Consider the following 55,391-nt stretch of genomic DNA (forward strand, 5'->3'; position numbering starts at 1 on the left):
CGGCCAAGGTCTGAGAGGAGCAGTACAGATGAAGCTGCTCGCCATCGAAGCCAGCCAGAACGCCACCTACTACATCTCGCGCTACCAGCAGATCGAGGCCCTCGGGGCCGAGGTCCACGTACTCAACGGCATCGGCACCGAGGACTTCTGGCCCGCGGAGCGCTACCGGATCGCAGGCTCCAAGCAGATCGAGGACATCGTCACCGCCGCCAAGATCTGGCACGCGGAGGAGGAGTTCGAGGGGGTCCTGACCTTCTCGGAGTCCGGGGTCGTCACGGTGGCGGTCGTCGCCGAGGCGCTCGGCCTGCCGAGCATCGGCTTCGAAGCCGCCCGGACCAGCCGCAACAAGCTGCTGATGCGCCAGGCCCACGAGCGCGGCGCCGCCGCGCACCCCGGCTTCCGCTACGCCCCCGACGTCGAGGCCGCCCTGACGGCCGGTGAGGAGCTCGGCTATCCGCTGATCCTCAAGCCCACCCTGGGCGCCGCCAGCAACTTCGTGTTCAAGGTCGACGACCCCGAGGAGATGCGGGCCCGCTTCGCGGACGCCACCTCGGGCATCGAGACCATGACGTGGGCGCTGATGGAGGCCGACGGACTGGACCTCGGCCCGAACGGGATCATCGTCGAGGGCTACCTCGACGGCCACGAGCACCTCATCGAGGCGCTGGCCTGGGACGACGAGGTGTACCTCGGCTCCATCGTGGACCGGATCACCGTCGAGAGCGGGACCTTCGACGACGACGTCCACCACGCGCCGAGCTCCCTGACCCCCGAGCAGATCGCCGCGGTCCACGAGGTGGTCCGCGACGCGGCCCACGCCCAGGGACTGCGCCGGTCCGTACTGCACGCCGAGGTGAGGTTCCACCGGGGCGCGCCCTTCATCCTGGAGATAGCGATCCGTCCCGGCGGCGGCGGTCTCGACCACATGGCGCGGATCAGCGCCGGCCACGACCCCATCCGCTGCGTGTCGGACGTGGCCCGCGGCATCCGGCCCGATGTCTCGCACTACGCGCCGACCGGCGTCCACACGGCCGCGATGTGCCTGATCAGCGGGGCGGGAACGGTCGAGTCCGTCGAGGTGCCGACCGAGGTCGCCGAGGACCCCGCGCTGTTCTTCCTCAAGATCACGGCTACGCCGGGGACCGTCATCAAGCGCCCGCCGGCGGGCAACAACATCCTCGGCTTCATCGGCGCCACCGGCACCTCCCTGACGGAGGCGCTGACCACCGCGCACGTCGCGGCCGGCCGCATCCGCACCGAGATGAGGCCGGAGCATGGCTGAGACCCCGCGGCGTACGGCCACCCAGCGGCACTACCTGATGTGCCGGCCGACCCACTTCGAGGTGACCTACGCGATCAACCCGTGGATGAACCCCGAGAAGCCCATGGACGCCGAACTGGCGCTCGCCCAGTGGGAGCGGATCCGGGACCTCTACCTCGGCTTCGGCCACGAGGTCTCCTGCATCGACCCGGTGCCGGGCCTGCCGGACATGGTGTTCTCCGCCAACGGCGCCACGGTGGTCGACGGCAAGGTGCTCATCGCCAACTTCCGCCACCAGGAGCGCGCGGCCGAGGCCGAAGCCCACCGGGCCTGGTTCGAAGCCCGCGGCTACACCGACATCCGCGTCCCGCGGTACGTCAACGAGGGCGAGGGCGACTTCGCCCCCGCCGGCCGGCGGATCCTGGCCGGCTCGGGATTCCGCAGCGACCCCGGCGCGCACGAGGAGCTCCGTGAGTTCTTCGGCCTGCCGGTGGTCGGTCTGACCCTGACCGACCCGCGCTTCTACCACCTGGACACCGCGCTGTTCGTCCTCGACGAGGACCTGGTGGCGTACTACCCCGCCGCCTTCTCCGAAGAGAGCCAGGAGGTGCTGCGGGAGCTGTACCCCGACGCGATCCTCGCCACCCGTGAGGACGCCGACGCCTTCGGCCTGAACGCGGTGAGCGACGGACTGAACGTGGTGGTGACGGAGACCGCCACGCACCTGATCGACCAGCTGCGCGAACGCGGCTTCGCGGTGCACGCAGTGGACATGTCCGAACTGCTGAAGGCAGGTGGCGCGGTCAAATGCATCACTCAGGAGATACGACGCCCGTGATCGATTACGACGGCAGGAGTTTCCGCAACACCGGTTACCCGGCGGGCGAGGACGCCCCCGTCGGCCACTACCGCCAGGACGGCGACCTGCTCTGGGCCGACTTCGACGGGGGCGAGGTCCGCAGGGGCTCGCTGAACGGGCGCGTGGAGCCCGACGGCAACCTCGAATTCGCCTACACGATGGTCCTCGCGAACGGCGAGGTGGTCGCCGGACGGTGCTGGAGCACCCCCGAATTCCTGGACGACGGACGGATCCGGCTCAACGAGCGCTGGGAGCGCTACGGAGCCCACTCGGACAGCGGTGAATCCGCACTGGAAGAGGTAAGGACATGACCCCGCCCACCACCCCGCTCCGCGGGGGCAGCGTGACCTGGGCCTGCACCAGCGGCTTCAGCCCGGTCTTCATCTTCCCCTTCACCCCGGGCGAGTACTACGGGGTGGCCAACCTGCACGAGTTCCAGACCCTGATGTACCGGCCGCTGTACTGGTACGGCACCGGCGGCCAGCCGACCGTCGACTACGAGCGCAGCCTCGCCGAGCCCCCCGAGTGGAGCGAGGACGGCCGCACGGCGACGATCACGGTCAAGCCGTACAAGTGGTCGAACGGCGAGACGGTCGACGCCGACAACGTGATGCTGTGGATGCACCTCCTGGAGGCCGAGAAGGACAGCTTCGGCGGCTACACGCCGGGCTTCTTCCCCGACAACCTGACCGGCTACGAGAAGGTCGCCGAGGACAAGGTCAGCTTCACCTTCGACCGCGCCTACTCGCACAACTGGGTGCTGATGAACCAGTTCAGCACCATCACCCCGCTGCCCAGGGCCTGGGACCGCACCGCGGACGACCGGCCGGCCGACGCCACCCACGACCCGGCCCAGGCCTCCGCGGTCTACGCCTACCTGCGGGCCTGCAACGACGAGCGCAAGAGCTGGGACACCAGCCCCGTCTGGAGCGTTGTCAACGGACCCTGGAAGCTGAGCAGTTACACGATCGACGGCACCTCGGGCGAATGTGTCCTGGTGCCCAACGAGAGCTACTCCGGACCCAACAAGCCCTATCTGGACGAGTTCCGCCTGGTGCCCACCGGTTCGGACACCGAGCAGTACGAGATGCTCCGCCGCGGCCCCCGGGCACAGGACGGGGTGCAGATCGGCTTCCTGCCCTTCGACGAGGTCACCGAGCCGGCCGAGGACCCGCTGGTCGGCGGCCCCAACCCGCTCGGCGAGCACTACGACCTCGTCCCCCAGCTCACTTACAAAATCCATTACTTCCCGATCAACTTCAACAACCCCACCGTCTCCGGAAAGATCTTCAAGCAGCTCTACTTCCGCCAGGCACTGCAGTCCTGCCTCGACTCCCGGGGCGCCATCCGCGACGTCTACAAGGGCTACGGCTACCCGACCACCGGGCCCATCCCGGCCCTGCCGGACAGCCCGCTGCTCTCACCCGCCGCGCACGAGGACCCGTACCCCTTCGACGTGGCGGCGGCCCGCGCCTTCCTGACCGAGAACGGCTGGGACACCAGCACCACCCCGGCGCTCTGCGTCCGCGAGGGCACCGGACCCGGGGAGGCGGGCGAGGGCATTGCGGCCGGCACCCCGCTGCGGTTCTCGATGCGCTACGCCCAGGGGCACGAGACCCTGACCGCGGTCATGCGCAAGTTCGCCGCCGACGCCGCCGAGGCCGGCATCGAGATCGTGCTGAGCGAGGTCGAGGCGAGCGTCCTGGTCCTGGAGGACACCACCTGCACCCCGGGCCCCGACAGCCCCTGCCTGTGGGAGTTCAGCGACTGGAACGGCGGCTGGGGCTACGGACCCGGCTTCTACCCGACCGGCGAGGCGCTCTACTCGACCGGCTCCTCGGTGAACTTCGGCAGCTACAGCGACCCGAAGGCGGACGAGCTGATCGCCCGCACCGTGGTCAGCGACGACCTGGCGGACCTGTACGCCTACCAGGACTACATCGCGCAGCAGGTCCCGGTGATCTGGATGCCCAACTTCCCCTTCCGCCTGCTGGAAGTGGCCAACAACCTGAAGGGCGTCGCTCCGGTCAACCCCTTCGGACTGATCAACCCCGAGGACTGGCACTACGTCGGCGAGGTGCTCTGATGTACCAGCGGCTGATCGGCCTCCTCGACAGCAATCAGGCCCGCTACCGGCTGATCGACCACCCGGCCGAGGGCCGGACCGATCTGGCGAGCGTCCTGCGCGGCCACCCGCTGGAGCAGGCCGCCAAGTGCATCGTCGTCCGCGTGAGCATCACCAAGCGGGTCGGCAAGTACGTGCTCGCCGTGGTTCCGGGTGACCGGCAGGTCGACCTGGAGGCGGTCGGCGCACTGTTCGGCGGCGGACGGACGGCGTTCGCCACGCCCGAGATCGCCGAGCGCCTGGCCGGCAGCGTCTGCGGCACGGTGATGCCGCTCAGCTTCCACCCCGATCTGCACCTCGTCGTCGACGAGGGCCTGATCCTCACCGAAGAGATCTATTTCAACGCGGCCCGCCTGGACCGCTCCGTGGCCCTGTCCACCCCCGACTACCTGGCCATCGCCCAGCCGCAGCTCGCGGCGATCGCGACGGCCGGTGACCGGGTCCTGACCCACTCCGCGAGGTGACGAAGATGACTGATGACGCCAAGACGACCGACGACGGCGTGGTGATCCTGGTCGGCAGCGGACAGCGCGCCTACCGCGAGTACCTGCTCGCCGGCGCCGCCCGGCGCCGCCCGATCTGGATCCTGGACGCCGCCGACCCGACCTGGCAGCAGGAGTACGTGCTCGGCTCCACCACGGTGGAACTGCTCGACCGCGACCGCCTGGTGCCCGACACACAGGGCCTGATCGAGGCCGCCGAGGCGGTGGCCGCCGAGCACCGCGTGGTCGGCGTGTTCAGCTACGACGAGACCCTCGTGGTCACCACCGCCCTGATAGCCGAGCGGCTCGGACTGCCGGGCCTGACCTCCCGCGGCGCCGACAACTGCCGCAACAAGCACAACACCCGACAGCTGCTGTCCGCCGCCGGACTGCCCCAGCCGCACTTCGCCTACGTGACCGACGCCGGGGCGGCCCTCGCCGCGGCCGACTCCTTCGGCTACCCGGTCGTCCTCAAGCCCCGCGGCATGGGCGCGAGCATCGGCGTCATCCGCGTCGACGGGCCGGAAGGGGTGCGCGACGCCTTCGAGGTCGCCGACGCCGCCGGCCGCGGCGGGAACAGCGACTACGAGGGCGGGGCACTGGTCGAGGAGTGCGTCATGGGCCCCGAGATCAGCATCGACGGAGCGGTCTTCGACGGCGCCTGGACCCCGCTCTTCCTCGCGCACAAGGAAGTGGGCCTCGCGCCCTACTTCGAGGAGACCGGCCACGTGGTCAGCGCCACCGACCCGCTGCTCGCCGACGAGGAACTGCTCGGCGTCCTGCGGGACGCCCACCGGGAACTGGGCATCGGCTACGGGATCACGCACACCGAGGTCAAACTCACCACCCGCGGCCCGGTGATCATCGAGGTGAACGCCCGCCTCGGCGGCGACCTCATCCCCTACCTCGGCAGCCTCGCCACCGGCGTGGAGCCCGGGGAGCTGGCCGCGGAGCTGGCCGCCGGCGTCCGCCCCGAGTGGACCCCGACCGAGTCCCGCACCGTCGGGATCCGCTTCCTGTACCCGCCGGAGAACGGCACGGTCCGCTCGGTCGACGTACCCGCCCCCTCGGACGTACCGGGGCTGCTGGAGACGAACGTGATGGTGGCGCCCGGGGCGACGCTGCTGCTGCCGCCCGAGGGCTACCTCAGCCGGTACGCCAACCTGATCTGCGCCGGAGACGACCCCCTGAGCTGCGAGGAGTCCCTCGCCAAGGCCGCCGCACTGACCACGATCGTCCTCGACAGCTGACCCGTCGGCTCAACGAAAACTGAAGGGAGGTGTGTGATGTCGACAAGGGTGACGGTAGTGGGCGGCGGAGTGATCGCCCTGCTCACGGCGGTCGAGTGCGTGCTCGACGGACACCGGGTCACGGTCGTGGACCAGGGCCCCATCCCGCACAGCAGAGCCACCTCTTTCGACCAGCACCGGATCCTGCGGGCCCTGCACCCGGCGGACCCGCAGGCCACGGCGGCCGCACTGCGTGCGCACCGCCGCTGGGTCGAACTGGAGGAACTGTTCCTGACGCGGTTCTACGAGCAGGTCGGCTCGCTGACCGTCCTGCCGCCCGCGGCCGCGGCGGACGCGGCGGCGATGCTCGCCGACGCCGGCGGCCGTGCCAGGGAACTGACGGCGGCCGGCCTGGCCGACCGCTATCCGCACCTGCACGTGGGCGGCGGCCTCGGCGCGGTACTGGAGGACGAGGCGGGCGTGCTGCTCGCCGAACGGGTCCTCGCCGCCTGCGTCGGCTGGCTGAAGTGGCAGCGGGGCATCGAGCTGATCGAGCACCGCGCCGTGACCGCCGTCGACGGCGAGAGCGGCAGCGTACGGCTGGTGGACGGGCGGGTGCTGCGCAGCGACGCGGTGCTGATGGCCGTGGGCCCCTGGTCCCGGGACCTGCTGCCGCCGGGCATCGCCGAGCAGCTGACCCTGTACCGCCAGTCCCTCCTCTACTGCCGGGTGCCCCGGCAGCAGTCGCAGGCCTGGGCGGCCACTCCGGCCATACCGGCCCTGGGCACCGAGGGCGGAGCCTGGCTGATCCCGCCGGTGGCGGGCACGGCCCTCAAGCTGACCTCGGCCACCGCCTGCCGGGTGGTGGACGCGATCACCGACCACGCCACCGACCCGTACTGGCAGCGCAGGCTGGAGAAGGAGTTCGGGGACATCCTTCCCGGCTTCGGACCGGCCTGGGTCACCGCGGCCAAGGACGCCTACTACTCGGCCTTCTCGCCGACGGGCGGCCCGCTGCTGGTCGGCCTGGGCGGCGCGGGATTCGCGTACGCGGCCTGTGGTGGCACATCCTTCAAGTTCGCGCCGCTCATCGCGCGGTCGCTGGCCGACCGGCTGATCGGCAGGAGTCCGTCGCCGATCGGCCTCGGGGCGCTCGACGGGCCACCACTGGACGTCCACACCCCGCAGCTCGCGGGACTGTGAGCGGCGGCCGGATGAGCGAGGAGCGTGCCGTGGCAACGGTGGACGACGTACGACGGCTCGCGATGGGCCTGCCGAGGACCGAGGAGCACCTGATCCGGGACCGGGTGAAGTTCCGGATCGGCAGGATCGTCTATCTCGCCCTGTCCCGGGACGAGAGCGAACTGGGCTTCGCCTTCCCCAAGGAGGAGCGGGCGGCGCTGGTGGCGGCCGAGCCGGAGAAGTTCTTCCTGCCCCGGGAGTCCGATCTGCGCTTCCACTGGGCCGAGGCCCGCCTGGCGGCCCTGGACGAGCGCGAGCTGACGGAACTGGTCACCGAGGCCTGGCGGATGGTGGTACCCGCCAAGGTCGCCCGTGCCCACCTGGACCCGCCGGCCGCGCCGCCGCTGCCGCCCGCGCCGTCCCTGGCCGAACTGCGGGCCTCGGCAGAGGTGTTCAACGGCTTCGCCGGTGTGGACCGGAGCTGGCAGGCGCTGCGCGAGGAGACCGGCGGCGCCCTCGACCTCTCGCTCGCCGCGCACCGCAGCGCCCTGCACCGCTGGCTGAACTCCTGGGGCTGCCGCATCCGTTACCCGCGCGACGGCGAGCCCGACCCCTTCGGCGCGGGACTCGCCGCATGGTGGGGGCGGCACACCCTGGCGCACGCACCGCTGGCCCGCCTGACCCCGCGGGAGATCTCCCGGTTCGCCGCCGCCTACGAGGAGCTGGCGGCGCTGCCCATCGGCCGCCGCAGCCTCGGCCCGACCGCCGCGGCCAAGGCGCTGTACGCACTGCGGCCCGAGTCGGTCATGCCGTGGGACGCGGCGATCGCGCAGCGGCTGCACGGGGTCCGGGACGGGGCCGCCTTCGCCCGCCACCTGGAGCTCGGCCGGAGCTGGGCGCGTACGGTGCTGGAGCAGGGCGGCGGTGCGGACGAGGCGGCCCTGTGCGCGGAGATCGGCCGGCCCGGGGTGTCCCTCGCCAAGGTCCTCGACGAGCACCTCTACGTCACGATCACCCACGCGGCCTGAGGCGCGGCCTACCCCGGCTGCCGCACGTGCGCCTGGCCGCGCGCCCCCGCGGGTGCGGTCGCGTTCGCCGGGTCCTCCTCCGTCGGGTCGGGCTGGGTCAGCGCGTACGCCCGGGCCATCGGCGTCAGCCCGTACTGCCCCGGCAGGTCGGAGTGGTCGAGCAGCCCCGCGTCGAGGAGCCGTTCGAGGAGGTCCTCCACCGGTTGCGCGGACCGCTCGACCAGCATGGCGAGGGCGTCCGCGGACTCGTACACCACGTTGTCCACGGAGGGCGGGTTGTCGGAGCCGGCGAACTGGCGCAGCATCAGCCGCGCCCACGGGGTCAGCAGCCGGTAGGCGCTGTCGAGGCGGTTGCTCAGCGCGTCGTCCCCGATCTGCAGCCGGGCCAGGAAGCGGCCGGGTGCCCGCTGCCCGGCGCGCCCGCCCGGGCCGCCCGGCCCGTCCCCGAGCAGCTCGGACACGGAGTCCTGGAGCATCCATTCGGGGCGGGCCGCGATGCGCCGGCCGGCCAGGTTGAGGGCCAGCGGCAGGTCCCCGCAGGCGTCCGCCAGACGCAGGCAGGCGCGCGGCTCGGTACCCACCCGGTCGCCGCCGAGAAGCTGCGCGAGCAGTTCCATCGACTCGTCGCGGTCCAGTGCGGGGAGCCGGATCCGGCCAATTCCGTCGAGGCCCAGTAGCCGCGATCGGCTGGTGATGATGATGCGGCTCTCGGGCGCCGCGATGAGAAGTTCCCGGATCTGCCGCTCGTGCTGGACGCCGTCCAGCACCACGAGCAGCCGCCGCCGGTTGAGGAGCGATCGGTACAGGCCAATTCTCTGACCGGGATCGTTCGGGATCCGGTCGGTGGGGATACCGAGCGCCTCCAGGAAACCGCCCGCGATCCCGGCGGCGTCCTTGCGGCCGTCGGCGGCCGGGTCGAGGTTCGCGTAGAGCTGCCCGTCGGGCAGGTTCACGGCGAGTTCGTGGGCGAGCCGCAGGGCGAAGGCCGTCTTGCCCACGCCGACCTGACCGCTGATCACCAAGGGGGCCGCGGGGCGCTGTTCGCCGTACGAGGGGGCCGTCAGGGCCCGGGCCCGCTGGAGCAGCTCATGCCGTCCCACCAGGGGATGGGCCTCCATCGGCAGCTGCGAGGGGGGCGGCAGCACGGCGCGCACGTCGGCGGCGCGCAGCTCGTTCTCCTGGTGCTGCTGCACGGCCTTGACCGCCGGACGTGCGCCTGCGTCGTCCCCGTCGGCCCGTGCCGCCTCGTGCCAGCGGCGCTCCCAGGTGGCGCGGTCACCGCCGCAGGCCTCGGCGAAGGCGAGGGCCACCTGCAGCGTCGGGAGGCGGTAGCCGGCGGCCGCGTCGGAGAGCACGGACGCGGAGAACATGGCCCGGGTGGCCATGTCGCGGTAGCCGGGACTGCCGGCCGCGGTCCGCAGCCTGCGCAACTCCCGGGCGAACGCGGTGACCGGTCCGGCATCGGGGGCCAGCGGTCTCTCCAGTCTTCCCACAGCCTGCTCCTTCGGTACTCGCTCCGTGTGCCGCCTGCTCCGGGCCGCCCATGAACTGTCCGTGTCGCCCTTCCTGATCTGCTACCGGATGCTTACCGCCTGCTAGGGGGAACCCCTATGATCCGGTTGACATGGCCTGGCCAGGGGTCTTGTTCATTTGGGGGTGGATGTCCGATGCCGGGGGCGGATGCGGAGTCCGGGGAGAGACGAAGCGCGGAACCTGCGGCGGGCAGGCTGCGTTTCAACGTGCTCGGATCGCTCGAGGGATGGTTCGGAGAAGTACGGCTGAGGCTGGGGGGAGCGATCCAGGAACGGGTCCTGTGCGTTCTGCTCCTCGAGGCCGGCCGGGTGGTGCCCGTGGCTCGCCTCGTCGAGGCGACCTGGGAGAAGGATCCGCCGGTGACCGCGGCGCACCAGGTCCGCAAGGCCGTCGCCGACCTGCGGCGGCGCATACCCACCGGTACCGAGGTGATCGCCACCGACGGGCCGGGATACCGCGTGGTGGTGACGGACGACCAGGTCGACCTCCTGGAGTTCGACGCCCTGATCACGGCGGCGGGCCGGGCACTGCGGGAAGGCGGACAGCCGGCGGCCGCCGAGGCACTGCGGGCCGCCCTCGCGCTGTGGCGGGGACCGGTCCTGTCCGGCACGGGCGGACGGGTGATCGAGGCCGCGGCGACCGCGCTGGACGAGCGCCGGCTGGCCGCTGCCGAGCAGTTCTTCGACCTGTGCCTCGCCCTGGGCGAGAGCGGCGAGCTCATCGCGGGCCTGCGTGCCCTGATCACCCAGCACCCGCTGCGGGAGACGCTGCGCGGCCAGCTGATGCTCGCCCTGTACCGCTCCGGGCGGCAGGCCGAGGCGCTCAAGGAGTACGGGGAGGTCCGCGAGCTGCTCGTGGACGAGCTCGGGATCGACCCGGGCCCCCGGCTGGCCAGGCTGTACGAGGCGATCTTGCGGGACAGCCCCGAGCTGGCCGCGCCCGAACGGCCGGCGCCGGTGACCGTGGCGCCCGCGCGTCCGGTGTCCGGGCCGGCGGACCCCGTGGAGCCGCTGCCCGAACCGGCCGTGCCCGCGATCGAGGCGTCCGGGGGCGCACCGCCCCGGGCCCCGGCCCGCACGGAACCGGACCGGGAAGGGGAGCCGGGAACGCGCACCGGGCCGGCCGACGCGCCGTGCACCCTGCCGAACGACCTGCCGGACTTCACCGGCCGCGCCAAGGAGCTGGCCGAGCTCTTCGACTTCGTACTGGACGAGGGCCGGGGCGGGGGCGGCGAGCGCTACGCCCGGATCGTGGCCATCGACGGCATGGGCGGGATGGGCAAGACCACCCTGGCCGTGCGCGCCGCGCACCGGCTGGCCGACCGGTATCCCGACGGGCAGCTCCACATCGACCTGCACGGATTCACTCCGGGCAGGGAGCCGGTGACGCCCACCGCCGCGCTCGACGCACTGCTGCGGACCCTCGGTACCCCGGGCGACCGGATTCCCGAGGACCTGGAGGGGCGCACCGCCCTGTGGCGGTCGAAACTGGACGGCCGGCGGATGCTGCTCCTGTTCGACAACGCGGTCGACGCGGCGCAGATCAGGCCCCTGCTGCCGGCCTCGCCCGGCTGTCTCGCCCTGATCACCAGCCGCGGGCGGCTGCTGGACCTCGACGGCGTCGAGTGGGTGTCCATCGGGATGATGGAGCCCGAGGACAGCACCAGCCTGATGGCGGAGACCCTCGGCACCACCCGGGTGGCCGCCGAGCCGGCGGCCTCCGCCGAACTGGCCGAACTGTGCGGGCACCTGCCGCTGGCGCTGCGGATAGCGACCGCCCGGCTGCGCAACAGGCCCCGCTGGACGGTGCGTTATCTGGTCGAGCGGTTGCGCGACGAGAAACGCCGGATGGACGAGCTGAGTTCGGGAGAGCGCAGCGTCGCGGCGACCCTGCGGCTGTCGTACCTGGCGATGGACGAGGAGTACCGGACCGCGTTCCGCATCCTCAGCCTCTACCCGTGCGCCGGGACGGACGTCCATTCGGCGGCGGCGCTCCTCGGCACGACGGTCCGGGACGCCGAGGACGCGCTGGAGTTCCTGCTCGACGTCCATCTGGTCCAGCAGCCCGACATCGGCCTCTACACCTTCCACGACCTGGTGCGCAGTTTCGCCCAGAGCCTGCGGGGGCCGGCCACGGCGGACGACGACGCGGCGGCGGTCGAGCGGCTGCTCGGCTACTACCTGACGGCGTCGGACAAGGCCTGTGAAGTGCTCTTCCCGGGGCGGGAGCGCCGCCCCACCGGGATCGCGCCGTACCAGGGCGAGCTGCCGTCCCTCAGGGACGCCGAGCAGGCCGTGCGGTGGTTCGACCGCGAGCAGGCGGGACTGCTGGCGGCCGTGTCGCTCGCCGAGCGGTGCGGCCACGACCGGTACGCGGCCTGCCTGAGCCGCAACGTGGGCTTCCACCTGCACACGCACGGACAGCTCGACGAGTTCTGGAGCGTCGGGCACCTCGCGGTGGCCGCCGCCCGCCGGCTCGACGATCCGGCGCTCCTCGGCATCAGCCTGGCCAATCTGGGGGCGGCCTGCTGGAAGCTGGGCCGGTTCGAGGAGGGGCTGGAGGTGGCCGCGGAGGCGCGCGACACGGCGATCCGTGCCGGGGACCGGCACACCGAGGCACACAGCGAATCGACCCTCGGGCTGCTGATGTCGATGCTGGGGAGGTACGCGGAGGCCCTCCCGCTCCTGGAGCGGTCGGTGGCCGTGGCCCGGGAACTGGGCAATCTGCGTGCGGAGTCGGAGAGCCTGACCACCCTCAGCACGCTGTACGAGCGGTGGGGCCGCTATCCGGAGGCGGCCGCCGCCGCCCGCCGGGCGATCGAGATCGACCGCGGTCTCGGCTACCGCGGCAACGAGATCGTGGCCCTGACCGATCTGGCCTTCGCGCAGGTGGGCCTCGGCGAGTTCACGGACGCGGACGCCAGTCTCAAGCGCGCCCGCGACCTGTGCGACGAGACGAGGTCGCCCGGTGACGTCGCCCTGCTGCTCGCGCTGTCCGCCCGGGTCGCGCACGAGAGGGGCGACGGCCCGCAGGCGCGCGTGTTCGCCGAGCGGTCCCTGATCCTCGGCCGCACCAGCGGCGCGCCGATCCGGCTCGCGAAGGTCGAGAACGTCCTCGGCCGCCTCCATCTGCTGTGGGGGGAGCACGAGGTGGCCCTGGCCCTGCACGCGCACGCCCACAAGATCGCGGAGCCGATGAGCTTCCGTGCCGAGGAGGCGTCCGCGCTGGTGGGCATGGCCGGTGCGGCCGAGGCGCTGGGGGACGCCGCGGCCGCGGCCGGACACCGCGCGGCCGCCGAGGAGTTATTCGCCTTCATGAGCCTGCCGGAGCACCGCAGGACGTACTGAGCGCGCACGGGAAAGTGCCCCGCACCGGACGTGGGTGCGGGGCACTTCGCTGTGGTGCGGGGCGAGCGGCCGGTCTACCGGGGGGACGGGACCGAGGTCGGGGACGGGGACGGGGGAGCGATCCCCGGACCCTTGTCGTCCGCCAGGACCTGGTGGCCGGCGGGCCGGCCGGTGTCCACCGGGCTGCTGACCGTCACACCGACCCCGATCGCCAGGGTCGCCGCGATGATCCCGATCAGTCCAGCCAGCTTGCTGCGCATGTGTGGAACCCCCTGGTGTGTACCCGGTGCGGCTCCCGTGTGCTGCGGTGGCCGCTCTCGACAGGACACAGACTGGCCGCAGCTCTTACCGGTCCGTTCCCCTCTCGATACCGCCCGCGGCGGTACTGCGGGAACGGCCGTTACCGGCCTGTTCCCGGTCCGGTTCCGTGGCCGCCGCGATCCGTGATCCCCGCGCGCTGACCAGCACATCCGTCCGCGTGGTGCCCGATTCGTACCCGGCGAGATCCAGCAGGGCCCGCACCGTCGCGCGGATCCCGGCCTGCTCCGCGTCGTGGAGCGGCGCAGCCGTTCCCTCGGGGGCGATGTCGGCGACCAGGTGCATGCCGTCGACGGTCAGCGTCTCCACCCTGAACTTGGCTCCCGTCAGGAGCTCTTCGACGAGGAAGGGCGCCGAGTGCCGCGCGATGAGCGCCTGTTCGGCCCACCGGTCCAGCGCGGGCCGGTCGTGCACCGCAACGGTCCACCAACACCCGGATTTGTCGGCCGACTTGATTACCACGGGCAGGGGGAAGTCCTCCGCCAGCGAGCACGCCTCGGTGATGGACCGGGCCTCCTCGGCGCGTACCGCGGAGGTCCGGCTCTCGTTGAGGATCCGCCGGATCGCCACCGCGTCCGGCAGTCCGCGGGCCGGCTTCCCGCAGCTGTCGGTCAGCTCCCGCAGCACCTCCCCGGCGGCGGCCGCGGCCCCGCTGCCGAGACCCTTCCCGAGATCGCTCGCGAGGTGGAGGATCTGCCCGATCCCGTGTTCGGCGACCGTGTCCGCCAGCAGGGCGCGCAGCGCGGCCGGGTCCTCGAAGTCCACCCGCAGCAGCCGCTGCGGGGGCAGTTCCGCGGGAAGCGGCGCGTCCGGTGGGCGGGGTCCGGGATCGGACACCACCCAGACGTCCAGGCCCGCCACGATCGCGGCGCTCACGAGCCCGGGGCCGGGCCTGACCAGCACTACCCGCTCCGCGGACTGTCTGATGATCACAGAAATCTCCTCCATCGTGTCCCACGATGGTGGCGCCGGGACTTCCCGGTCCCTTCCCGACGCGTTCCCTCCCGGGCCCCGACCCGGTGCGCGTGTCCCCCGGACGGCCCCGTCGCAGGGCCGCGGGGCGCCCGGTGCAGGACAGTGGAAGGAGGTACCGATCCCGGGGGGCAGCATCACGCCGGAGGCGTACAGACATGGGACTCTTCGACTTCCTGAAGTCCGACAAGAAGAAGGCGCACGACGCCGCCGGGAAGGCGGCGGAGCAGGTGGAGCAGCAGGCGGGCGAGGGCAGGAGGCCCCCCGCGGGTTCGGCGGCCGACGCCGCCTCGGCCACCCGGGCCACTGCCGAGCGCATGGCGGCGGCCGCGCCGCCCAGGCCCGTCCCCGCGACCCCGACCCCCACGTCCGCCGCGCACAAGGCCGTGCCCGCGCCCCCCAGGCCGACCGTGATGCCGAAGCCCGGAGCCTCCTCCGCCGCGGCGCCGGGCGCCATGCACACGCCCACCCCGCACTCGGCCGCGCACAAGGCGGTACCGGCGGCCCCGACACGGGGGCCCGGGGCCACCGCAAAGCAGCGCACGTACACGGTCAAGCCGGGCGACACGCTCCCCGGGATCGCCCGTGACGAGCTGGGCAACGAGGCCCGCTGGCGCGAGCTCTACGCGATGAACCGGGGCGCCGTCGGCTCCAACCCCGACCTCGTCCGCCCGGGCACGGTCCTCACCCTCCCCGGCTGACCCCCCCCGCGGGTCGCGGAAGGGGCCCGGATCCCGTCACCGGGATCCGGGCCCCTTCACGCGCGCCGCTCCGACGCGCCCGCTCAGAGCTGCTTGTCCTCGGGGCCGGACCCGGCCTCGCGCTCCTTCTCCGCCAGCTCCTCGTCGAAGCCGGCCGGCGCCGCGTCGCGCGCCGACAGCTCGGTGGCCGCAGGCGGTTCGACGAGCCAGTCCGGATTCGACTGCTGGTCCCACCACCGCCACACCGCGTAGGCGGCGCACGCCAGCACGCCGACCAGCGCGACACCGCGCAGGATCTTCCCGTTGCGCGCGTGCCGCTCGCGGCGCCGTACGAGCTTCTGCACTTCCTTGGCCGTCACCTGGCCGCGCAGCGCCGCGAGCGCCGCCGTCGACCGGGACGCGGCCTCCTCGGCCACCGGCGTGGCGGCCGCGATCGCGCTCTCGATCTTCGGCTGGGTGTAATCGGCGGCCTGCCGCGCCGCCTGGCGCGCCTGTGTCGCCGCCCGGTCGACGGGGGGCGGCACATGGGCCCGCGCCGCCTTGAGCCGGGGTTGCAGATGGCAGTCGTAGGTCGAACGGGCGTGCTGGGCGGCGCTGGTCGCCGCGTACGACACCTTGGGCGCCAGCCGCTCGTTAGCTTCCTGGGCGTAGTGCACCGCGGCTTCCCTGGCGGATTCCGCGTACGGTGCCACCACTTCCGTCGCGTGCCGCACACTCTCCCTGGCGCTCTCGGCTGCCAGGCGCATGCTCTCCTTGCCGGTCACGGGATCCTCCTCATCGGTGGCGGACACAGTTCACCTTTCCACCCTTTGTCGGATCATGCCTGCCATATCACTGACGGGCATGCGTGACAGGGCATCCGGGTGGAGGATTTCAGTGCCGCGGAGCGCTCCGTGCGACCATCTGGACCGACAGTGATGACTATGGAAGGCAGATCCGTGGCCGAGAAGCTCTACGCCACCCTGAAGACGACCCACGGCGACATCGAGATCGAGCTGCTGGAGAACTTCGCTCCGAAGACCGTGCGGAACTTCGTCGAGCTCGCCACGGGCGCCCGGGAATGGACCCGCCCCACCGACGGCCAGAAGACCACGGACCCGCTGTACGACGGCACCGTCTTCCACCGTGTCATCAGCGGCTTCATGATCCAGGGCGGCGACCCGCTCGGCAACGGCACCGGCGGTCCCGGCTACCGGTTCGCGGACGAGTTCCACCCCGACCTGGCCTTCACCAAGCCCTTCCTGCTGGCCATGGCCAACGCCGGCCCGGGCACCAACGGCTCGCAGTTCTTCATCACCGTCGCGCCCACGGCCTGGCTGACGCGCAAGCACACCATCTTCGGCGAGGTCACCGACCCGGCCAGCCAGAAGGTGGTGCAGGCCATCGCCGGCGGCGCCACCAACCCGCGCACCGAGCGCCCCCTGGACGACGTGATCATCCAGTCCGTGGTCGTCGAGCGGCGCTGACGCCGGGAACCTTTCGGCCCCGCCCGTCCGTACTGCATACGTACGGGACCGGCGGGGCGCACCCCCTGCCTCGCTGACCGAGGGAACCGATGGACACCGACCGTCTGCCGGGCTGTTACCGCCACCCGGACCGCGACACGGGGATCAGCTGCACCCGCTGCGAGCGCCCCATCTGCCCCGAGTGCATGATCAGCGCCTCGGTCGGCTTCCAGTGCCCCGAGTGCGTCCGCGCGGGCTCGGGCACCGGGCACCGCCCGGCCGCGAACGCGCCGCGCACCGTCGCGGGCGGGGCGGTCGCCGACGATCCCCACCTGGTCACCAAGATCCTCATCGGGATCAACGTCCTGGTGTTCCTGGCGGCGCTCTTCGCCCCGGCGCTCGCGGTCCAGCTGGAGCTGATCGGCGGCCGGTACCGGGAGTACCTCGGCGGCCCGGTCCACGGGGTCGCCACGGGCGAGTACTACCGGCTGCTGACCTCGGTGTTCCTGCACGTCCAGTGGTGGCACATCATCGGCAACATGATCGCCCTGTGGGTGATCGGCGGCCCGCTGGAGGCGGCGCTCGGCCGGGTGCGCTATCTCGCGGTCTTCCTGCTCTCGGGCCTGGGCGGCAGCGCGCTCGTCTATTTGCTGAGCGAGCCGTACGTGCCGACCCTCGGCGCCTCGGGCGCCGTCTTCGGCCTGCTCGGCGCCACCGTCGTGCTGGCGAAGCGGCTGCGCTACGAGATGCGGCCGGTGATCGTCATGGTCGTGCTGATGCTGGTGCTGACCTTCGTACCGCTCGGGGGCACGCTCACGGTGTCCTGGCAGGCCCATGTGGGCGGCCTGGTCACCGGAGCGCTGGTGGGTCTGGGCATGCTCATGCCGTCCGCCGGCCGCCATCGCGCACTCGTCCAGTGGGGTACCTGCGCGGCCGTGCTCCTGCTGGCCGCGATGGTGATCCTGATCCGCACCGCGGAACTCACCTGATCACACCGGCGTCAACTCTCCACAGAGTTATCCACAGATCTTCTGTCTTTTCCTCAGGTGTGGATGACGCTGTGGATAACTCATGGGGAGAGCTTCCGTCAGGGGCTGTCGAGTGCTACTTCCACTGAGTGGATACGCCGAATCCAGCGGCGATAAAGCCGAAACCGACTACAATGTTCCAATTGCCCAGAGCCTCGATCGGCAGCTGGGTCTCGGTCACGTAGAAAACGACGATCCACGCGAGTCCGATCAGGAAGAACGCCAGCATGACCGGGGCGACCCAGCTGCGATTCGTGAGCCGGATGCTCTGCGGCTGCCGCGTCGGCGGCGGCGTGTAGTCGTCCTTCTTGCGGATACGTGACTTCGGCACGAGGGGCTCTCCTGTCGATGCGCTGGGGACCTTGCCTGCCCCGGGCGTCCGTTAGCGTAGTGGACCTGTGGCGTTGAAGGAGAAGGGTACGTTGAGCAATTCAGACGACTCCTCCGCGGGTACCCGTCGCCGGGCCAGGCCGGTCCGGCTGCTGACGGCCGCCGTCTTCGCCCTGGCCGGGCTGCTCTTCGTCACCAGTTTCAACACCTCCAAGGGTACGAACATCCGGACGGACGCCTCGCTCCTGAGGCTGTCGGACCTGATCGAGGAGCGCAGCCAGGACAACGCGGCGCTGGAGCAGAGCACCGCGGCCGTACGCGGCCGGGTGGACGCCCTCGCCGAGCGCGACGACGGCAGCACCAAGGCCGAGGACGCCAAGCTGGCCGCGCTGCGCGCCGCGTCCGGTACCGAGGAGCTGACCGGCAAGGGCCTGACGGTCACCCTGAACGACGCCCCGCCGAACGCCACCGCCCGCATCCCCAACGTGCCCGAGCCGCAGCCCAACGACCTGGTGATCCACCAGCAGGACCTGCAGGCCGTGGTCAACGCCCTCTGGCACGGTGGTGCCCAGGGCATCCAGGTCATGGACCAGCGGCTGATCTCCACCAGCGCGGTGCGCTGCGTGGGCAACACCCTGATCCTCCAGGGCCGGGTCTACTCGCCGCCCTACAAGATCTCGGCGGTCGGCGACCCGGGCGCGCTGAAGAAGGCCCTCGCCGCCTCTCCGGCCCTGCAGAACTACCAGCTGTACGTGAACGCCTACGGGCTCGGCTGGAAAGTGGACGAGCACAAGGCGCTGACACTTCCCGGCTACTCCGGCACAGTGGACCTCCACTATGCGAAGCCGGTGGCGCCCACCCCGTGATCGGATCCGTCCTGACGTCGTACTGCGCCTGGTGGTACGTACGTTCAGTGAGGTGTGCCTGACGGCGGGCACCGTGGTCCTGCTCTTCGTCGCCTACGTCCTGCTGTGGACCGGGGTCGAGGCCGACCGCGCCATGGACGGCGAGATGGACCGGATGCGCGACCGCTGGGCGGCCGCCCCGGACCCGGCGGCGGCCCCGCAGCCGGAACCGGCGAAGGCCCCGCCCGTGTCCCCGCCGCCCCCCGCACAGCCCGAGCGCCACCCGGCCGGGCGGGCCTTCGCCGAGATGTACGTCCCGCGCTTCGGCCCGGACTGGGTCAAGCCCGTCCTCGAGGGCACCGACCCCGGACTGCTGAAGAAGGGGCTCGGCCACTACGCCGCCACCGCCCCCCTCGGCGCCGTCGGGAACTTCTCGGTGGCCGGCCACCGGCGCACCTACGGGGACCCCTTCAAGGACTTCCCCCGGCTGCGCCCGGGCGACGAGGTGATCCTCAAGGACGCGAGCACCTGGTACACCTACACGCTCCGCTCCGCGCCCCTGCGCACCGTGCCCACCGATGTCGCCGTCGTCGACCCGGTCCCGGAGAAGTCACCGTTCCGGGCACCCGGCCGCTATCTGACGCTGACGACCTGCGATCCGGAATGGGGTCACAGCCACCGGCTGGTCGTCTGGGCGGAGCTGACCGGGACCCTCCCCGTGTCCCAGGGGCGACCGGAGGGTTTGTCCGGGTGACCCACCCTTTCGGGCCGCTGCCTTTAGTCTGTTCGCGTACCGCCCCCGCGGTGCGTCGAACGAACGTGGACGAAAAGGAATCAGGCGGCATGTACGGCTGGATCTGGCGGCACCTGCCGGGCAACGCGTGGGTACGCGCGCTGATCTCGCTCGTACTGGTCCTCGCGGTGGTCTTCGTGCTGTTCCAGTACGTCTTCCCGTGGGCCGAGCCGCTGCTTCCGTTCGGCGATGTGACGGTGGACGAGGGATCGGGAGCCACTCCGTGAGCGCGCGCATTCTGGTTGTGGACAACTACGACAGCTTTGTCTTCAACCTGGTCCAGTACCTCTACCAGCTCGGCGCCGAATGCGAGGTGCTGCGCAACGACGAGGTGGAGCTCTCGCACGCGCAGGACGGCTTCGACGGCGTACTGCTGTCCCCCGGCCCCGGTACGCCGGAGGAGGCGGGCGTCTGCATCGACATGGTCCGCCACTGCGCGCGCACGGCCGTCCCCGTCTTCGGCGTGTGCCTCGGCATGCAGTCGATGGCGGTCGCCTACGGAGGCGTCGTGGGCCGGGCGCCCGAGCTGCTGCACGGCAAGACCTCGCCCGTGATCCACGAGGGGCTCGGGGTGTTCGAAGGACTGCCTTCGCCGTTCACCGCGACCCGGTACCACTCCCTCGCCGCCGAGCCCGCGACCCTGCCGGACGCGCTGGAGGTCACCGCGCGGACCGAGGACGGGATCATCATGGGCCTGCGCCACCGGGAGCACGACGTCGAGGGCGTGCAGTTCCACCCCGAGTCCGTGCTCACCGAATGGGGCCACCGGATGCTCGCCAACTGGCTGGTGCGGTGCGGTGACGCGGGCGCGGTGGAGCGTTCGGCGGGGCTGGCCCCGGTGGTGGGCAAGGCCCTCGCGTGACCGCGGTCGCGCCGTCCGCGCCCACGCAGGGCCGGGCCGCGCGACGCAGGGCCGCTCAGGAGGCCGCGAAACAGGCCGCCCGGCGCACCCGCAGACGGGGCGGCCGACGGCGCAAGCGGCCGGCCTCGGGCGGCCCGGTGGTCATCGCGAGCCGGCTGGGCGGAGAGCTGTTCATCACGCTGGGCCTGGTGATGCTGCTGTTCGTCGCCTACCAGCTCTGGTACACGAACCTGCTGGCCGAGCGGGTGGCGAACGGCGCCGCCGGCTCCCTGCGCCAGACCTGGGAGAAGGATCCGGGGGGCTCCGGGGCCGCCGCACCGCCGGTGACGGCCTTCGAGCCCGGCCAGGGCTTCGCGATCCTCCACATTCCGAAGCTGGACGTGAAGGTCCCGGTCGCGGAGGGCATCAGCAAGCCGAAGGTGCTCGACAAGGGCATGGTCGGGCACTACGGCGAGGGCGCGCTGAAGACGGCGATGCCGGCCGACAAGCAGGGCAACTTCGCGGTGGCCGGACACCGCAACACCCACGGCGAGCCGTTCCGCTACATCAACCGGCTGGTGCCGGGGGACCCCGTCGTCGTCGAGACCCGGGACGCCTACTACACGTACGAGACGACCTCGTCGCTCGCGCAGACACCGCCGACGAACGTGGCGGTGATCAAGCCCGTGCCGGAGGGGTCCGGGTTCACATCCCCGGGCCGGTACATCACGCTGACCACCTGCACCCCGGAGTTCACCAGCACCTACCGGATGATCGTATGGGGCAGGATGACCGAGGAACGCCCCCGCAGCCAGGGCCCGCCGCCCGCGCTGACCAGCTAAGGACGAATCAGCAGTGTCTCGTGCCCGCCGCCGCGCCGCGGCCCCGCCCGCCGGCAGCCGCAGTGTGCTCGCCGGATTCCTGAGCCTGCTGGGCGAGGTCCTGATCACCGTGGGCCTGGTGCTGGGCCTGTTCGTGGCGTACTCGCTGTGGTGGACGAACGTGCTCGCCGACCGGCAGGCGTCGGCGCGCGGCGACGAGATCCGCCAGCAGTGGCAGGCCCCCGCGCAGGCCGCGGGGCCGGGGGCACTGGACACGCAGGGCGGGACCGGCTTCCTGCACGTACCGGCGATGAAGAACGGCGAGGTGCTCGTCAAGCCGGGGACCGACCCGGACATCCTCGACGACGGCGTCGCCGGGTACTACACGCAGCCGGTGAAGTCGGCGCTGCCGTGGGACGAGAAGGGCAACTTCGCGCTGGCCGCCCACCGGGACGGCCACGGGGCGAAGTTCCACAACATCGACAAGGTGCGGAGCGGCGACGCGATCGTCTTCGAGACCCGCGACACCTGGTACGTCTACAAGGTCTTCGCGGAGCTGCGCCAGACCTCGAAGTACAACACCGACGTGATCAACGCGGTCCCCAAGGACTCGGGGAAGACCGCCCCCGGCCGGTACATCACGCTCACCACCTGCACGCCGGTCTACACCTCGAAGTACCGGTACGTCGTCTGGGGCGAGCTGGTCCGGACGGAGAAGGTGGACGCGAAGCGGACCCCGCCGGCCGAACTGCGCTGAGCTCCCGCGGGATCGGGGCGAGCCCGGCGCCACCAAGCCCCCAGAAGGCCCCTGTGAGAGCCTCTGACGCCTCCTGAGCCCCACGTGGCCCACGCATCCCGGACGCGGCCGCAGACGGTCGTACAGCGGCGGACGCACGAAGGTCCGGCCCCCTCCCCGTGAATCGGGAAGGGGGCCGGACCTTTTCGCCGTGCAGGCGGTCGCGCCGGGCGCTAGCGGCCGTCGCCCAGGCCGCCGATGATGCCGCCGTTGTTGTTGCCGCCCTGCTGCTGGCCGCCACCGCCGAAGGCGATGACGTTCACGGTCTGGCCCGTGGTGACCGGGGTGCCCGGCTGCGGGTCGGTGGTCACGACGACCGCGTTGCCGTCCGTCGAGCCGCTGACGACGCCGAGCCGGAGGTTGGCGCGCCGCAGATCGTCCTTGTACTGGTCCACGGTGCGGCCGGCGAAGTTGGGCACCGTGGTCTGCGCCGAGGCCTTGGCGATGCTGATGCTCACCGTCTTGCCCACGTCGAGCTGCTGGCCCGCCGCGAACTGCTGGTCGACGACCGTGCCCGGTACGGCTCCGGGCGAATCGATCTCCGTCACGCTGCCGAGCCGGAGCTTGGCGTCCGTGAGGGCCTTGACCGCCTCGTCCTTCTTCTTGCCCCTGAGCTCCGGCACGTCGGCCTTGGAGATCTCCTTGGCGACGGTCAGCGTGACGACGCTGTTGCGCTCCGCCTCGCCGCCCTTCGGGCTCTGTTCGAGGACGGTCCCGGCAGTGCGGTCGGACTCCTGGGGCTTGCGGTCGACCTGCAGGCCCTTCTCCTTGAGCGCCTTCTCCGCGTCCTCGAACTTGAGGTTGACCACGTCGGGGACCGTCACCTTGGGCGCGCCCGTGGAGATCGTCACCGTGACGGAAGAGCCGTCCTCGACCTTGGTGTCGGCCGCGGGCTCCTGCTTGCAGACGTTGCCCTTGGGCTGGTCCTCGCAGGGTGCGTCGGGGCCCTTGACCACCTTGAGGCCCACGGCGTCGCCGCTCTTCTGCGCCCGTTCGAAGGTCTGGCCGATGAGCTTGGGCACGGAGGGCCGGTTGTCGGCGCCCTCGCCGAAGAGGGAACGGCCGATGAGGATCGCGCCGACCAGGACGAGGATGCCCGCGGCGACGAGCAGGACGGTGGACGCCTTGCTCTTCTTCTGGCCGCGGTTGGGGCCCTGGTCGTAGCCGCCGTGGCCCTGGTCGCCGTAGCCGTATCCGCCGTCGCCCGGGGGCATGGGCGCCATCATCGCCGTCTGGCCGCCGGGGTCGGTGGCGCGCAGGGCGGCGGTGGGCTGGTCGTAGCCCTGGTGCCCGTAGCCCTGCCCCTGGTCCGGGTAGCCGTAGCCGCCGGCCGCGCCCATGGCCGCGGCCGCGGCCACCGGCTGGCCGTCGAGGCAGGCCTCGATGTCGGCACGCATCTCGTCGGCCGACTGGTAGCGGTAATCGGGGTCCTTGACCAGTGCCTTGAGGACGATGGCGTCCATCTCGGGCGTGATCTCGGGATCGAAGTTCGACGGCGGCTGCGGTTCTTCCCGTACGTGCTGGTAGGCGACGGCCACGGGGGAGTCACCGACGAACGGGGGCCGGACGCTGAGCAGCTCGTAGAGCAGGCAGCCCGCGGAGTAGAGGTCGGAACGCGCGTCGACCTGCTCGCCCTTGGCCTGCTCGGGCGAGAGGTACTGGGCGGTGCCGATGACGGCGGCCGTCTGCGTCATGGTCATGCCGGAGTCGCCCATGGCGCGGGCGATGCCGAAGTCCATGACCTTGACCTGGCCGGTGCGGGTCAGCATCACGTTGGCGGGCTTGATGTCGCGGTGCACGATGCCTGCGCGGTGCGAGTACTCGAGGGCCTGGAGGATGCCGATGCACATCTCCAGCGTGCGCTCGGGCAGCAGCTTGCGGCCCGAGTGCAGCAGCTCGCGCAGCGTGGAGCCGTCGACGTACTCCATCACGATGTACGGGATGGAGATGTTGTCGACGTAGTCCTCGCCGGTGTCGTAGACCGCGACGATCGCCGGATGGTTCAGCGACGCGGCCGACTGGGCCTCGCGCCGGAACCGGGCCTGGAAGGACGGGTCACGGGCGAGGTCGGCGCGCAGGGTCTTGACGGCGACGGTACGGCCGAGCCGGGTGTCGTGAGCGAGGTAGACCTCGGCCATGCCACCACGGCCGAGCACGTGGCTCAGCTCGTACCGGCCGCCGAGGCGACGCGGCTCTTCCATAACGTTCCAGCCCTCTCCGTCAGTCCCGACCGCACCTGTGTGTGGTCCGGCGGTGTGCTGTTCGCGCAAAGGCTACCGGCCGATCGTCCGTGATCGGTTCGTGGCCACAGGCTGATACTGGACCGGTACCGTACGCGTGGACGCGGCGGAATTCTGTGATGTGAGTCACTGCATTCCGGTCCGTCGTCCCTAGGTCACCCCTGGCTGTTCAGCACCGCCTGCATGACCGCCTTGGCGACGGGAGCGGCCAGACCGCCACCGCTGATGTCCTCGCGGTCCGCCTCGCTGTCCTCGATCACGACGGCGACGGCGACGGGCGAAGTCTTGTCCGGGGTCTCGGCGTAGGAGATGAACCAGGCGTAGGGGCGCTTCTTGTTGCCCTCGCCGTGCTGCGCCGTACCGGTCTTGCCGCCGACCGTGACGCCCTTCATCTTGGCCTTGGTGCCGGTGCCGTTCTCGACGACGTTGACCATCATCTGCTGCACCTTCTCCGCGTTGGCGGCGGAGAGAGGCCGGCTCATCTCCTGCGGCTCGTGCTTCTCGATGATGTCCAGGTTGGGGGCCGTGAGATTGTCCACCATGTACGGCTTCATCAGCTTGCCGTCGTTGGCGATCGCGGCGGTGACCATGGCCATCTGGAGCGGGGTCGCGGCGGTGTTGAACTGCCCGATGGAGCTCTGGGCGTTGCCGTCCTTGCCCATCTTCTTGTCGTAGATGCTGGCGAACGCGCGGACCGGGATGTCGATCTTGTCGTTGTTGAAGCCGAACTTCTCCGAGGTCTCCACCATCTTGTCGCGGGTGACCTTGTCGCCCATGTTCGCGAAGACGGAGTTGCAGGAGATCTCGAGGGCCTTGTTCAGGCTGGCCTTCTCGCAGCCCTGCGCGTGGTTGACCATCACGGTCTTGGTGCCCGGCAGGAAGTACGGCTCGGGGGTATCCGTGGCGGCGTTGATGTCCTGGACGACGCCGTGCTCGAGGGCGGCTGCCGCGGTGACCACCTTGAAGGTGGAGCCCGGCGGGTACGTCTCGCGCAGGGCGCGGTTCACGAGGTTCTTGTCCTCGCTGTCCTTCAGCTCGACCCAGGCCTTCTCGTCGTCCTTGGAGTTGCCCGCGAAGCGCGAGGGGTCGTAGGAGGGCGTGGAGACCAGGGCCAGGATCGCGCCGGTGCGCGGGTCGATGGCCGCGACGGCGCCCTTCTTCGTGCCCAGCGCCTCGAAGGCCGCCTTCTGCGCGTCGGGGTTCAGCGTGGTGACGACGTTGCCGCCCTGCTTCTTCTCCCCGGTGAACATGCCGATGGTGCGGTCGAAGAACAGACGGTCGTCGTTGCCGGTGAGGATGCCGTCCTCGAGGGATTCCAGCTGGGTGGAGCCGAAGGCCTGCGAGGCGTACCCGGTGACGGGAGCCCAGAGCTCGCCGTTGGTGTAGGTCCGCTTGAACTTGTAGTCGCTGCCGTCGGTCACCTTGGAGCCGGTGATCGGCTCGCCCTTGACGATGATGTTGCCGCGCTCGGTCGCGTACTGGGCGATCTGGACCCGGCGGTTCTCCTTGCGGGTGCTGAGCTCCTCGGCCTGCACGTACTGCAGCCAGTTGGTGCGGATCAGCAGGGCGAGGACGAGCAGTCCGCAGAACAGCGAGATGCGGCGCAGGGGCTTGTTCATGACGGACGGACCACCTGGGTCATCTCGGAGTCGGGGGACGGGGCGGGGGCCGGCGCGGGGCGGCGTGCGGTGTCGCTGATCCGGATGAGGATGGCGATGAGGATCCAGTTCGCGAGGACGGAGGAACCGCCGGACGCGAGGAAGGGCATCGTCATGCCGGTGAGGGGGATGAGGCCCATGACGCCGCCGGCGACCACGAAGATCTGGAGCGCGAAGGCGCCGGAGAGGCCGATGGCGAAGAGCTTGCCGAAGGGGTCGCGGGCGGCGAGCGCGGTGCGCACACCCCGCTCGATGATGAGCCCGTAGACCAGGAGGAAGGCCATCACGCCGGCCAGGCCGAGCTCTTCGCCGACGGTGGAGAAGATGAAGTCGGAGTTGGCGGCGAAGCCGATCAGGTCGGAGTTGCCCTGGCCCCAGCCGGCGCCGAGGACGCCACCGGAACCGAAGCTCATGATCGACTGGCCCACCTGCTCGCAGGCACCCGAGGTGGTGTAGCAGGCGAAGGGGTCGAGCCAGGCGTTGACACGGGCCTGGACGTGGCTGGCGAAGGTGCCGACGACCACGGCGCCGCCCACCGACATCAGCAGGCCGATGACGATCCAGCTGGTGCGCTCGGTGGCCACGTACAGCATGATCACGAACATGCCGAAGAAGAGCAGCGAGGTGCCGAGGTCGTTCTCGAAGACGAGGACCAGCAGGCTCATCGCCCAGATCATCAGGATCGGGCCGAGGTCGCGGCCGCGCGGCAGGTAGAGCCCCATGAAGCGGCGGCTGGCCAGCGCGAGCGCGTCGCGCTTGACCATCAGGTAGCCGGCGAAGAAGATCGCGATGACGATCTTGGCGAACTCACCGGGCTGGATGGAGAAGCCGCCCACGCTGATCCAGATCTTGGCGCCGAAGACGTCGGCGCCGAGGCCCGGGACGACGGGCAGGATCAGCAGGACCAAGGCGCCGGCCATCGAGATGTACGTGAACCTCTGCAGGACGCGGTGGTCCTTGAGGATCAGCAGGACGGCGGCGAACAGGGCGATGGCGAGCGCCGTGTACATCATCTGGCGGGGGGCGGAGGGGGAGAACCCGCCGAAGGCCCGCTTGGCGAGGTTCTGCAGGCGCTCGGACTGGTCCAGGCGCCAGATCAGGACCAGGCCCAGCCCGTTGAGCAGGGTCGCCAGCGGCAGCAGCAGCGGGTCGGCGTACTTCGCGTACCGGCGCACGACGAGGTGCGCGATCCCGGCGAGGGCGCCGAGGCCGAGGCCGTAGAGCACCATGCCGGGGGGCAGGGTGCCGTTGATCGCGAGGCCCACGTTGGCGTAGGCGAACATCGGGATGAGCACGGCGAAGCCGAGCAGCAGGAGCTCGGTGTTCCGCCGGCTCGGCAGCTCGATGGCGCCGATGGTGGTCGTATTGGTGACTACGCTCATGGTGTGGCAGGCCCCCTGCGCCCGCGTATGTCTACTACTTGCCGCACAGCCCGACCAGTTGCTGCTCCTCGGGAGTCAGGCTGGGGGCGGGCGTCTGGCTGTTCCCTGCCTCGGCGCCCCGGCGTTCCTCGTCCTTCTTGCAGGCGGACACCTGGACGCCGAGGTCGTCGAGCTTCTTGCGCGCCGCGTCGAAGCTGTTCTCGCTGATGGTGGCCTCGACCAGCTTCCGCTTGAAGGGCGGCAGGTACTTCAGTTCGATGTCGGGGCGGTCGGTCTCCACCTTGGAGAGCTCCAGCGGCCCCAGCTTCGGGCTGATGCCGCGGAAGAGCGCGACGTGCTCGCCCTTCACGCCCACGTAGAACTGGGTCTGCGTCCAGCGCCAGCCCGCGTAGAGGCCGCCGCCGACGACGCCGGCGACGATGAGCAGGGTCAGCGTACGGGTGGTCCACTTGCGCCCTTTGCTGCGGCGCCTGCGGGGGTGGTTGTACGTGTCCTCGTAGCCCGGGTCGGCAGTGTACGCGTCGGCTTCGCCGAAGGTGCCGTAGCCGTTGCCGCCCTGGGCCTGGCCCTGGTCGGAGTACCCGTAGCCGGGGGCGTCACCGCTGCCGGGGGGGCCGAAGGCGCCGGCGGGCGGCTGGCCCTGGCGGCCGAGGCCCGAGGCCCGGCCGGCCGGGGTCTGCATGGCGTTGCCGCTGTCGAAGAGCTGGTGCTGGTTCTCGGCGACCGCGCCGACGACCACCGGGGTGTCGCTGACCTGGGCGGCGAGGGTGTCGCCGCTGTCGGTGTCGAGGACGTCGGCGACGATGCAGGTGATGTTGTCGGGTCCGCCGCCGCGCAGCGCGAGCTGGATCAGGGACTGCACGGTCTCGCGGGGACCGTGGTAGTCGGCGAGGGTCTCCTCCAGGGTCTGGTGGGAGACGACGCCGGAGAGCCCGTCGGAGCAGATCAGGTAGCGGTCACCGGCCCGGACCTCACGGATGGAGAGGTCGGGCTCGACGATGTCGCCGCTGCCGAGCGCGCGCATCAGGAGGGAGCGCTGCGGGTGTGTGGTGGCTTCTTCCTCGGTGATGCGCCCCTCGTCTACGAGGCGCTGCACCCAGGTGTGGTCCTGGGTGATCTGGGTGAGGACGCCGTCGCGGAGCAGATAGGCGCGGGAGTCGCCGACGTGGACGAGGCCGAGGCGCTGGCCGGTCCACAGCAGGGCGGTCAGCGTGGTGCCCATGCCCTCGAGCTGCGGGTCCTCCTCGACCATCACGCGCAGCTGGTCGTTGGCGCGCTGCACGGCCGTGGCCAGCGAGGTGAGGATGTCGGAGCCCGGGACGTCGTCGTCGAGCTGCACGAGGGTGGAGATCACCTCGGAGCTCGCGACCTCGCCGGCGGCCTGGCCTCCCATGCCGTCGGCGATCGCGAGGAGCCGGGGACCGGCGTAGCCGGAGTCCTCGTTCCCTTCGCGGATCATGCCCTTGTGTGATCCGGCGGCGAACCGCAAGGACAGACTCATGCGCACCTGCCCTGTCGACGAAGCTGCCTCCGGGTACAACCGGTCTCGAGCCACACTGCCCACCCTCCGGTCGGGAGCGCGCTCGGGTCCGTGTCCTCGGTGGGACGGATCACCGCCGCGCGCTCGCTCCGCTCGCTCATTCTCGTACTACTTCCGCAGCTCGATGACGGTCTTGCCGATGCGGATCGGTGCGCCCGGCGGAATGGGCGTCGGGGTGGTCAGCCGGGTCCGGTCGAGATACGTGCCGTTGGTGGACCCGAGATCCTCGACGATCCACTGGCCGTCACGGTCGGGATAGATCCTGGCATGGCGGCTGGACGCGTAGTCGTCGTCCAGCACGATCGTGGAATCGTGCGCGCGGCCCAGCGTGATCGTCTGGCCGGCGAGGGCCACCGTGGTTCCCGTGAGGATGCCCTCGGAGACGACCAGCTTGGTCGGCGCGCCGCGCCGCTGGCGCTGCTGCGGAGGCGCGGCCTGGCGGCCCGCCTGCTGCGGGGCGCCGCCGGCGCCTCCGCTGCCGCGACGGGAGCCGCGCTGGGTCACGCGCGTCCCGAAGAGATCGCTGCGGATGACCTGGACGGCCACGATGACGAACAGCCACAGAACGGCCAGGAAACCCAACCGCATGACCGTCAGGGTCAGCTCTGACATTGCCCCCGCTTCACCCTTCGGCTTGCCGGTAAATGATGGTGGTGCTGCCCACGACGATCCGCGAGCCGTCGCGGAGCGTAGCGCGGGTGGTGTGCTGCCCGTCCACCACGATGCCGTTGGTGGACCCGAGATCCTGGATCGTCGAGGGCGTTCCGGTCCGGATCTCACAGTGCCGGCGGGATACGCCGGGGTCGTCGATCCGCACGTCGGCTTCCGTGCTTCGGCCGAGTACGAGCGTGGCGTGCGAGATCTGGTGGCGGGTGCCGTTGATCTCGATCCAGTGCCGCCGGGCGCCGCCCGGGCCGGCCGCGGGGGCCGGTCCGCCGGGTCCGCCCGGAGCGGGCCGGCGGGCGCCGGGTCCGCCCGGGGGCGGGGCGCTGGGCATGGGCGGGGCCGCGACCGGGGGATAGCCATAGCCGCCCTGCGGCTGGTTCTCCGGCGGGTAGCCGTAGCCGCCCTGCGGTGAGGGCGGTCCTGCCTGCGGCTGGGAGGTGCTGGAGGCGAGGGTGCGGCTGCGGACCCGGTAGAGCCCGGTGTCGAGGTCGTCGGCCTTCTCCAGGTGGACCTTGATGGGTCCCATGAAGCTGTAGCGCTGCTGCTTGGCGTAGTCGCGGACGAGGCCCGCGAGCTCGTCGCCGAGCTGCCCGGAGTAGGGGCTCAGGCGGTCGTAGTCACCGGCGCTGAGCTCGACGATGAAGTCGTTGGGGACGACGGTCCGCTCGCGGTTCCAGATGGTGGCGTTGTTGTCGCACTCCCGCTGGAGGGCTCCGGCGATCTCCACCGGCTGGACCTCGGACTTGAACACCTTGGCGAAGGTGCCGTTCACCAGACCTTCGAGTCGCTGCTCGAACCGCTTCAGAACTCCCATGGGGCACCTCCTCCGTCGCTGTCGCCCTGTACTGCTTACTGATCGTATCCACGCGTGGCGGATTCGGGTGGTTCCCCATCGTTCCTGTGAGGACGAGTGTTGGTCCTCACAAGGGATCGTAGGGGCGCTCCCAGGACAGTGTCCCGCACCGGGAGCGGAGTGCGGGAGGGGCCGTCCGCGGCGGGGCGAGGGGGTGCCGGGAAAGCGATGTGAATCCACCCCGTTCTCCGTGCTAATGTTTCGACGTCGCCAGGGGAAAGGCCCGAAAGGGAAGATCCACTGGGGCGCTGCTCGGGCGAGTGGCGGAACGGCAGACGCGCTGGCTTCAGGTGCCAGTGTCCTTCGGGACGTGGGGGTTCAAATCCCCCCTCGCCCACATCGACGAGACGGTCGTCACTGCGAAAGCGGTGGCGGCCGTTTCGTGTTTCCCCCCGGGCGCGGGTGTGACGTACGTCCCTCCTCGGGGCCCCTGAGCTGTGGTCTTTTCGCGGGACCTGGTTAGGGTGATCCAACTGTCGGAATCGCGAGACCAGTTGTGGCCGAGCCGGAGCGGCCGGCGGGGACCCGTGCAACCTGACCCACCCGGCCGCCGGCTCGTACCCGAACTCGTCGGCACCGTCGTCAGGAATCGGAAATGCTCACGTTGGACGAGGCCGTCGAAGCGGCCCGGGTCCGCCTCGGTCAGGCGTTCGCCTCGGAGCCGTGGACGATCGTGCTGCTGCCGGAGCTCACCCAGGAGCACGAGCTGGCCTGGATCGTCCGGTACACGACCCGGGAGGGCACCGACGCCGGGGACCCCGTGGTGGGTCCGTTCAACCCCCTGGTGATCGTGGCCAAGGACGGCTCCCGGGTGGACTTCCCGCCGACGCACCTGCCTCTCGACGAGTACCTCGCCCACGTGCGCCACGGCGGCTGGGAGCGGGCCGGCACGGCGAAGACCTCCAAGGCCGAGCCGTGGCAGACCGCGCTGGAGTGGCTGCTGTCCACCTACGACGGGCTCGTCGAGCCGGCGGGCATCGAGCCGGTCGCCGAGGACGCCGGGACCTGGCCGTTCGCCTGCCGGACCACCGAGCAGCCGGGCCATCCGCGCACGCCCATGCTCGCGGCGTCGCTCGTGGTGCCCAAGGACTACGGGGAGCCCTTCCACCCCGCCTCGAACGACCCGTGGGGCGACGCGTCGGCGTACACCCGCGATCCGGTCGAGCGCGACCCGCAGGCGCAGGCGAGGCGGCTGAACGCACGCGGCTGTGTGGTCACGACGGCCGCCGCCATCGCGGGCGGCCCCTCGTCGCCGCTGCCGTGGCAGCCCGCGCACGAGGCGCCCGGCTGGTGGGAGCTGCTGTTGCGCCGCTGCTTCCCCGCCGCGCACGAGATCCGGTGCGCGAGCTGGGACGAGGTGGTCGCGCGGGCCCAGGAGACCGGACCGGACACCCAGGGCGTGGTGTGGGTCCGTCGCGCCATCGGCGGCACCGAGGTCAGCGGACACCTGCTCTACGCGCACAACAACGGTCGGGTGGTGTTCCTGGACGGGATGACCGGCGGGCCGGCACGGCTGGACCGGGTCGCCGTGCTGGAGCTCGTCTTCGCCCGCGTCGCGGGCCGGCCGGGACCGTGACGACCGGCCCCGGCAGGTGCGGGGACGGGGCACCGGTCGACTTTCGTCGTGCGGGGCGCGACGAAAGAGGGCGGCCGGTCCGCGGCGCTGGTGTCTAGGGTCGGGCGCGTGGATGTGAAGGCGAAGACACGGGCCGGCTGGGACTGGCTGAAGGGCCCGGAGCAGTGGACCCGGCGGACGCTGGCGGGGGACCTGGCGCTCGGCGGCGTACTGGCCATACTCGGCCTGGGCCTCGAGGAGGTCAGCAACGCCTCCGGGCGGCGCATGCTGCTCGGCGCCGTGGTCGTGCTGCTGCTGACGCTGCTGCGCCGCAGGCTGCCGGCCAGCACGCTGGTGTTCGCCTCGGGCGTGGCCAACTTCCTGCCCGGGGCCTTCTTCGTCCTGCCCCTCCTGGGCTGGTCGGCCGGGCGGCGGATCGTCGGGGTGGGCCGGGCCCTGGCCGCCTTCACGCTTGCCTTCGTGGCGGCGATCGGCTGCGGCGTGATGGACCAGTGGGCGCAGATGCAGCCGCTGCTGCTGATCGTGTTCTCCACGCTGATGTTCCTGGCGACGACGGTGATGCCGGGTCTGGCCAGCCGGTACTGGTCGCAGCGCCGCACGCTGCTGCGCGCGCTCCAGGAACGCAACGGCCAGCTGCTGCGCGAGCGGGCCATGGTCGCCGGCCAGGCGAGGCTGCGCGAGCGCCAGCGCATCGCCCAGGACATGCACGACAGCCTGGGGCACCAACTGGCCCTGATCTCCGTGCACACCGGGGCACTGGAGGTGGATCCGCAGCTCACCGACCGTCAGCGCGAGGCGGTGGGGGTGCTGCGACAGGCCTCGGTGGCCGCGATGCACGAGCTGCGCGAGGTCGTCGGCATCCTGCGCGACGGGGTCGAGGCGCCCGCGCCCGTGGAGGAGGCCCAGCCCGCGGCGCGCGGGGTGGCCGGCATCGCGGGGGTCGTGGAGGCGGCGCGGGGCTCGGGCACCGATGTACGGCTGACCACGTCGGGGCAGCCGAGGCCGCTGGTCGCGGCCTGCGACCACGCCGCGTACCGGATCGTGCAGGAGGCCCTGACGAACGCCTACAAGCACGCTCCGGGGGCGTCGATCAAGGTGGAGCTGCGGTTCGAGGACGACTCGCTGGTGGTGGAGATCGCCAACGGGCCGTCGGCAGGTCCGGCCGCCGACGAGGTGGTCTCGGGCGGGCAGGGCCTGACGGGACTGCGCGAGCGGGCCCGGCTGGTCGGCGGGATGGTGCACGCGGGCCCCGCCGAGGGCGGTGGGTTCCGGGTGGCCGGGGTCCTTCCGTACGGGGCGGAGCCGGCCGGTGTGGTGGACGTGGCCGACGACTTCGGTCAGCAGGCGCACGCGTACGCGGGCGGTCCGCCGCCGGGACGCGGCGGTGAGCAGCCGATGGACTGGGGGGCGGTGGACCGGGAACTGGCCGTGCGCGTGTCCAGCCGTTCCGGCGGCGTCGCGGTGGGCTGCGGGATCGCGTTCGCGGCGGTGGTGCTGCTGGTGATCGTGTTCGGCGCCGGAGTGGTGCTGCTGCTCGACTCGGCCAGTGACGCGATGATCGACCGGGACGAGTTCGACGCCGTGCACGTGGGCGAGTCGGAGCAGTCCGTCCGCGACCGGCTGCCGACCGGGGAGAACTTCATGACCGCCGGGGCCGCCCGCAAGGGGCCGCCGAGGCCGGCGGGCTCGGAATGTCTGGCCCTGCTGGCCGAGAACCAGCCGAGCGCCGTGGGAACGGACCGGATCTTCCGGTTCTGCTTCCAGGACGGCAAGCTCGTGGAAAAGCAGGAGTACGAGGTCAAGCAGTAGGAGCACGGGGTGACAGCCGAAGTGATCAGAGTGGTGATCGCCGACGACGAGCCACTGATCCGGGCCGGGATCAGGATGATCCTGACCTCGGCACCGGACATCGAGGTCGTCGCGGAGGCGGCCAACGGCAGGGAGGCGGTGGACCTGGCCCGCTCGCACGGGCCCGAGGTGGTGCTGCTGGACATCCAGATGCCGGTGATGGACGGGCTGACGGCGCTGGGAGAACTGCGGCGGACCGTGCCCCAGGTGCGGGCGCTGATCCTGACCACCTTCGGAGAGAAGGAGAACGTGCTGCGGGCGCTGGGCGAGGGCGGCGCGGGCTTCCTGCTGAAGGACTCGGCGCCGGGCGAGCTGATCGGGGCGGTCCGGGCGGCCGCGGCCGGGGACGCCTACCTCTCGCCGGGGGCGACCCGGCACGTGGTGGACCAGCTGGCGTCCGGGAAGGCCGCCGTGCGCGGTGAGGCGGCCCGGCGCCGGGTGGCGGAGCTCAGCGAGCGGGAGCGCGGTGTGCTGGCGCTGCTGGGCGAGGGGCTGTCCAACGCGGAGGCGGGCCGGCGGCTGCACATGAGCGAGGCGACCGTGAAGACGTACGTCAGCCGGATCCTCGCGAAGCTGGACTGCGAGAACCGGGTGCAGGCGGCGCTGCTGGCCAGGGACGCCGGGCTGTAGATACGGTCAGCCCGTTCGAGAAAGAGATCACTGAAGTGAACGGGTGGGGGCGGCGTCGATGGCGGCGATGACGGGTCAGCGGATTCCGGATGTGGCGGGCTTCGCGCCGAGGGCGGCGGCCGGCTCGCCGAAGGAGGAGGGCAAGGCGCTGCGCGCCCGCGTGCCGAGGTCGGCGCACGCCGCCTTCACGGCACCGGCCGGGCGGCCGGACGCCGTGCGCGCGGTGGAGGAGTCCAACGCAGGGCGGGTCGCCGAGCTGACTCCGATACGGGTCGGCCGGATGGCCGCGAACCCCTTCGCGTTCCTGCGCGGGGCGGCCGGGCTGATGGCCCACGACCTGTCCGGCGGCCCGGTGACCGGCGTCGGCGCGCAGATCTGCGGTGACGCCCACGCGGCGAACTTCGGTCTTTACGGGGATGCCCGCGGGCGGCTCGTCATCGACCTCAACGACTTCGACGAGACCGTGTTCGGCCCGTGGGAATGGGACGTGAAGCGGCTGGCGGCCTCGCTGGTGCTGGCGGGCCGGGTGGCCGGCGCGGACGAGGACACCTGCCGGGCGGCCGCGCTCGACGCGGTCGGCGCCTACCGGCGCACCATGCGGCTCCTGTCCAAGCTGCCCGCGCTCGACGCGTGGAACGCCATCGCCGACGAGGAGCTGGTCTCGCACGCCGACGCCCGCGATCTGCTGGGCACGCTGGAGCGGGTCTCGGAGAAGGCCCGCAACAACACCTCCGCGCGGTTCGCGGCCAAGTCCACGGAGATAGGGCCGGACGGCGCCCGCCGCTTCGTCGACGCGCTGCCCGTGCTGCGCCGGGTCGGGGACGCGGAGGCGGCGGCCGTGGCCGCCTCGCTCGGTCCCTACCTGCAGACGCTCCAGGGCGACCGGCTGCCGCTGCTGGCCCGGTACGCGATCCAGGACGTGGCCTTCCGCGTGGTGGGCACCGGGAGCGTCGGCACCCGCTCGTACGTGGTCCTGCTGCTGGACCACCGCGGCGAGCCGCTGGTGCTCCAGGTGAAGGAGGCGCGGCCCTCGGTGCTGCTGCCGCACCTGACCGGGCTCGGCTTCGCCCCGGTGCCGGAGGAGCACGAGGGCCACCGGGTGGTGGCCGGGCAGAAGCGGATGCAGGTGGTCTCCGACATCATGCTGGGCTGGACCACGGTGGAGGGCCGGCCCTTCCAGGTGCGCCAGTTCCGCAACCGCAAGGGCAGCGTGGATCCGGCGGCGCTGGCCGCCCCGCAGATCGACGACTACGGGCGGATGACCGGCGCCCTGCTGGCCCGGGCGCACGCGCACAGCGTCGACCCGCGGCTGCTGGCCGGGTACTGCGGCAAGAACGACGAGCTGGACGAGGCGATGGCCGCCTTCGCCGTGGCCTACGCCGACCGGACCGAGGCCGATCACGCCGACCTGGTGGCGGCGGTGCGGTCCGGCCGGATCGCGGCGGAGACCGGCGTCTGAGCGGTCCGGCGGCAGCGTCGCCGGGCCCCGTCGCCGCGGGCGGTGTTTCACGTGAAACACCGCCCGCGCGGACGGGCCGTAGGCTGGCCGGGTGAGCGAGCAGACCGAGCAGCCTGAGCAGACAGTCCCCGGTGATCCCGGTGACTCCTCCGTCACCGGTGAGGAGCGCCCGGAGGCGCGCCTGGAGCGGGCCGTGCGGGCCGCCGAGCAGGCGCTGATCGAGTTCGAGATCGCGGTGGAGACCTTCCGGGTGGAGGTGGAGAACTTCTCCCGCCTGCACCACCAGAAGCTCGGCCCCATGTACACGCGGCTCGACGAACTGGACGCCCTGATCGCCGAGGCGAGGGCGTCCCGCAGCGGGGATCCCGAGGACCTGCGACGGGCGCAGGAAGCGCGCTCGCTGGTCATGCCGATGCCCGGGGTGGAAGAGCTGTTCCACGACTGGCTGGGCTCCGACGGGATCTCCGACGACGCCTCCGCGATGCTGACAGACCGGCCCGTGCGGCCGCCGGAGCGGGTGCGGCCCTCGGAGGAGGTGCGCCGCCTCTACCGCGAGCTGGTCCGGCAGGCCCACCCCGACCTCGCCCAGGAGGAGGGCGAGCGGGAGCGGCGCGACGCGTTCATCGCGCGGGTCAACGCGGCGTACGGGCGTGGCGACGAGGGGCTGCTGCGGGAGCTGGCCGAGGAGTGGGCGGCCGGACCGGCGCCCGAGACGGCGGTACCGGGCGAGAGCGACGAGCTGTACGCCCGGCTGGAGTGGCTGGCCCGCCGCAAGGAACTGCTGTCGCTCGTCGCCAAGGAGCTGGAGGAGAGCGCGATCGGGTCGATGCTGCGGATGGCGCCCGAGGACCCCGACCGGCTGCTGGAGGAGATCGCGGAGCAGCTGCTCGCGCAGGTCTCCGAGCGCGAGGCGGAGCTGGCGGCGGAGCTCGCCGCCGAGTGAGCCCGGTCCGCCCGTACCGGGTGGTCGGATAGGTTGGCAGCAGATTCGTGAAGAGAGAAGGCGACAGCTATGAACTTCGGGCCGCTCCCCTCGGTGGATGCCACCGCGGTGCCCTCCGAAGGCTTTGTCCTCGACGTCCGTGAGGACGACGAATGGGCGGCCGGCCACGTCGAGGGTGCTCTGCACATCCCGATGAGCGACTTCGTGGCCCGCTTCGGCGAGCTGACCGAGGCCGTCGAGGACGGCCGCCGGGTGTACGTGATGTGCCGCGTCGGCGGGCGTTCCGCGCAGGTCACCCAGTACCTGGTGCGCCAGGAGATCGACGCGGTGAACGTCGACGGCGGGATGCAGGCCTGGGACGGTGCCGGGCGCCCGATGGTGACGGACAACGGGAACCCGGCCTTCGTCCTCTGACGAGGGGCCGGCTCAGGCGAGGGGGTGGGCGGCCAGCAGGTCGCCCAGGGCCTCCTCGTGCGCGGCGGCCGGGCCCAGCTGGAGCTCCAGCTGCTTGGCCCAGGCGTGGTAGCGGTGCAGCGGGTAGTCGGTGTCGGCGCCGAAGCCGCCGTGCAGGTGCTGGGCGGTCTGCACGACCCGGCGTACGCCCTCCGAGGCCCAGATCTTGGCGACGGCGACATCGCCCGAGCTCGGCAGGGGACCACCGGCGCCGCCGGTCGCGGCATCGAGCCGCCAGGCGGCCTGCCACAGGGTGACCTCCATGGCGCGCAGGTCGATGTACCGGTCGGCGGCCTGGACGGCGACGGCCTGGAAGGTGGCCACCGGGAAGCCGAACTGTTCGCGCTTGCCCGTGTACCCGCTGGTCATGGTGAGGACGTTCTCGCCGAGTCCGAGCGCCAGCGCGCAGGTCCCGATGGCGAGGAGCTGGCGCAGCCGCTCCCATGCTCCCGGGGTCTCGATGAGGTGCGTCCCGGCCACCCGTACGCCGTCGAGGGCGAGTTCGGCGAGCCGCTCCCCGTTCGTGGAGACCTGTTCGGCGAGCGCCAGGCCTTCGGCGCCCCGCGGGACGAGCGCGAGGACGGCGTCGCCCTCGCCGGTGTGCGCGGGTACGGCGATCCAGTCCGCGCCGTGCGCCCAGGGGACCGCGGTCTGCGTGCCCTCCAGGATCCACGCGTCGCCCTCGCGGCGTGCGACGACCGCGAGTTCGGCGGGGTCGTGGCCGGAGCGGCCGTGGGCGGCGGCGGTGAGCACGAGCGTGCCGCGCCCCGCGCCGGGCAGCAGGGCGGAGGCCAGTTCGGGACTGCCGTGGGCCTGTACGGCCATGGCGGTGGCGCAGTGCTCCAGCAGCGGGACCCGTGCCAGCACCCTGGCCGCCTCGCGCAGCACCAGGCACAGGGCGACGGCGTCCAGGCCCGCTCCCCCGTGTTCCTCGGCGAGGACCAGGCTCAGCAGATCTGATTGGGCGAGCTTGGCCCACAGCGGGCGGTCGAAGTCGTCGGCGACGGCTCCCGGGGTCAGCGCGGGGCTGGGCACGCCGTCGGGCGCGACATCCGCGAAGACGGCCCTGGCCGCCTCGACGGCGGCCTGCTGCTCCTCGGTGAAGGTGAAGTCCACTGCCTGTCCTCCCGCACGGTCGGGTCCGACGGTGTCACGTCTGACGGTGCGTCAAGATAGAACAGGTTCTTGAAAATGGACAGGCCCCTGTCCGGGGACAGGGGCCTGACAGAAGGGACACCGTTCCGCTCAGCGGTCGAAGTCGATCTCCACTTCCTCCGTGACCGGGTGCGACTGGCAGGCCAGGACGAATCCGGCCTCCGTCTCCTCGGCCTCCAGCGCGAAGTTGCGCTCCATCCGGACCTCGCCCGAGACCACGAACGCCCGGCAGGTACCGCAGACGCCGCCCTTGCAGGCGTACGGGGCGTCCGCGCGGTTGCGGAGCACCGCGTCCAGCAACGACTCGCCGTCCTGGACCGGCCAGGTGCCCGAACGGCCGTCGAGCCGTGCGGTCACCCGCCCGTGCGCGGGGGCCGCGGCACCCGCGGGGCGGGCCGCCGGAGCGGTGTCCTCGACGTGGAAGATCTCCTCGTGCACGCGGGTCCGGGCGACGCCGAGCGCGCCCAGGGCCCGCTCCGCGCCCTGCACCAGGCCGTACGGGCCGCACAGGAACCAGCCCGTCACCTCCGCCACCGGCAGCAGCGCGGGCAGCAGGGCCGCCAGCCGCTCCTCGTCCAGCCGCCCGGAGGGCAGCCCGGACTCCTGCTCCTCCCGGGAGAGGACCGTCACCAGCTGGAACCGCGCCGGGTACCGGTCCTTGAGGTCGGCGACCTCCTCCAGGAACATCGTCGAGGCCGCCGTACGGTCGCTGCGCACGAGGCAGAAGCGCGCGTCGGGCCGGGCGGCCAGCAGGCTCGCCGCGATCGACAGCACGGGCGTGATGCCACTGCCGCCGACGATCGCCGCGTAGTGCCCCGAGGCTGGGGCGGCGGCGGGCTCCAGCACGAAGCGCCCGGCCGGGACCATGACCTCCAGGACGTCCCCGGCGGCGATCTCCTTGTGGGCGAAGGTGGAGAACTCGCCGCCCTCCACCAGCCGCACCCCGACCCGCAGCCGCTCCGGGCCCGGGCCGTCCGCGGACGGCGCCGGGGAGCAGATCGAGTAGGTGCGGCGGACCTCGGTGCCGCCCTCGGGCGCGGTGCGGCGCAGCGTCAGGTGCTGGCCCGGGGCGTGCCGGTAGTCCTCGCGCAGCTCCTCGGGAACCCGCAGGGTCAGTGCGACCGAGTCGTCGGTGAGCCGGTCGACAGCCGCCACCGTCAGCGGGTGGAACGCGCCGTGGCGGGGGGCGGCCATCTAGAGCTCCTTGAAGTGGTCGAACGGTTCGCGGCAGGCGGTGCAGCGGCGCAGCGCCTTGCATGCGGTGGAGGAGAAGCGGCTGAGCAGCTCGGTGTCGGTCGATCCGCAGTTCGGGCAGCGGACCGACAGGGTCAGCGGGACCGGTCCGCCGGCCGCGTGCGGCCGGGGCGGGGCGATGCCGAACTCGGCGAGCTTGCGGCGGCCCTCGGCGCTGATGTCGTCGGTCGACCAGGCGGGGGCCAGCACGGTGGTCACCCGCACCTGCGGGATGCCGTGGCCGGTGAGGGCCCGCTCGATGTCGGCGGACATGGCCTCGATGGCAGGGCAGCCGGTGTACGTCGGCGTCAGGGTGACCTCGGCGTGGCCGTCCTCGTGCATCCGGACCCCGCGCACGACACCGAGCTCACCGAGGGTGAGCACGGGCAGCTCCGGGTCCGGGACGGAGCCGGCCAGCGCGGCCAGTTCCGCTTCCAGGCGGGTCGTTCCGGCGTCGGCGGTCACCATGAGGCCCCCGGGTGGCTGCGGTGCAGGTGCTGCATCTCGGCGAGCATCCGGCCGAAGGACTCGGTGTGCAGGCCCTGGCGTCCGGCCCCGGCCGCCCAGGCGCCGGTGCGCGGTCCCTGGGGCAGGTCGAGGCCGGCCTGGTCCAGTACGCCGGTCAGCGCGGTCAGCCAGCGCTCCTCCAGGGCGGCCGGGTCCGGGCCGTCGAGGCCGTCGACCGGCTGGAACATCTCGCCGGTGTACTTCCACAGCGCGTCGAGGGCGGCCCGCATGCGGCTGCGGCTCTCCTCGGTGCCGTCCCCGAGCCGCAGGGTCCACTGCTCGGCGTGGTCGCGGTGGTACGCGGTCTCCTTGACGGCCTTGGCCGCCAGCGCCGCGAACGGGCCGTCCCCGCGGGCGAGCTCCCCGTAGACCTCGTGCTGGTAGAGGGAGAAGTAGAGCTGGCGGGCGATGGTGTGGGCGAAGTCGCCGTTCGGCTGCTCGACCAGCTGGAGGTTGCGGAAGGACCGCTCCTCGCGCAGGTACGCCAGCTCGTCCTCGTCGCCGGCCATGGACAGCAGGATCCGGGCCTGGCCGAGCAGGTCGAGGGCGATGTTGGCGAGGGCGACCTCCTCCTCCAGCACGGGGGCGTGTCCGGCCCATTCGCCGAGGCGGTGGGAGAGGATCAGCGCGTCGTCGCCGAGCGCGAGTGCCGCCGCGGCGTCGGCGCCGGTGAGGCGCGTGGTGTCGGTGCTGGTCACAGGTGGCTCACCCCCTCCGGGATGTCGTAGAAGGTGGGGTGCCGGTACGGCTTGTCGGCGGACGGCGCGAAGAAGGGGTCCCGCTCGTCCGGCGAGGAGGCGGTGATCTCGGTGGAGGGCACCACCCAGATCGAGATCCCCTCGTTGCGCCGGGTGTAGAGATCGCGGGCGTTGCGCAGGGCCATCTCCGCGTCGGGGGCGTGCAGGCTGCCCGCGTGCGTGTGCGAGAGGCCGCGGCGCGAGCGCACGAAGACCTCCCACAGGGGCCAGTTCTGCGTCATACCCGTGCCTCCTCGTTCTGTCCGGCGTGCTTCGCCGCTTGCTGTGCCACCTGCTGTGCCGTTTTCTTGCGCGCGTACGCGGCGGCCGCGTCGCGCACCCAGGCGCCGTCCTCGTGTGCCTTGCGCCGCTGGCCGATCCGCTGCTCGTTGCAGGGGCCGTTGCCCTTGAGCACGTTCCAGAACTCGGCCCAGTCGATGGCGCCGAAGTCGTGGTGGCCGCGCTCCTCGTTCCACTTGAGGTCCGGGTCGGGCAGGGTCAGGCCGAGGGACTCGGCCTGCGGGACGGCGATGTCCACGAACCGCTGGCGCAGCTCGTCGTTCGAGTGCCGCTTGATGCGCCAGGCCATCGACTGGGCCGAGTGCGCCGACTCGTCGTCGGGCGGGCCGAACATCATCAGCGACGGCCACCACCACCGGTCCACCGCGTCCTGGGCCATCGCGTGCTGGGCCTCGGTGCCCTGCGAGAGGGCGAGGAGCAGCTCGTACCCCTGGCGCTGGTGGAAGGACTCCTCCTTGCAGATCCGGACCATGGCGCGCGCGTAGGGCCCGTAGGAGCAGCGGCAGATCGGCACCTGGTTGGTGATCGCCGCGCCGTCCACGAGCCAGCCGATGGCGCCGACGTCCGCCCAGGTCAGGGTCGGGTAGTTGAAGATCGAGGAGTACTTCTGCTTGCCCGAGTGGAGCTTGTCGAGCAGTTCGTCGCGGCTGGTGCCGAGGGTTTCGGCCGCGCTGTAGAGGTACAGCCCGTGGCCGGCCTCGTCCTGGACCTTGGCCATCAGGATCGCCTTGCGGCGCAGCGAGGGCGCGCGGGTGATCCAGTTGGCCTCGGGCTGCATTCCGATGATCTCGGAATGGGCGTGCTGGGCCATCTGGCGCACCAGGGAGGCGCGGTACTCGTCCGGCATCCAGTCGCGCGGTTCCACGCGCTCGTCGGCCGCCACGGCCGCGTCGAATGCCGCCGCGAGCTGTGCGCCCAGGTCAGCAGTCATGCCTGTCCCGTCCGTCCTGTCTGTCCCGAGAGCCGTGTCCGGCCCCGTCTCCGGGGTCACTGCCACCATTCCGGCCCCCTGCCAGAGTCCGCTGTCCGCCCGACCGACCGATCGTTCGGTTCATTCGCTTCAATGGTGAGACGGAGGCCCGTAGGGTGTCAACCTCTGAGGTCAACCCTGTGGATGCCGGACGATCGGGTGGGGATGGATTCGAACGAGCACGAGCCCGCCGAAGGGGCCGCTCCGCCACCTCCGCGGACGCCCGGAATCGCCGGTCTCTCCGCCCCGTACCGGGTCGTGACCGCCCTGGCCCTGGGGGTGATCGCGGTGGCCGCGTGCACGCACCTCGCGCTCGTCTTCCTGCACGTGGCCCCGAGCAACACCCTCAGCAAGCAGCACGCGGAAACGATCGACTGGTGGGTCTACCCCGAGTTCGAACAGAACTGGAAGCTGTTCGCCCCGAACCCGCTGCAGCAGAACATCGCCGTGGAGGTGCGCGCGGAGTTCAGGGCGGGCGACGGCGAGCTGGTCACCACTCCCTGGCGCGACCTGAGCGCTGAGGACGGCGCGGCCATCCGGCACAGCCTGCTGCCGAGCCACACCCGGCAGAACGAGCTCCGCCGGGCCTGGGACTTCTTCACCGGCTCCCACGACGAGGACAACAAGCCGAACGGCGAGCGCGGGCAGCTGTCCGAGGAGTACCTCCGGCGAATCGCGCTGTACCGGCTCGCCCCCGAGCTGCCGGGCGGAACCATCCTGCGGATCCAGCTGCGCTCGGCGACCACGGCGGTGCCCGCGCCGCAGTGGAGCACCGAGACCACCGACACCCAGACCTACTACCGGGAGCTGCCGTGGTGGACGGTGTGAGGCGCGCCCGCGAGACGGCGGCCCGGGCGGCCGCGCGGGTCACCGGGCAGGCGCTGGGCCCGTACCAGAGCGCCGTGGTCCGCATCGGCTTCGCCGCGACCTGGCTCTTCTTCCTGCTGCGGGAATTCCCGAACCGCGCCGAGCTGTACGGACCGGACGGACCGTGGAGCTGGCACCTCGCGGAGCGGCTGATCGAGTCCAACCACGCCTTCACGGTGCTGATGTGGTCGGACTCGGCGCTGTGGTTCGAGCTCGTCTACGCGGTGTCTGTACTGGCGAGCGCGGGGCTGATGCTGGGCTGGCGGACGAGGGCGACGTCCGTGGTCTTCATGGTCGGCGTGCTGTCGCTGCAGAACCGCAGCGTGTTCATGGGCGACGGCGGGGACAACGTCATCCACCTGATGGCGATCTACCTGGTGCTGACCCGGTGCGCGCAGGTCTGGTCGCTGGACGCGCGCAGGGCCCGTACGCGCGGCTCGGCGACGGCCGGCGCGGCCGGGCCGGTGCTGTGGGGCGTGCTGGGCGCGGTGTTCGCCTTCGGTGCGGTGACCGGCGGGTTCGGCCACGGCTGGCTGGCGGCGTTCGCGGCCGTGTGGGTGGCCTGCGGGCTGTGGTGGCTGGTCGACCGCCACGAGCCGGAGGGCGAGGGGCGGGCGGTCCTGGACGTCCTGGCCAACCTGCTGCACAACGCGGGCATGCTGGTGATCATGGCGGAGGTCTGCCTGATCTACGCGACGGCGGGCTGGTACAAGATCCAGGGTTCCCGGTGGCAGGACGGGACGGCCCTGTACTACCCGCTGGGGCTGGACTACTTCAGCCCGTGGCCGGCGCTGTCGGCGCTGGTGGCGGGGAGCGGGACGCTGGTGATGCTGCTGTCGTACGGGACGGTGGTGGTGCAGGTCGCGTTCCCGTTCACGCTGTTCAACCGGCGGATCAAGAACGTCCTGCTGGCGTTGATGATGCTGGAGCACGCGGGGATCGCGGTGCTGCTGGGGCTGCCGTTCTTCTCCATGGCGATGATTGCCGCGGACGCGGTGTTCCTGCCGACCGGGTTCCTGGTGTGGCTGGGGGCGCGGGTCGCCGTGCGGAGCTCGCGGGCGCGGGCGGTGGAGCCGGTGGCGGATACCGCCGAGCCGGTGCCTGTGCCAGGGCCGCGCTGACGGCTCGCTGCGGCGCTGGTTTCCCGGGACTCCGCCCCGGCCCCCGCGCCTCGCCCACCTGGTGCCGTCGGGAGGTGCTCCCTGGCGGGACTGGGCCGTGATGCGAGGTCCGCCCCCGCCGGCGTTCGAGGCGCGGGACCGGGCAGGGCCCGGGCAACGGCGGAAGGGCCGGGCGGCTCCCCGGACCCGCGCGGCGGACGGCGTCCGGGCGGACCGTAGGGTCGGGGTATGGACGACACGGTGCGGGAATGGCGGGAGGCCGAGCGGGCGGGGGATCTCGTGCTGCTCGACGGGTTCCACGCGCTGAAGCACGCCCTGCGCTTCGGGGCCGACGTGCGGATGGTCATCGCCGAGGATCCCGCCGCCGTACGGGTGCTGGCCCGGGAGCTGGCTCCGGACGTCGAGGCCGACGTGGTTCGGCTGGTGCGGCCGGCCGCGCTCAAGCAGCTGCTGCCGCGCGTGCACCCCACCGGGGTCGCGGCCCTCGCGGTACGGCCCGACCGGGCCGCCGGGATCGCCGGGCTGGGTCGGATGCCCCGGCCGGCGCCGGTCGTCGTCCTCGACAACCCCCGCAATCTGGGCAACGTCGGAGCCGTCGTCCGGCTCGCCGCCGGCTTCGGCGCCACCGGCGTCGTCACCCGCGGCGACCTCGACCCCTGGCACCCGAACGTGGTCCGGGCCGGGGCCGGGCTGCACTACGCCACCACCGTCGAGCGCCTCGCCCTGGACGAGCTGCCGCCCGGGCCGCTCTACGCGCTCGACCCCGAGGGCGCGGACATCCGCGCCCTCACCCTCCCGGACGACGCCCTGCTCGCCTTCGGCTCGGAGCGCCACGGGATCTCACCGGAGCTGCGCGCCCGGGCGGACCACCTCGTCTCCCTGCCGATGCGCCCCCAGGTCTCCAGCTACAACCTCGCCACCAGCGTGGCCATGACCCTCTTCCACTGGGGCGGCCCCCCGTCCCGCGAACAGGGCGGCGAGGACTCCTAGGGCTCCCCCGGCCAGGATCGCGGCGGCCGCGCCGAGCGTCGCCCCGTCCGGGTGGACCAGCGCCTGGCCGCGCAGCGCCTGCCAGGTCAGCAGGGCGAGTACCGCCGCGTGCACCCCGGCCGCGACCAGCGTCAGCCGCAGCCGCACCCGCTCCCCGCGCAGCAGGGTGAAGCGGCCGGCGAGGGCGGCCAGGACGAGGACGAACAGCGGCAGCAGCTGGAGCGCGTGCATGCCGAAGAAGTGCGGGATGCGCAGGTCCCCGCCGGTCGTCGACCAGCCGGTGAGCGGCATGGCGGGGCCGCCGTCCGGCACTCCCACGGTGTGCGCGCCCACCACGGGTACGCCCTCGACCGCGAGCTGCGCCTCGGTGGGCACGGACATCAGGAAGCCGAGTCCGGCGCCGGTGAGGGCGAGGACGGTGGCCGCCCGGATCGCCCAGGTGGTGGCCCGGTCGACCACGCGGGTGCGGAAGAGCAGTACGGCGATGACGAGCGTGGCCGTCCACAGCACGACGACGGTGTTGCCCATCGCGCTGTAGATCTGCTCGTCGATGGGCGTCCGCTGGTTGAAGTGGCTCTGCCGGCCGCGGATCACCTGACCTGTGATCAGGACCATCTCCACCAGGCCGGTCGCGACGACGACCGTCCCGGCCCACCAGGCGGTCCTGCGCAGGCCCGGACGGGCCGCGACCGCCAGCGAGATCATCCAGGCGAGGCTGAGGGAGTAACCGGCGAACGAGACGGCGAACTTGAAGGGCTTGGCCCAGATCGGCGCGCCCACCAGCATCCGGTCGTCGACGGCGAGGCCCACGGCCGAGCCGACGGCCCAGACCGCCATCATGGCGGCGAAGAGGGTCAGTGGACGGTGCCAAGTTCGTAACGCGGACAACACGGACATGGGCCCCCCTAGCAATGGATAGCGACGCTCGCCACTATCTGATAGTTGCACTATCTATGATGGGCGGGGAACGGGGCAAGAAGAATCGAGTGAACAGACCATGCGCATCGGAGAGCTGAGCCGCCGTACCGGGGTCCCGGTACCGACGATCAAGTACTACGTACGGGAGGGCCTGCTCCCGCCGGGCGAGCTGAGCAGCCCCAATCAGGCGAGCTACGACGACGGGCACGAGCGGCGGCTGCGACTGGTCCGGGCCCTGCTGGAGGTCGGCGGGCTGTCGGTGGCGGCCATCGGGGACGTCCTGGCGGCCATCGACGACAAGGAGCGGCCGGTGCACGAACTGCTCGGCACCGCCGCCCACCGGCTGGTTCCCGAGTACGGCGACGGCGGCCCCCGGGACGGCGCCGAGCGGGTGCTGGCCCGGGAGCGGGTGGCGCGGCTGATCGAGGAGCGCGGCTGGCGCGTGCCCGCCGATCACCCGGCCGCCGAGGCGCTGGAGGCGGCCCTGGCCTCGCTCGGGCGGGTGGGTCACGGCTCCTTCGCCGAAGTGCTCGACGAGTACGCCGGGGCGGCGGAGCGGGTGGGCCGGGCGGACCTGGACTACACCGCTCGCCGGGTGGACCGCGAGGGCCTGATCGAGGCGGTGGTCGTGGGCACGGTGGTGGGCGACGCGATGCTCGCGGCGCTGCGCAGGATGGCCCAGGCGGACGCCTCAGCCCGCATCTTCGCTCAGGAGCCGCCCCGGTCGCCGGGGCTGCCGCAGTAGTGGGGGAGGCCGCGGCGCCCCGGTCCACCCGGACCGGGGCGCCGCGTCACGCACTCACGCCTGGCGGCGGACCTCCACCACCCGGAAGCGGTTCGCGACGAAGGCGCCGTCGCACAGGGCCGCGTTGGCCGCAGGGTTGCCGCCGGAGCCGTGGAAGTCCGAGAACGCGGCGGTCTGGTTGACGAACACCCCGCCGGTCAGGTTCAGGGAGAGCTGCGCGGACTCCTCCAGGCAGACCTCCTCGACGGCCCGCTCGGTGTCGGGGGACGTGGTGTACGCGCCCACGGTCATGGCGCCCTTCTCCCGCACCGTGCGGCGCAGGAGGTCCAGGGCGTCGGCGGTGGTGTCCACGGCCACCGCGAAGGAGACCGGGCCGAAGCACTCGGAGAGGTACGGCGCCTCGGGGTCCGCCTTGGCGGCGTCCAGCTTGACCATGACGGGGGTGCGGACCACCGCGTCCGGGAACTCGGGGTTCACGACCTCCCGGGAGGCCAGCGCGACCTCGCCCAGGGCGGTCGCGGCCTCCAGCCGGGCCTTGACGTCCGGGTTGACCAGGGCGCCGAGCAGCGCGTTGGCCCGGGCGTCGTCGCCCAGCAGGCCGCCGACCGAGGCCGCGAGGTCGGCGACGACCTCGTCGTAGGTCTTGTGGCCGGCGTCCGTCGCGATGCCGTCGCGCGGGATCAGCAGGTTCTGCGGGGTGGTGCACATCTGGCCGCTGTACAGGGACAGCGAGAACGCCAGGTTGGACAGCATGCCCTTGTAGTTGTCGGTGGAGTCCAGGACGACGGTGTTGACGCCTGCCTTCTCCGTGTAGACCTGCGCCTGGCGGGCGTTGGCCTCCAGCCAGTCGCCGAACTCCGTGGACCCGGTGTAGTCGATCAGCTTGATCTCGGGGCGGACCGCGAGGGTCTTGGCGATGCCCTCGCCCGGGCGCTCGACCGCGAGCGCCACCAGGTTCGGGTCGAAGCCCGCCTCGGCCAGGACCTCCCGCGCGACCTGGACGGTCAGCGCGAGCGGCAGCACGGCCCGCGGGTGCGGCTTGACCAGCACCGCGTTGCCGGTGGCGAGGGAGGCGAACAGGCCGGGGTAGCCGTTCCAGGTCGGGAAGGTGTTGCAGCCGATCATGAGCGCGATACCGCGCGGGACGGCCGTGAAGGTCTTGCCGAGCTCCAGCGGGTCCTTCTTGCCCTGCGGCTTCGACCAGTCCGCCTGGCCCGGGACCCGGGTCTGCTCCTCGTACGCGTAGGCCACGGCCTCCAGGCCACGGTCCTGCGCGTGCGGTCCGCCGGCCTGGAACGCCATCATGAAGGCCTGGCCGCTGGTGTGCATGACGGCGTGCGCGAACTCGTGGGTCCGGGCCGAGATGCGGGCCAGGATCTCGATGCAGACCAGCGCGCGCGCCTCGGGTCCCGCGTCGCGCCAGGCAGCCATGCCGGCCTTCATCGCGGGCAGCAGCACGTCCGGGTCCACGTGGGGGTACTCGACACCCAGCTCCGGGCCGAACGGGGACACCTCGGCGCCCGTCCAGCCGTCGGTGCCGGGCTGGCCCAGGTCCAGCCGCGTGCCGCGCAGGGCCTCGAAGGCGGCGAGCCCGTCGGCGGGCGCGGTCTCGCCGTACGCCTTGGGGTGTTCGGGATGCGGGGACCAGTAGGCACGGCTGCGGATCGCCGACAGGGCCTGGTCCAGGGTGGGCCGGTGCTTGGCGGACAGCTGGGGGACGGTGAGCTCGGCGGCCATCAGGGACCAACTCCTCGTTGAGCCGGGCGAAGGAGAGCAGACTGGAGTTAGAGTAACCGAACGATCGGTCGGGACAAGAGGGCCCGGCGGACCTGTGGACAAGTGTGTGCGGGAGGATGCAGGGCATGACAGCAATCGAGCGGTCCCGCACTGTGGCGGTCGTCGGCGCCGGCACCATGGGACAGGGCATCGCCCAGGTCGCCCTTCTCGCAGGTCACCGCGTGCTGATCTACGACATCAATGCCGCGCTCGCCGCCGACGGCGTCGGTATCGTCCAGGACCGGGTCGACCGGATGGCCGCCAAGGGCCGCCTCGACCGCGCCGAGGCCGAGGAGGCGATCGGCCGGATCGCGTCGGCCGGCGAACTCGCGGACCTGGCCGGAGCCGCCCTCGTCATCGAGGCGGTGGTCGAGAACGTCACCGTGAAGCAGACGCTCTTCGCCGCCCTCGAAGAGGTGGTCGCGCCGGACGCCCTGCTGGCCACCAACACCTCCTCCCTCTCGGTCACCGAGCTCGCCGCCTCTCTCGCGCACCCCGGCCGCTTCCTCGGCCTGCACTTCTTCAACCCGGCCCCGCTGCTCCCGCTCGTCGAGGTGGTCAGCGGCTTCGCCACCGACCCGGCCGCCGCCGAGCGCGCGTACCGCACCGTCCTCGGCTGGGGGAAGACGCCGGTCCGCTGCGCCGACACCCCCGGCTTCATCGTCAACCGGATCGCCCGTCCCTTCTACGCCGAGGCCTTCGCGGTGTACGAGGAGCGGGGCGCCGACCCGGCCACCATCGATGCCGTGCTCCGCGAGAGCGGCGGCTTCAAGATGGGCCCCTTCCAGCTGACCGACCTGATCGGCCAGGACGTCAACGAGGCCGTGACCCGCTCGGTGTGGGAGTCCTTCTTCCGCAGCCCGAAGTTCACCCCCTCCCTCGCCCAGCGCCGCCTCGTCCAGTCGGGCCGCCTCGGCCGCAAGACCGGACACGGCTGGTACCCGTACGGCCCGGACGCCGAGCCCGCGCTCCCGCACACCGCCGCGCCCGAGGAGGCCCCGGCGAAGGTCACCGTCGTCGGTGACCTCGGCCCCGCCGCCGACCTGGTGGACCTGCTGGAGGAGGCCGGGATCGCGGTCGCGGCCACCGCGCAGGGCGGCCCGTACATCCAGCTCCCCGGCGAGGGCCAGCTGGTCCTCGCGGACGGCAAGACCTCGGTGGAGTTCGCGGACGTCGTCTACTTCGACCTCGCCCTCGACTACCGGGGCGCCACCCGGATCGCGCTCTCCGCGAGCGCGGACACCAGCGAGCGCACCCTCGCCGAGGCGATCGGCCTCTTCCAGAAGCTGGGCAAGCAGGTCTCCGTGATCGGCGACGTCCCCGGCATGATCGTCGCGCGGACCGTCGCGATGCTGATCGACCTGACGGCCGACGCGGTCGCCCGCGGGGTCGCCACCGCCGAGGACATCGACACGGCGATGCGGCTGGGTGTCAACTACCCGCTGGGACCGTCCGAGTGGCACGACCGGATCGGCCGGGACTGGGCCTACGACCTGCTGCACAACCTCGACGAACGCGTCCCCGGAGGCCGTTACGCGCCCTCCCTCGCCCTGTTCAAACTGGGCTACGAGGACTCCGGCGAGGCCGACGACGAGGGCGACCGGGACGACACGGGGGAGAACGAATGACGACGGCCAAGCGGGACACCTACACCCCCGAGACGCTGCTCTCGGTCGCCGTCCAGGTCTTCAACGAGCGCGGCTACGACGGTACGTCGATGGAGCACCTCTCCAAGGCCGCGGGCATCTCGAAGTCCTCGATCTACCACCACGTCGCGGGCAAGGAGGAGCTGCTGCGGCGGGCCGTGAGCCGGGCCCTCGACGGGCTCTTCGGGATCCTGGAGGAGCCGGGCGCGGTACGCGGCCGGGCGGTCGAACGGGTCGAGTACGTCACGCGCCGCACGGTCGAGGTCCTCGTCGGCGAGCTGCCGTACGTGACGCTGCTGCTGCGGGTCCGCGGCAACACCCGCACCGAGCGCTGGGCGCTGGAGCGCCGCCGCGAGTTCGACCACCAGGTCGCGGACCTGCTGGGGGCCGCCGCGGCGGAGGGCGACCTGCGGGCCGACGTGGACATACGCCTCGCCACCCGGCTGCTCTTCGGCATGGTCAACTCCCTGGTCGAGTGGTACCGCCCGCACCCGGGCGCCGGCCACTCCCAGCTCGCCGACGCGGTGGTCCACCTCGCCTTCGACGGCCTGCGCACGACCCCCCACCCGCCGACCACCTGAGCCGCACCCCGGCCGACCGGGGTGCGAGCATGCCGCATGAGCACCTTCCTCCCCACCCTCACCGAGCGCCGCTCCCCCTGGGTCACCTTCAGCCGCGCCGACGACCCCTGGGTGGCGCGGTCGGAGGCCGACCTGCTCGCGCGGGACGGGCTGGTGCTGCGGATCGCCGGCGGCGAACTGGACACGGAGGCCTGCGTCTACCGGACCTTCGCCCGTGAGCTGGGCTTCATCGGCTACTTCGGCCACAACTGGGACGCGATGGTCGACTGCCTCGGCGACTGGCACGGCCCAGGGCACGGCAAGCAGGACGTCGCCGTGATCATCGACGCCGCCGACGGCCTGCTCGGCGCGGACTTCCTCGGGGTCTTCGTCTCCACCCTGGCCCGGGGCGCCTGGCGGGCCAACTTCATGGTCGACGCGGACGGGGACCCGGACGAATGGGCCGACCCCTTCGCCCTGCACTTCGTCCTCCTGCTGGACCGCACCGAGCCCGCCGCCTTCGCCGAAGGGGTCGTGTCCTGGGACGCGGACCTGCGCGAGGCGGTCGTCGACGGGCGGCTGCTCGTCACTCTGACGGACGTCGACTGGCCGGGCGGGGACCCCGTGTGGCCGCCGGCCGCCGGGCCCCTCGCGCCCGCGGCCCGCAGGCCGGCGTAGCGCTTTCGGCCCCGTGCGGCCCTACTCCTCGGAGATCGTCGGGCCGCCGCTGCCCGGGCCCGGGCCGGTGTCCAGGAGATCCGTTTCCTCGAACACCAGCAGGGTGCGCGTCGAGAGGACCTCCGGGATGGCCTGGAGCCGGGTCAGGACCAGCTCGCGAAGGGTCCGGTTGTCCGGGGTGTGCACCAGCAGCAGGACGTCGAAATCGCCGCTGACCAGCGCGATGTGCGCCGCGCCGGGGAGCTCGCGCAGCTGCTCGCGGACCGTGCGCCAGGAGTTCTGGACGATCTTCAGGGTGATGTAGGCGGACGCGCCCTGACCCGCGCGTTCGTGGTTGACGCGGGCCGTGAACCCGCGGATCACCCCGTCGTCGATGAGCCGATTGATCCGGGCGTAGGCGTTCGCCCGCGAGACGTGCACCTGCTCCGCCACCGACCGTATAGACGCGCGGCCGTCCGCCTGGAGCAGCCGCATGATCGACCGGTCGATCGGATCCAGGGGGCGGGGTGCGACGGGCGGGCCCGATGTGGCTCCCGGGGCGTTCCCCGGCGCGGCCGGTGCGGGACCCGTTCCGGCCATTTGTTCATCCGGCATTGCCCGATGCCTCCCTCTCCTGGACGTCCTGCATCCATCCCAGGGCCCCGGCGCCCGTTTGTCCACAGCCTGGAGCCGCCTGTAGCCAAATTGCGCGGACAACCGAACAATCGGTAGGTGAGGGGCCTCACACCCGGGGCACCCCCTGCCCGCTTCCCACGAGGAGGTGTACGCCGCCATGACGGTCCAAGAGCTGCCCGGTGCCGGTGCGTCCCACCGTTCCACCCAGCCGCCCGCCTGGAGCCCCCGCACGGATCCCGCGCCGCTGCTTCCGGACCCCGAGCCCTACCGGGTGCTGGGCACCGAGGCGGCGGACCGGCTCGACCCGGAGCTGATGCGCCGCTGCTACGCCGAGCTGGTGCGCGGCCGGCGCTACAACGCCCAGGCCACGGCGCTCACCAAGCAGGGCCGGCTCGCCGTGTACCCCTCCACCGTCGGACAGGAGGCCTGCGAGATCGCGGCCGCCCTGGTCCTGGAGGAGCAGGACTGGCTGTTCCCGAGCTACCGGGACACCCTGGCGGCCGTGGCGCGCGGACTGGACCCCGTACAGGCCCTGACCCTGCTGCGCGGCGACTGGCACACCGGGTACGACCCGCGCGAGCACCGCATAGCCCCGCTCTCGACCCCGCTCGCCACCCAGCTGCCGCACGCGGTGGGCCTGGCGCACGCGGCCCGGCTGCGCGGCGACGACGTCGTCGCCCTCGCCATGGTCGGCGACGGCGGCACCAGCGAGGGCGACTTCCACGAGGCGCTGAACTTCGCCGCCGTCTGGCAGGCCCCCGTGGTCTTCCTCGTGCAGAACAACGGCTTCGCGATCTCCGTTCCGCTCGCCAAGCAGACGGCCGCCCCGACCCTCGCCCACAAGGCCGTGGGGTACGGGATGCCCGGCCGGCTGGTCGACGGCAACGACATCGCCGCCATGCACGAGGTGCTGTCCGAGGCGGTCCGCCGGGCCCGGGCCGGTGGCGGCCCGACCCTGATCGAGGCCGTCACGTACCGCATGGAGGCCCACACCAACGCCGACGACGCGACCCGCTACCGCGGTGACGCCGAGGTCGAGGCCTGGAAGGCGCACGACCCGGTCGACCTGCTGGAGCGTGAGCTGACCGCCCGCGGGATCATCGACGAGGCGGCGATCCAGGCGGTGCGCGACGACGCCGAGGCGATGGCCGCGGCGCTCCGCGAGGGGATGAACGCGGACCCGGTGGTGGACCCGATGGACTTGTTCGCGCACGTGTACGCGGAGCAGACGGACCGGCTGCGGGAGCAGGCGGCCATGCTGCGCGCAGAGCTGGAAGCCGAGGACCAGGCGTGACGACGGTGGCGGCGAAGTCCGCGAAGTCGGGGGCCAAGCCCGCGACGATGGCGCAGGCCCTGACCCGGGCGATGCGCGACGCGATGGCCGAGGACCCGACGGTCCACGTGATGGGCGAGGACGTCGGGACGCTGGGCGGGGTCTTCCGGATCACGGACGGGCTCGCGAAGGAGTTCGGCGAGGAACGCTGCACGGACACCCCGCTCGCGGAGGCGGGAATCCTGGGCGCGGCGGTCGGCATGGCCATGTACGGGCTGCGGCCGGTGGTGGAGATGCAGTTCGACGCCTTCGCCTACCCGGCGTTCGAGCAGCTGATCTCGCACGTGGCGAAGATGCGCAACCGCACCCGCGGTGCGATGCCGCTGCCGATCACCATCCGGGTGCCCTACGGCGGCGGGATCGGCGGCGTCGAGCACCACTGCGACTCCTCCGAGGCGTACTACGTGGCCACGCCCGGCCTGCACGTGGTGACCCCGGCGACGGTCGAGGACGCGTACGGGCTGCTGCGCGCGTCGATCGCGAGCGACGACCCGGTGGTCTTCCTGGAGCCGAAGCGGCTCTACTGGTCGAAGGCCGACTGGCGGCCCGAGGCGCCGGCGGCCGTGCCGGGCATCGGGAAGGCACTGGTCCGGCGGACCGGCACGAGCGCGACCCTGATCACCTACGGGCCCTCCCTGCCGGTGTGCCTGGAGGCGGCCGAGGCGGCGCGCGAGGAGGGCTGGGACCTGGAGGTCGTGGACCTGCGCTCGCTGGTCCCCTTCGACGAGGACACGGTCGTGGAGTCCGTACGCCGCACCGGGCGCGCGGTGGTGGTCCACGAGGCCGGCGGCTTCGGCGGACCGGGCGCGGAGATCGCCGCCCGGGTCACCGAGCGGTGCTTCCACCACCTGGAGGCGCCGGTGCTGCGGGTGACGGGCTTCGACATCCCCTACCCGCCGCCGATGCTGGAGAAGCACCACCTGCCGGGTGTGGACCGGATCCTGGACACCGTGGCCCGCCTGCAGTGGGAGAACTGATGCCGCAGGTAATGGAATTCAAGCTTCCCGATCTCGGGGAGGGCCTGACCGAGGCCGAGATCGTCCGCTGGCTGGTCGCGGTGGGCGATGTCGTCGCCATCGACCAGCCGGTGGTCGAGGTCGAGACGGCCAAGGCGATGGTGGAAGTTCCGTGCCCCTACGGCGGTGTGGTCACCGCCCGCTTCGGGGAGGAGGGCACGGAACTTCCCGTCGGTGCACCGCTGATCACCGTGGCGGTGGGGGCGTCGTCGCTCCCCGAGGCCCCGGCCGCGCAGGCGGCCGAGGCCGAGGGCGCCGGCAACGTGCCCCGGCCGCTGATCGGTTACGGCGAGGACCACTCGCGCCCGGCGCGTCGGCGACGGGTGCGACCCGTCACCGCCGCGGTGTCGGCGCCGGTCGTCGCCGCTCCGGTGGCTCCGGTGGTTCCGGTCGCTCCGGTCGCTCCGGCCGCTGCGGCGGCTGTCGCCGGGCCGGTGCCCGTGATCTCGCCGCTGGTGCGCAAGCTGGCCAAGGACGGCGGGGTCGACCTGCGCGCGCTGACGGGGTCGGGACCCGAGGGGCTGATCCTGCGGGCCGACGTCGAGGCGGCGCTGGCCGCGCTGCGGGCCCCCGAACCGGCCCCGGTCGCCGCGGCGGCGCCCGCGGTGGCGGCACAGGGTGAGCGGATCCCGCTCAGGGGAGTGCGCGGGGCGGTGGCCGAGAAGCTGTCGCGCAGCCGCCGGGAGATCCCGGACGCCACCTGCTGGGTCGACGCCGACGCCACCGAGCTGATGGCCGCCCGCGCCGCGATGAACGCGGTCGGCGGACCCAAGATCTCGGTGCTCGCGCTGCTGGCCCGGATCTGCACGGCCGCCCTGGCCCGGTACCCGGAGCTCAACTCCACCGTGGACCTGGCGGCCAAGGAGATCGTCCGGCTCACGTCGGTCCACCTGGGCTTCGCCGCGCAGACCGAGCGGGGCCTGGTGGTCCCGGTGGTCCGGGACGCGCAGCACCGCAACCCGGAGTCCCTGTCGGCGGAGTTCGCCCGGCTGACCGAGCTGGCCCGGTCCGGGAAGCTGGCCCCGGCCGATCTGACCGGC

53 protein-coding genes, 1 tRNA gene and 2 pseudogenes (2 of these 56 cut by a window edge) are annotated in these 55,391 nt (G+C 72.1%); 36 read left to right on the top strand and 20 right to left on the bottom strand.

Annotation, left to right across the window (positions count from 1 at the left end; translation table 11 throughout):
- The 9 genes in view from ACXNSR_RS19880 to ACXNSR_RS19920 are tightly spaced (at most 36 nt apart) and all read left to right on the top strand, a layout consistent with a single transcriptional unit that may run on beyond the window.
- Positions 1-14, top strand: the 3' end of a protein-coding gene (locus tag ACXNSR_RS19880) for an MFS transporter (RefSeq protein ID WP_458636888.1). Its footprint begins 1,285 nt before the window's first position; only the last 14 of its 1,299 coding nucleotides appear in the window; its start codon lies off the left edge, out of view; its stop codon occupies positions 12-14.
- A 14-nt stretch (positions 15-28) separates the two neighbouring features.
- Positions 29-1,282, top strand: a complete 1,254-nt coding sequence (locus ACXNSR_RS19885) for an ATP-grasp domain-containing protein (RefSeq protein WP_458636889.1) — start codon at positions 29-31, stop codon at positions 1,280-1,282.
- On the top strand, positions 1,275-2,099 hold the full coding sequence (gene ddaH / locus ACXNSR_RS19890) for a dimethylargininase (RefSeq protein ID WP_458636890.1): 825 nt from the start codon (positions 1,275-1,277) through the stop codon (positions 2,097-2,099). Before ACXNSR_RS19885 ends, ddaH begins: the two co-directional genes overlap by 8 nt.
- Entirely contained in the window at positions 2,096-2,431 is a 336-nt protein-coding gene (locus ACXNSR_RS19895; protein ID WP_327384315.1) for a hypothetical protein, read from the top strand. Before ddaH ends, ACXNSR_RS19895 begins: the two co-directional genes overlap by 4 nt.
- Positions 2,428-4,206: an ABC transporter substrate-binding protein gene (locus ACXNSR_RS19900; RefSeq protein ID WP_458636891.1), complete on the top strand. Its 1,779-nt coding sequence runs from the start codon at positions 2,428-2,430 to the stop codon at positions 4,204-4,206. The genes ACXNSR_RS19895 and ACXNSR_RS19900 overlap by 4 nt, the downstream gene beginning before the upstream one ends.
- A complete protein-coding gene (locus ACXNSR_RS19905) occupies positions 4,206-4,709 on the top strand; it encodes a YbaK/EbsC family protein (protein ID WP_329100165.1) in 504 nt (167 codons plus the stop codon). Before ACXNSR_RS19900 ends, ACXNSR_RS19905 begins: the two co-directional genes overlap by 1 nt.
- Positions 4,710-4,714: 5 nt before the next feature.
- Positions 4,715-5,977, top strand: coding sequence for an ATP-grasp domain-containing protein (locus ACXNSR_RS19910; protein WP_458636892.1), 1,263 nt, complete (start codon positions 4,715-4,717; stop codon positions 5,975-5,977).
- A 36-nt stretch (positions 5,978-6,013) separates the two neighbouring features.
- Positions 6,014-7,159 (top strand): NAD(P)/FAD-dependent oxidoreductase, encoded by a 1,146-nt coding sequence (locus ACXNSR_RS19915; protein ID WP_458636893.1) that lies wholly within the window; start codon positions 6,014-6,016, stop codon positions 7,157-7,159.
- A gap of 29 nt (positions 7,160-7,188) precedes the next feature.
- Positions 7,189-8,166 carry an MmcQ/YjbR family DNA-binding protein gene (locus tag ACXNSR_RS19920; RefSeq protein WP_458636894.1) on the top strand — a complete coding sequence of 326 codons (978 nt, stop codon included), beginning with the start codon at positions 7,189-7,191 and terminating at the stop codon, positions 8,164-8,166.
- 8 nt (positions 8,167-8,174) lie between these two features.
- Here the strand turns inward: ACXNSR_RS19920 and ACXNSR_RS19925 are convergent, their stop codons facing one another.
- Positions 8,175-9,659, bottom strand: coding sequence for an NB-ARC domain-containing protein (locus tag ACXNSR_RS19925; protein ID WP_458636895.1), 1,485 nt, complete (start codon positions 9,657-9,659; stop codon positions 8,175-8,177).
- A gap of 174 nt (positions 9,660-9,833) precedes the next feature.
- Here ACXNSR_RS19925 and ACXNSR_RS19930 point away from each other — a divergent pair, with 174 nt between their 5' ends.
- A complete protein-coding gene (locus ACXNSR_RS19930) occupies positions 9,834-13,046 on the top strand; it encodes an AfsR/SARP family transcriptional regulator (protein WP_458636896.1) in 3,213 nt (1,070 codons plus the stop codon).
- A 74-nt stretch (positions 13,047-13,120) separates the two neighbouring features.
- Here ACXNSR_RS19930 and ACXNSR_RS19935 read toward each other — a convergent pair whose 3' ends face one another.
- Positions 13,121-13,306 carry a hypothetical protein gene (locus tag ACXNSR_RS19935; protein WP_458636897.1) on the bottom strand — a complete coding sequence of 62 codons (186 nt, stop codon included), beginning with the start codon at positions 13,304-13,306 and terminating at the stop codon, positions 13,121-13,123.
- A gap of 85 nt (positions 13,307-13,391) precedes the next feature.
- Positions 13,392-14,297 (bottom strand): ATP-grasp domain-containing protein, encoded by a 906-nt coding sequence (locus tag ACXNSR_RS19940; protein ID WP_458636898.1) that lies wholly within the window; start codon positions 14,295-14,297, stop codon positions 13,392-13,394.
- A gap of 197 nt (positions 14,298-14,494) precedes the next feature.
- On the opposite strand from ACXNSR_RS19940, the gene ACXNSR_RS19945 reads away from it, so the two are divergent.
- Positions 14,495-15,037 carry a LysM peptidoglycan-binding domain-containing protein gene (locus tag ACXNSR_RS19945; RefSeq protein ID WP_458636899.1) on the top strand — a complete coding sequence of 181 codons (543 nt, stop codon included), beginning with the start codon at positions 14,495-14,497 and terminating at the stop codon, positions 15,035-15,037.
- An 83-nt stretch (positions 15,038-15,120) separates the two neighbouring features.
- On the opposite strand, the gene ACXNSR_RS19950 is transcribed toward ACXNSR_RS19945, so the two are convergent.
- The gene (locus ACXNSR_RS19950; protein WP_458636900.1) at positions 15,121-15,801 is read right to left on the bottom strand and encodes a DUF5324 family protein; all 681 of its coding nucleotides are present in this window, start codon (positions 15,799-15,801) and stop codon (positions 15,121-15,123) included.
- 174 nt (positions 15,802-15,975) lie between these two features.
- Between ACXNSR_RS19950 and ACXNSR_RS19955 the strand changes: the two genes are divergently transcribed.
- On the top strand, positions 15,976-16,503 hold the full coding sequence (locus ACXNSR_RS19955; protein WP_272933169.1) for a peptidylprolyl isomerase: 528 nt from the start codon (positions 15,976-15,978) through the stop codon (positions 16,501-16,503).
- An 89-nt stretch (positions 16,504-16,592) separates the two neighbouring features.
- On the top strand, positions 16,593-17,471 hold the full coding sequence (locus ACXNSR_RS19960) for a rhomboid family intramembrane serine protease (RefSeq protein ID WP_458636901.1): 879 nt from the start codon (positions 16,593-16,595) through the stop codon (positions 17,469-17,471).
- A gap of 115 nt (positions 17,472-17,586) precedes the next feature.
- On the opposite strand, the gene crgA is transcribed toward ACXNSR_RS19960, so the two are convergent.
- Positions 17,587-17,841, bottom strand: a complete 255-nt coding sequence (gene crgA / locus ACXNSR_RS19965; protein WP_030383881.1) for a cell division protein CrgA — start codon at positions 17,839-17,841, stop codon at positions 17,587-17,589.
- A gap of 91 nt (positions 17,842-17,932) precedes the next feature.
- Here crgA and ACXNSR_RS19970 point away from each other — a divergent pair, with 91 nt between their 5' ends.
- The 6 genes and pseudogenes from ACXNSR_RS19970 (at position 17,933) to ACXNSR_RS19995 (ending at position 21,897) form a co-directional block, all read left to right on the top strand.
- Positions 17,933-18,706, top strand: coding sequence for a DUF881 domain-containing protein (locus ACXNSR_RS19970; protein WP_458636902.1), 774 nt, complete (start codon positions 17,933-17,935; stop codon positions 18,704-18,706).
- Positions 18,678-19,439: a class E sortase gene (locus ACXNSR_RS19975; RefSeq protein WP_458636903.1), complete on the top strand. Its 762-nt coding sequence runs from the start codon at positions 18,678-18,680 to the stop codon at positions 19,437-19,439. Before ACXNSR_RS19970 ends, ACXNSR_RS19975 begins: the two co-directional genes overlap by 29 nt.
- A gap of 89 nt (positions 19,440-19,528) precedes the next feature.
- Positions 19,529-19,705 (top strand): hypothetical protein, encoded by a 177-nt coding sequence (locus tag ACXNSR_RS19980; RefSeq protein ID WP_458636904.1) that lies wholly within the window; start codon positions 19,529-19,531, stop codon positions 19,703-19,705.
- Complete coding sequence (locus ACXNSR_RS19985; RefSeq protein ID WP_458636905.1) at positions 19,702-20,340, top strand: aminodeoxychorismate/anthranilate synthase component II; 639 nt, start codon at positions 19,702-19,704, stop codon at positions 20,338-20,340. Before ACXNSR_RS19980 ends, ACXNSR_RS19985 begins: the two co-directional genes overlap by 4 nt.
- A pseudogene (locus ACXNSR_RS19990) lies at positions 20,322-21,161 on the top strand (class E sortase); the annotation flags it as partial. The gene ACXNSR_RS19985 and the pseudogene ACXNSR_RS19990, both read left to right, overlap by 19 nt.
- Positions 21,162-21,174: 13 nt before the next feature.
- Complete coding sequence (locus tag ACXNSR_RS19995) at positions 21,175-21,897, top strand: class E sortase (RefSeq protein ID WP_458636906.1); 723 nt, start codon at positions 21,175-21,177, stop codon at positions 21,895-21,897.
- Positions 21,898-22,109: 212 nt separating this feature from the next.
- Here the strand turns inward: ACXNSR_RS19995 and pknB are convergent, their stop codons facing one another.
- The 6 genes from pknB to ACXNSR_RS20025 all read right to left on the bottom strand — a co-directional run bounded on the left by pknB (position 22,110) and on the right by ACXNSR_RS20025 (position 30,236).
- Positions 22,110-24,137, bottom strand: a complete 2,028-nt coding sequence (pknB, locus tag ACXNSR_RS20000; RefSeq protein WP_458636907.1) for a Stk1 family PASTA domain-containing Ser/Thr kinase — start codon at positions 24,135-24,137, stop codon at positions 22,110-22,112.
- A 194-nt stretch (positions 24,138-24,331) separates the two neighbouring features.
- Entirely contained in the window at positions 24,332-25,795 is a 1,464-nt protein-coding gene (locus tag ACXNSR_RS20005) for a peptidoglycan D,D-transpeptidase FtsI family protein (protein WP_458636908.1), read from the bottom strand.
- Positions 25,792-27,216, bottom strand: a complete 1,425-nt coding sequence (locus ACXNSR_RS20010) for an FtsW/RodA/SpoVE family cell cycle protein (RefSeq protein ID WP_458636909.1) — start codon at positions 27,214-27,216, stop codon at positions 25,792-25,794. Before ACXNSR_RS20010 ends, ACXNSR_RS20005 begins: the two co-directional genes overlap by 4 nt.
- Positions 27,217-27,250: 34 nt before the next feature.
- Complete coding sequence (locus ACXNSR_RS20015) at positions 27,251-28,771, bottom strand: PP2C family protein-serine/threonine phosphatase (RefSeq protein ID WP_458636910.1); 1,521 nt, start codon at positions 28,769-28,771, stop codon at positions 27,251-27,253.
- Between the two features lie 93 nt (positions 28,772-28,864).
- Positions 28,865-29,368, bottom strand: a complete 504-nt coding sequence (locus ACXNSR_RS20020) for an FHA domain-containing protein FhaB/FipA (protein WP_189738144.1) — start codon at positions 29,366-29,368, stop codon at positions 28,865-28,867.
- A gap of 10 nt (positions 29,369-29,378) precedes the next feature.
- The gene (locus tag ACXNSR_RS20025; RefSeq protein ID WP_458636911.1) at positions 29,379-30,236 is read right to left on the bottom strand and encodes an FhaA domain-containing protein; all 858 of its coding nucleotides are present in this window, start codon (positions 30,234-30,236) and stop codon (positions 29,379-29,381) included.
- A 293-nt stretch (positions 30,237-30,529) separates the two neighbouring features.
- Here ACXNSR_RS20025 and ACXNSR_RS20030 point away from each other — a divergent pair.
- The 7 genes from ACXNSR_RS20030 to ACXNSR_RS20060 all read left to right on the top strand — a co-directional run bounded on the left by ACXNSR_RS20030 (position 30,530) and on the right by ACXNSR_RS20060 (position 37,145).
- A tRNA-Leu gene (locus ACXNSR_RS20030) sits at positions 30,530-30,612 on the top strand.
- 258 nt (positions 30,613-30,870) lie between these two features.
- Positions 30,871-31,851 carry a toxin glutamine deamidase domain-containing protein gene (locus ACXNSR_RS20035; RefSeq protein WP_458636912.1) on the top strand — a complete coding sequence of 327 codons (981 nt, stop codon included), beginning with the start codon at positions 30,871-30,873 and terminating at the stop codon, positions 31,849-31,851.
- 108 nt (positions 31,852-31,959) lie between these two features.
- Entirely contained in the window at positions 31,960-33,660 is a 1,701-nt protein-coding gene (locus tag ACXNSR_RS20040) for a sensor histidine kinase (RefSeq protein ID WP_458636913.1), read from the top strand.
- 9 nt (positions 33,661-33,669) lie between these two features.
- Entirely contained in the window at positions 33,670-34,329 is a 660-nt protein-coding gene (locus ACXNSR_RS20045) for a response regulator transcription factor (RefSeq protein ID WP_458636914.1), read from the top strand.
- 58 nt (positions 34,330-34,387) lie between these two features.
- Entirely contained in the window at positions 34,388-35,788 is a 1,401-nt protein-coding gene (locus tag ACXNSR_RS20050) for a DUF2252 domain-containing protein (RefSeq protein WP_458636915.1), read from the top strand.
- 91 nt (positions 35,789-35,879) lie between these two features.
- Positions 35,880-36,731, top strand: a complete 852-nt coding sequence (locus tag ACXNSR_RS20055; protein WP_458636916.1) for a hypothetical protein — start codon at positions 35,880-35,882, stop codon at positions 36,729-36,731.
- Positions 36,732-36,800: 69 nt separating this feature from the next.
- A complete protein-coding gene (locus ACXNSR_RS20060) occupies positions 36,801-37,145 on the top strand; it encodes a rhodanese-like domain-containing protein (protein WP_109779232.1) in 345 nt (114 codons plus the stop codon).
- A 12-nt stretch (positions 37,146-37,157) separates the two neighbouring features.
- On the opposite strand, the gene ACXNSR_RS20065 is transcribed toward ACXNSR_RS20060, so the two are convergent.
- From ACXNSR_RS20065 to paaA, 6 genes are all read right to left on the bottom strand, one after another.
- Positions 37,158-38,300, bottom strand: a complete 1,143-nt coding sequence (locus tag ACXNSR_RS20065) for an acyl-CoA dehydrogenase family protein (protein WP_458636917.1) — start codon at positions 38,298-38,300, stop codon at positions 37,158-37,160.
- 129 nt (positions 38,301-38,429) lie between these two features.
- On the bottom strand, positions 38,430-39,533 hold the full coding sequence (locus ACXNSR_RS20070) for a 2Fe-2S iron-sulfur cluster-binding protein (RefSeq protein WP_458636918.1): 1,104 nt from the start codon (positions 39,531-39,533) through the stop codon (positions 38,430-38,432).
- Positions 39,534-40,040 (bottom strand): 1,2-phenylacetyl-CoA epoxidase subunit PaaD, encoded by a 507-nt coding sequence (gene paaD / locus ACXNSR_RS20075; protein WP_458636919.1) that lies wholly within the window; start codon positions 40,038-40,040, stop codon positions 39,534-39,536.
- Positions 40,034-40,777: a 1,2-phenylacetyl-CoA epoxidase subunit PaaC gene (paaC, locus tag ACXNSR_RS20080; RefSeq protein ID WP_458636920.1), complete on the bottom strand. Its 744-nt coding sequence runs from the start codon at positions 40,775-40,777 to the stop codon at positions 40,034-40,036. Before paaC ends, paaD begins: the two co-directional genes overlap by 7 nt.
- The gene (gene paaB / locus ACXNSR_RS20085) at positions 40,774-41,058 is read right to left on the bottom strand and encodes a 1,2-phenylacetyl-CoA epoxidase subunit PaaB (RefSeq protein ID WP_030817166.1); all 285 of its coding nucleotides are present in this window, start codon (positions 41,056-41,058) and stop codon (positions 40,774-40,776) included. Before paaB ends, paaC begins: the two co-directional genes overlap by 4 nt.
- Complete coding sequence (gene paaA, locus ACXNSR_RS20090) at positions 41,055-42,116, bottom strand: 1,2-phenylacetyl-CoA epoxidase subunit PaaA (RefSeq protein ID WP_458636921.1); 1,062 nt, start codon at positions 42,114-42,116, stop codon at positions 41,055-41,057. Before paaA ends, paaB begins: the two co-directional genes overlap by 4 nt.
- Positions 42,117-42,251: 135 nt before the next feature.
- On the opposite strand from paaA, the gene ACXNSR_RS20095 reads away from it, so the two are divergent.
- The 3 genes from ACXNSR_RS20095 (at position 42,252) to ACXNSR_RS20105 (ending at position 45,064) form a co-directional block, all read left to right on the top strand.
- On the top strand, positions 42,252-42,914 hold the full coding sequence (locus ACXNSR_RS20095) for a DUF5819 family protein (RefSeq protein WP_458636922.1): 663 nt from the start codon (positions 42,252-42,254) through the stop codon (positions 42,912-42,914).
- Positions 42,902-44,074, top strand: a complete 1,173-nt coding sequence (locus tag ACXNSR_RS20100; RefSeq protein ID WP_458636923.1) for an HTTM domain-containing protein — start codon at positions 42,902-42,904, stop codon at positions 44,072-44,074. Before ACXNSR_RS20095 ends, ACXNSR_RS20100 begins: the two co-directional genes overlap by 13 nt.
- A gap of 228 nt (positions 44,075-44,302) precedes the next feature.
- The gene (locus ACXNSR_RS20105) at positions 44,303-45,064 is read left to right on the top strand and encodes a TrmH family RNA methyltransferase (protein ID WP_458636924.1); all 762 of its coding nucleotides are present in this window, start codon (positions 44,303-44,305) and stop codon (positions 45,062-45,064) included.
- Here the strand turns inward: ACXNSR_RS20105 and ACXNSR_RS20110 are convergent.
- A pseudogene (locus tag ACXNSR_RS20110) lies at positions 45,017-45,961 on the bottom strand (hypothetical protein); the annotation flags it as partial. The gene ACXNSR_RS20105 and the pseudogene ACXNSR_RS20110 sit on opposite strands and share 48 nt — an antisense overlap.
- A 100-nt stretch (positions 45,962-46,061) precedes the next feature.
- Here ACXNSR_RS20110 and ACXNSR_RS20115 point away from each other — a divergent pair.
- Positions 46,062-46,727, top strand: a complete 666-nt coding sequence (locus tag ACXNSR_RS20115; RefSeq protein WP_458636925.1) for a MerR family transcriptional regulator — start codon at positions 46,062-46,064, stop codon at positions 46,725-46,727.
- 54 nt (positions 46,728-46,781) lie between these two features.
- On the opposite strand, the gene paaN is transcribed toward ACXNSR_RS20115, so the two are convergent.
- Complete coding sequence (paaN, locus tag ACXNSR_RS20120; protein WP_458636926.1) at positions 46,782-48,464, bottom strand: phenylacetic acid degradation protein PaaN; 1,683 nt, start codon at positions 48,462-48,464, stop codon at positions 46,782-46,784.
- Positions 48,465-48,589: 125 nt separating this feature from the next.
- Between paaN and ACXNSR_RS20125 the strand changes: the two genes are divergently transcribed.
- From ACXNSR_RS20125 to ACXNSR_RS20135, 3 genes are read left to right on the top strand one after another with little or no spacing between them, the layout of a single operon-like run.
- Positions 48,590-50,131 carry a 3-hydroxyacyl-CoA dehydrogenase gene (locus ACXNSR_RS20125; RefSeq protein ID WP_458636927.1) on the top strand — a complete coding sequence of 514 codons (1,542 nt, stop codon included), beginning with the start codon at positions 48,590-48,592 and terminating at the stop codon, positions 50,129-50,131.
- Positions 50,128-50,730, top strand: coding sequence for a TetR/AcrR family transcriptional regulator (locus tag ACXNSR_RS20130; RefSeq protein ID WP_458636928.1), 603 nt, complete (start codon positions 50,128-50,130; stop codon positions 50,728-50,730). The genes ACXNSR_RS20125 and ACXNSR_RS20130 overlap by 4 nt, the downstream gene beginning before the upstream one ends.
- A 36-nt stretch (positions 50,731-50,766) precedes the next feature.
- On the top strand, positions 50,767-51,387 hold the full coding sequence (locus tag ACXNSR_RS20135) for a barstar family protein (RefSeq protein WP_458636929.1): 621 nt from the start codon (positions 50,767-50,769) through the stop codon (positions 51,385-51,387).
- 21 nt (positions 51,388-51,408) lie between these two features.
- Here ACXNSR_RS20135 and ACXNSR_RS20140 read toward each other — a convergent pair whose 3' ends face one another.
- Complete coding sequence (locus ACXNSR_RS20140) at positions 51,409-51,981, bottom strand: Lrp/AsnC family transcriptional regulator (RefSeq protein ID WP_458636930.1); 573 nt, start codon at positions 51,979-51,981, stop codon at positions 51,409-51,411.
- 178 nt (positions 51,982-52,159) lie between these two features.
- Here ACXNSR_RS20140 and pdhA point away from each other — a divergent pair, with 178 nt between their 5' ends.
- The 3 genes in view from pdhA to ACXNSR_RS20155 are tightly spaced (at most 47 nt apart) and all read left to right on the top strand, a layout consistent with a single transcriptional unit that may run on beyond the window.
- Positions 52,160-53,296 (top strand): pyruvate dehydrogenase (acetyl-transferring) E1 component subunit alpha, encoded by a 1,137-nt coding sequence (gene pdhA, locus ACXNSR_RS20145; protein WP_458636931.1) that lies wholly within the window; start codon positions 52,160-52,162, stop codon positions 53,294-53,296.
- Between the two features lie 47 nt (positions 53,297-53,343).
- The gene (locus ACXNSR_RS20150; protein ID WP_189738634.1) at positions 53,344-54,312 is read left to right on the top strand and encodes an alpha-ketoacid dehydrogenase subunit beta; all 969 of its coding nucleotides are present in this window, start codon (positions 53,344-53,346) and stop codon (positions 54,310-54,312) included.
- On the top strand, positions 54,312-55,391 hold the 5' portion of the coding sequence (locus ACXNSR_RS20155) for a dihydrolipoamide acetyltransferase family protein (RefSeq protein ID WP_458636932.1). It continues 264 nt past the right edge of the window; 1,080 of the gene's 1,344 nt are visible here — the first part of the coding sequence; the start codon lies at positions 54,312-54,314; the stop codon falls past the right edge of the window. The genes ACXNSR_RS20150 and ACXNSR_RS20155 overlap by 1 nt, the downstream gene beginning before the upstream one ends.

Source organism: Streptomyces sp. NC-S4 (genome assembly GCF_054353315.1).

Bases quoted from the DNA above. Each gene is read 5' to 3' on its own strand.
- ACXNSR_RS20070 (WP_458636918.1), bottom strand. From the start codon at position 39,533: ATGGCCGCCCCCCGCCACGGCGCGTTCCACCCGCTGACGGTGGCGGCT.
- pknB (WP_458636907.1), bottom strand. From the start codon at position 24,137: ATGGAAGAGCCGCGTCGCCTCGGCGGCCGGTACGAGCTGAGCCACGTG.
- ACXNSR_RS20130 (WP_458636928.1), top strand. From the start codon at position 50,128: ATGACGACGGCCAAGCGGGACACCTACACCCCCGAGACGCTGCTCTCG.
- ACXNSR_RS20025 (WP_458636911.1), bottom strand. From the start codon at position 30,236: ATGGGAGTTCTGAAGCGGTTCGAGCAGCGACTCGAAGGTCTGGTGAAC.
- ACXNSR_RS19900 (WP_458636891.1), top strand. From the start codon at position 2,428: ATGACCCCGCCCACCACCCCGCTCCGCGGGGGCAGCGTGACCTGGGCC.
- ACXNSR_RS19945 (WP_458636899.1), top strand. From the start codon at position 14,495: ATGGGACTCTTCGACTTCCTGAAGTCCGACAAGAAGAAGGCGCACGAC.
- ACXNSR_RS19935 (WP_458636897.1), bottom strand. From the start codon at position 13,306: ATGCGCAGCAAGCTGGCTGGACTGATCGGGATCATCGCGGCGACCCTG.
- ACXNSR_RS19885 (WP_458636889.1), top strand. From the start codon at position 29: ATGAAGCTGCTCGCCATCGAAGCCAGCCAGAACGCCACCTACTACATC.
- ACXNSR_RS20140 (WP_458636930.1), bottom strand. From the start codon at position 51,981: ATGCCGGATGAACAAATGGCCGGAACGGGTCCCGCACCGGCCGCGCCG.
- ACXNSR_RS19960 (WP_458636901.1), top strand. From the start codon at position 16,593: ATGGACACCGACCGTCTGCCGGGCTGTTACCGCCACCCGGACCGCGAC.
- ACXNSR_RS19910 (WP_458636892.1), top strand. From the start codon at position 4,715: ATGACTGATGACGCCAAGACGACCGACGACGGCGTGGTGATCCTGGTC.
- ACXNSR_RS20005 (WP_458636908.1), bottom strand. From the start codon at position 25,795: ATGAACAAGCCCCTGCGCCGCATCTCGCTGTTCTGCGGACTGCTCGTC.
- ACXNSR_RS20105 (WP_458636924.1), top strand. From the start codon at position 44,303: ATGGACGACACGGTGCGGGAATGGCGGGAGGCCGAGCGGGCGGGGGAT.
- ACXNSR_RS20115 (WP_458636925.1), top strand. From the start codon at position 46,062: ATGCGCATCGGAGAGCTGAGCCGCCGTACCGGGGTCCCGGTACCGACG.
- ACXNSR_RS20035 (WP_458636912.1), top strand. From the start codon at position 30,871: ATGCTCACGTTGGACGAGGCCGTCGAAGCGGCCCGGGTCCGCCTCGGT.
- ACXNSR_RS19915 (WP_458636893.1), top strand. From the start codon at position 6,014: ATGTCGACAAGGGTGACGGTAGTGGGCGGCGGAGTGATCGCCCTGCTC.
- ACXNSR_RS20125 (WP_458636927.1), top strand. From the start codon at position 48,590: ATGACAGCAATCGAGCGGTCCCGCACTGTGGCGGTCGTCGGCGCCGGC.
- ACXNSR_RS19930 (WP_458636896.1), top strand. From the start codon at position 9,834: ATGCCGGGGGCGGATGCGGAGTCCGGGGAGAGACGAAGCGCGGAACCT.
- paaB (WP_030817166.1), bottom strand. From the start codon at position 41,058: ATGACGCAGAACTGGCCCCTGTGGGAGGTCTTCGTGCGCTCGCGCCGC.
- paaD (WP_458636919.1), bottom strand. From the start codon at position 40,040: ATGGTGACCGCCGACGCCGGAACGACCCGCCTGGAAGCGGAACTGGCC.
- pdhA (WP_458636931.1), top strand. From the start codon at position 52,160: ATGACGGTCCAAGAGCTGCCCGGTGCCGGTGCGTCCCACCGTTCCACC.
- ACXNSR_RS20150 (WP_189738634.1), top strand. From the start codon at position 53,344: ATGGCGCAGGCCCTGACCCGGGCGATGCGCGACGCGATGGCCGAGGAC.
- ACXNSR_RS20050 (WP_458636915.1), top strand. From the start codon at position 34,388: ATGGCGGCGATGACGGGTCAGCGGATTCCGGATGTGGCGGGCTTCGCG.
- ACXNSR_RS20060 (WP_109779232.1), top strand. From the start codon at position 36,801: ATGAACTTCGGGCCGCTCCCCTCGGTGGATGCCACCGCGGTGCCCTCC.
- ACXNSR_RS20095 (WP_458636922.1), top strand. From the start codon at position 42,252: ATGGATTCGAACGAGCACGAGCCCGCCGAAGGGGCCGCTCCGCCACCT.
- ACXNSR_RS20020 (WP_189738144.1), bottom strand. From the start codon at position 29,368: ATGTCAGAGCTGACCCTGACGGTCATGCGGTTGGGTTTCCTGGCCGTT.
- paaA (WP_458636921.1), bottom strand. From the start codon at position 42,116: ATGGTGGCAGTGACCCCGGAGACGGGGCCGGACACGGCTCTCGGGACA.
- ACXNSR_RS19975 (WP_458636903.1), top strand. From the start codon at position 18,678: ATGCGAAGCCGGTGGCGCCCACCCCGTGATCGGATCCGTCCTGACGTC.
- ACXNSR_RS19905 (WP_329100165.1), top strand. From the start codon at position 4,206: ATGTACCAGCGGCTGATCGGCCTCCTCGACAGCAATCAGGCCCGCTAC.
- ACXNSR_RS20010 (WP_458636909.1), bottom strand. From the start codon at position 27,216: ATGAGCGTAGTCACCAATACGACCACCATCGGCGCCATCGAGCTGCCG.
- ddaH (WP_458636890.1), top strand. From the start codon at position 1,275: ATGGCTGAGACCCCGCGGCGTACGGCCACCCAGCGGCACTACCTGATG.
- paaN (WP_458636926.1), bottom strand. From the start codon at position 48,464: ATGGCCGCCGAGCTCACCGTCCCCCAGCTGTCCGCCAAGCACCGGCCC.
- ACXNSR_RS20135 (WP_458636929.1), top strand. From the start codon at position 50,767: ATGAGCACCTTCCTCCCCACCCTCACCGAGCGCCGCTCCCCCTGGGTC.
- ACXNSR_RS19980 (WP_458636904.1), top strand. From the start codon at position 19,529: ATGTACGGCTGGATCTGGCGGCACCTGCCGGGCAACGCGTGGGTACGC.